The organism is Uniformispora flossi, assembly GCF_049534875.1.
In the GTDB taxonomy this organism is placed as follows: Bacteria; Actinomycetota; Actinomycetes; order Streptomycetales; family Streptomycetaceae; genus Yinghuangia; species Yinghuangia aomiensis.
This window is the reverse complement of sequence record NZ_JBMULZ010000012.1, coordinates 127,902-185,572: the sequence shown is the minus strand read 5'-3', so window position 1 is coordinate 185,572 and position 57,671 is coordinate 127,902. Positions and strand designations below refer to the sequence as shown.

General features: G+C 72.6%; 43 protein-coding genes, 2 tRNA genes and 1 pseudogene (1 of these 46 only partly in view). 30 read left to right on the top strand and 16 right to left on the bottom strand.

Going from position 1 to position 57,671, the window contains the following annotated elements; all coding sequences use genetic code 11:
• Positions 1-397: the 3' end of an NYN domain-containing protein gene (locus ACPA54_RS25150; RefSeq protein ID WP_423533349.1), read on the top strand. The gene continues 620 nt to the left of window position 1, outside the view; only the last 397 of its 1,017 coding nucleotides appear in the window; the start codon falls outside the window, past its left edge; its stop codon occupies positions 395-397.
• 78 nt (positions 398-475) lie between these two features.
• Complete coding sequence (locus ACPA54_RS25145) at positions 476-1,420, top strand: alpha/beta fold hydrolase (RefSeq protein WP_423533347.1); 945 nt, start codon at positions 476-478, stop codon at positions 1,418-1,420.
• A gap of 201 nt (positions 1,421-1,621) precedes the next feature.
• Here ACPA54_RS25145 and ACPA54_RS25140 read toward each other — a convergent pair whose 3' ends face one another.
• Entirely contained in the window at positions 1,622-3,346 is a 1,725-nt protein-coding gene (locus ACPA54_RS25140; RefSeq protein WP_423533345.1) for a DEAD/DEAH box helicase, read from the bottom strand.
• 393 nt (positions 3,347-3,739) lie between these two features.
• On the opposite strand from ACPA54_RS25140, the gene ACPA54_RS25135 reads away from it, so the two are divergent.
• A complete protein-coding gene (locus ACPA54_RS25135) occupies positions 3,740-4,492 on the top strand; it encodes a ferritin-like fold-containing protein (RefSeq protein ID WP_423533343.1) in 753 nt (250 codons plus the stop codon).
• Positions 4,493-4,588: 96 nt separating this feature from the next.
• On the opposite strand, the gene ACPA54_RS25130 is transcribed toward ACPA54_RS25135, so the two are convergent.
• From ACPA54_RS25130 to ACPA54_RS25120, 3 genes are all read right to left on the bottom strand, one after another.
• The gene (locus ACPA54_RS25130; protein WP_345673816.1) at positions 4,589-4,816 is read right to left on the bottom strand and encodes a DUF3107 domain-containing protein; all 228 of its coding nucleotides are present in this window, start codon (positions 4,814-4,816) and stop codon (positions 4,589-4,591) included.
• A gap of 198 nt (positions 4,817-5,014) precedes the next feature.
• Positions 5,015-5,656, bottom strand: coding sequence for a TetR/AcrR family transcriptional regulator (locus ACPA54_RS25125; protein WP_345673817.1), 642 nt, complete (start codon positions 5,654-5,656; stop codon positions 5,015-5,017).
• 217 nt (positions 5,657-5,873) lie between these two features.
• The gene (locus tag ACPA54_RS25120; RefSeq protein ID WP_423533340.1) at positions 5,874-6,125 is read right to left on the bottom strand and encodes a hypothetical protein; all 252 of its coding nucleotides are present in this window, start codon (positions 6,123-6,125) and stop codon (positions 5,874-5,876) included.
• Between the two features lie 237 nt (positions 6,126-6,362).
• On the opposite strand from ACPA54_RS25120, the gene ACPA54_RS25115 reads away from it, so the two are divergent.
• From ACPA54_RS25115 to moeZ, 3 genes are all read left to right on the top strand, one after another.
• Entirely contained in the window at positions 6,363-7,322 is a 960-nt protein-coding gene (locus ACPA54_RS25115) for an alpha/beta fold hydrolase (protein ID WP_423533338.1), read from the top strand.
• Positions 7,323-7,328: 6 nt separating this feature from the next.
• Positions 7,329-9,230, top strand: coding sequence for a DUF3152 domain-containing protein (locus ACPA54_RS25110; RefSeq protein ID WP_423533336.1), 1,902 nt, complete (start codon positions 7,329-7,331; stop codon positions 9,228-9,230).
• A gap of 137 nt (positions 9,231-9,367) precedes the next feature.
• The gene (moeZ, locus tag ACPA54_RS25105; RefSeq protein WP_423533334.1) at positions 9,368-10,546 is read left to right on the top strand and encodes an adenylyltransferase/sulfurtransferase MoeZ; all 1,179 of its coding nucleotides are present in this window, start codon (positions 9,368-9,370) and stop codon (positions 10,544-10,546) included.
• An 87-nt stretch (positions 10,547-10,633) separates the two neighbouring features.
• Here the strand turns inward: moeZ and ACPA54_RS25100 are convergent, their stop codons facing one another.
• Positions 10,634-13,093: a lysylphosphatidylglycerol synthase domain-containing protein gene (locus tag ACPA54_RS25100; RefSeq protein ID WP_423533332.1), complete on the bottom strand. Its 2,460-nt coding sequence runs from the start codon at positions 13,091-13,093 to the stop codon at positions 10,634-10,636.
• A 71-nt stretch (positions 13,094-13,164) separates the two neighbouring features.
• On the opposite strand from ACPA54_RS25100, the gene ACPA54_RS25095 reads away from it, so the two are divergent.
• The 6 genes from ACPA54_RS25095 to ACPA54_RS25070 all read left to right on the top strand — a co-directional run bounded on the left by ACPA54_RS25095 (position 13,165) and on the right by ACPA54_RS25070 (position 24,895).
• The gene (locus ACPA54_RS25095) at positions 13,165-13,605 is read left to right on the top strand and encodes an MGMT family protein (RefSeq protein WP_423533330.1); all 441 of its coding nucleotides are present in this window, start codon (positions 13,165-13,167) and stop codon (positions 13,603-13,605) included.
• A gap of 357 nt (positions 13,606-13,962) precedes the next feature.
• Positions 13,963-18,102, top strand: a complete 4,140-nt coding sequence (locus tag ACPA54_RS25090; RefSeq protein ID WP_423533328.1) for a UvrD-helicase domain-containing protein — start codon at positions 13,963-13,965, stop codon at positions 18,100-18,102.
• 98 nt (positions 18,103-18,200) lie between these two features.
• Positions 18,201-18,935 (top strand): hypothetical protein, encoded by a 735-nt coding sequence (locus tag ACPA54_RS25085; RefSeq protein ID WP_423533326.1) that lies wholly within the window; start codon positions 18,201-18,203, stop codon positions 18,933-18,935.
• Positions 18,936-19,109: 174 nt separating this feature from the next.
• Positions 19,110-19,922: a hypothetical protein gene (locus tag ACPA54_RS25080; protein WP_423533324.1), complete on the top strand. Its 813-nt coding sequence runs from the start codon at positions 19,110-19,112 to the stop codon at positions 19,920-19,922.
• Positions 19,923-20,010: 88 nt separating this feature from the next.
• Positions 20,011-23,655, top strand: coding sequence for an ATP-dependent helicase (locus ACPA54_RS25075; RefSeq protein WP_423533322.1), 3,645 nt, complete (start codon positions 20,011-20,013; stop codon positions 23,653-23,655).
• A 31-nt stretch (positions 23,656-23,686) separates the two neighbouring features.
• Positions 23,687-24,895 (top strand): PP2C family protein-serine/threonine phosphatase, encoded by a 1,209-nt coding sequence (locus ACPA54_RS25070; RefSeq protein ID WP_423533320.1) that lies wholly within the window; start codon positions 23,687-23,689, stop codon positions 24,893-24,895.
• Positions 24,896-24,943: 48 nt separating this feature from the next.
• Here the strand turns inward: ACPA54_RS25070 and ACPA54_RS25065 are convergent, their stop codons facing one another.
• The gene (locus ACPA54_RS25065) at positions 24,944-25,810 is read right to left on the bottom strand and encodes an endonuclease/exonuclease/phosphatase family protein (RefSeq protein WP_423533318.1); all 867 of its coding nucleotides are present in this window, start codon (positions 25,808-25,810) and stop codon (positions 24,944-24,946) included.
• 152 nt (positions 25,811-25,962) lie between these two features.
• Here ACPA54_RS25065 and nudC point away from each other — a divergent pair, with 152 nt between their 5' ends.
• Positions 25,963-26,892: an NAD(+) diphosphatase gene (gene nudC, locus ACPA54_RS25060; RefSeq protein ID WP_423533316.1), complete on the top strand. Its 930-nt coding sequence runs from the start codon at positions 25,963-25,965 to the stop codon at positions 26,890-26,892.
• Positions 26,893-27,030: 138 nt separating this feature from the next.
• On the opposite strand, the gene ACPA54_RS25055 is transcribed toward nudC, so the two are convergent.
• Positions 27,031-27,297, bottom strand: a complete 267-nt coding sequence (locus tag ACPA54_RS25055) for a mycoredoxin (protein WP_345673831.1) — start codon at positions 27,295-27,297, stop codon at positions 27,031-27,033.
• Between the two features lie 166 nt (positions 27,298-27,463).
• Here ACPA54_RS25055 and ACPA54_RS25050 point away from each other — a divergent pair, with 166 nt between their 5' ends.
• From ACPA54_RS25050 to ACPA54_RS25035, 4 genes are all read left to right on the top strand, one after another.
• Complete coding sequence (locus ACPA54_RS25050; RefSeq protein WP_423533313.1) at positions 27,464-29,686, top strand: ATP-dependent DNA helicase UvrD2; 2,223 nt, start codon at positions 27,464-27,466, stop codon at positions 29,684-29,686.
• A gap of 371 nt (positions 29,687-30,057) precedes the next feature.
• Entirely contained in the window at positions 30,058-30,462 is a 405-nt protein-coding gene (locus ACPA54_RS25045) for a hypothetical protein (protein WP_423533311.1), read from the top strand.
• A 113-nt stretch (positions 30,463-30,575) separates the two neighbouring features.
• Positions 30,576-30,959, top strand: coding sequence for a WhiB family transcriptional regulator (locus tag ACPA54_RS25040; protein ID WP_423533309.1), 384 nt, complete (start codon positions 30,576-30,578; stop codon positions 30,957-30,959).
• A gap of 62 nt (positions 30,960-31,021) precedes the next feature.
• Positions 31,022-31,258 (top strand): hypothetical protein, encoded by a 237-nt coding sequence (locus ACPA54_RS25035; protein ID WP_345673835.1) that lies wholly within the window; start codon positions 31,022-31,024, stop codon positions 31,256-31,258.
• A gap of 857 nt (positions 31,259-32,115) precedes the next feature.
• Here ACPA54_RS25035 and ACPA54_RS25030 read toward each other — a convergent pair.
• Positions 32,116-33,501 (bottom strand): ABC1 kinase family protein, encoded by a 1,386-nt coding sequence (locus tag ACPA54_RS25030; protein WP_423533306.1) that lies wholly within the window; start codon positions 33,499-33,501, stop codon positions 32,116-32,118.
• A 575-nt stretch (positions 33,502-34,076) separates the two neighbouring features.
• Positions 34,077-35,135 carry a ThiF family adenylyltransferase gene (locus tag ACPA54_RS25025; protein WP_423533304.1) on the bottom strand — a complete coding sequence of 353 codons (1,059 nt, stop codon included), beginning with the start codon at positions 35,133-35,135 and terminating at the stop codon, positions 34,077-34,079.
• A 443-nt stretch (positions 35,136-35,578) separates the two neighbouring features.
• On the opposite strand from ACPA54_RS25025, the pseudogene ACPA54_RS25020 reads away from it, so the two are divergent.
• The 4 genes and pseudogenes from ACPA54_RS25020 to ACPA54_RS25005 form a co-directional block, all read left to right on the top strand.
• A pseudogene (locus ACPA54_RS25020) lies at positions 35,579-36,089 on the top strand (M48 metallopeptidase family protein); the annotation flags it as partial.
• Between the two features lie 949 nt (positions 36,090-37,038).
• Positions 37,039-38,766, top strand: coding sequence for a TerD family protein (locus ACPA54_RS25015; protein WP_423533303.1), 1,728 nt, complete (start codon positions 37,039-37,041; stop codon positions 38,764-38,766).
• Between the two features lie 7 nt (positions 38,767-38,773).
• A complete protein-coding gene (locus ACPA54_RS25010; RefSeq protein ID WP_423533301.1) occupies positions 38,774-39,454 on the top strand; it encodes an AIM24 family protein in 681 nt (226 codons plus the stop codon).
• A gap of 15 nt (positions 39,455-39,469) precedes the next feature.
• Positions 39,470-40,222, top strand: a complete 753-nt coding sequence (locus tag ACPA54_RS25005) for an AIM24 family protein (RefSeq protein WP_423533299.1) — start codon at positions 39,470-39,472, stop codon at positions 40,220-40,222.
• 96 nt (positions 40,223-40,318) lie between these two features.
• On the opposite strand, the gene ACPA54_RS25000 is transcribed toward ACPA54_RS25005, so the two are convergent.
• Together ACPA54_RS25000 and ACPA54_RS24995 are read right to left on the bottom strand one after the other, a co-directional pair.
• The gene (locus ACPA54_RS25000) at positions 40,319-40,870 is read right to left on the bottom strand and encodes an NUDIX hydrolase (protein WP_423533464.1); all 552 of its coding nucleotides are present in this window, start codon (positions 40,868-40,870) and stop codon (positions 40,319-40,321) included.
• 74 nt (positions 40,871-40,944) lie between these two features.
• Positions 40,945-42,489 carry a zinc-dependent metalloprotease gene (locus ACPA54_RS24995; RefSeq protein WP_423533297.1) on the bottom strand — a complete coding sequence of 515 codons (1,545 nt, stop codon included), beginning with the start codon at positions 42,487-42,489 and terminating at the stop codon, positions 40,945-40,947.
• Positions 42,490-42,834: 345 nt separating this feature from the next.
• Here ACPA54_RS24995 and ACPA54_RS24990 point away from each other — a divergent pair, with 345 nt between their 5' ends.
• The 4 genes from ACPA54_RS24990 (at position 42,835) to ACPA54_RS24975 (ending at position 45,976) form a co-directional block, all read left to right on the top strand.
• Positions 42,835-43,923, top strand: a complete 1,089-nt coding sequence (locus ACPA54_RS24990; protein WP_423533462.1) for an NAD-dependent epimerase/dehydratase family protein — start codon at positions 42,835-42,837, stop codon at positions 43,921-43,923.
• Between the two features lie 69 nt (positions 43,924-43,992).
• Positions 43,993-44,463, top strand: a complete 471-nt coding sequence (locus ACPA54_RS24985; RefSeq protein WP_345673842.1) for a molybdenum cofactor biosynthesis protein MoaE — start codon at positions 43,993-43,995, stop codon at positions 44,461-44,463.
• Between the two features lie 210 nt (positions 44,464-44,673).
• Complete coding sequence (locus ACPA54_RS24980; RefSeq protein WP_423533295.1) at positions 44,674-44,910, top strand: hypothetical protein; 237 nt, start codon at positions 44,674-44,676, stop codon at positions 44,908-44,910.
• 10 nt (positions 44,911-44,920) lie between these two features.
• Complete coding sequence (locus ACPA54_RS24975) at positions 44,921-45,976, top strand: YlbL family protein (RefSeq protein ID WP_423533293.1); 1,056 nt, start codon at positions 44,921-44,923, stop codon at positions 45,974-45,976.
• A gap of 89 nt (positions 45,977-46,065) precedes the next feature.
• Here ACPA54_RS24975 and ACPA54_RS24970 read toward each other — a convergent pair whose 3' ends face one another.
• Positions 46,066-46,590 carry a PPA1309 family protein gene (locus tag ACPA54_RS24970; RefSeq protein WP_345673845.1) on the bottom strand — a complete coding sequence of 175 codons (525 nt, stop codon included), beginning with the start codon at positions 46,588-46,590 and terminating at the stop codon, positions 46,066-46,068.
• Between the two features lie 245 nt (positions 46,591-46,835).
• Between ACPA54_RS24970 and ACPA54_RS24965 the strand changes: the two genes are divergently transcribed.
• Both ACPA54_RS24965 and ACPA54_RS24960 read left to right on the top strand, forming a co-directional pair.
• The gene (locus ACPA54_RS24965; RefSeq protein WP_423533291.1) at positions 46,836-49,874 is read left to right on the top strand and encodes a UPF0182 family membrane protein; all 3,039 of its coding nucleotides are present in this window, start codon (positions 46,836-46,838) and stop codon (positions 49,872-49,874) included.
• A 150-nt stretch (positions 49,875-50,024) separates the two neighbouring features.
• A tRNA-Met gene (locus tag ACPA54_RS24960) sits at positions 50,025-50,098 on the top strand.
• Between the two features lie 224 nt (positions 50,099-50,322).
• Here ACPA54_RS24960 and ACPA54_RS24955 read toward each other — a convergent pair.
• Positions 50,323-50,616, bottom strand: a complete 294-nt coding sequence (locus ACPA54_RS24955; RefSeq protein ID WP_345673847.1) for a hypothetical protein — start codon at positions 50,614-50,616, stop codon at positions 50,323-50,325.
• Positions 50,617-50,982: 366 nt separating this feature from the next.
• On the opposite strand from ACPA54_RS24955, the gene ACPA54_RS24950 reads away from it, so the two are divergent.
• The 3 genes from ACPA54_RS24950 (at position 50,983) to ACPA54_RS24940 (ending at position 54,329) form a co-directional block, all read left to right on the top strand.
• Positions 50,983-52,077, top strand: coding sequence for a Gfo/Idh/MocA family protein (locus ACPA54_RS24950; RefSeq protein ID WP_423533289.1), 1,095 nt, complete (start codon positions 50,983-50,985; stop codon positions 52,075-52,077).
• A gap of 75 nt (positions 52,078-52,152) precedes the next feature.
• Positions 52,153-52,229, top strand: a tRNA-Met gene (locus ACPA54_RS24945).
• Positions 52,230-52,439: 210 nt separating this feature from the next.
• Positions 52,440-54,329 carry a tetratricopeptide repeat protein gene (locus ACPA54_RS24940; RefSeq protein WP_423533287.1) on the top strand — a complete coding sequence of 630 codons (1,890 nt, stop codon included), beginning with the start codon at positions 52,440-52,442 and terminating at the stop codon, positions 54,327-54,329.
• 73 nt (positions 54,330-54,402) lie between these two features.
• On the opposite strand, the gene ACPA54_RS24935 is transcribed toward ACPA54_RS24940, so the two are convergent.
• From ACPA54_RS24935 to ACPA54_RS24925, 3 genes are all read right to left on the bottom strand, one after another.
• Entirely contained in the window at positions 54,403-55,551 is a 1,149-nt protein-coding gene (locus ACPA54_RS24935) for an ABC transporter substrate-binding protein (protein WP_423533285.1), read from the bottom strand.
• Positions 55,552-55,627: 76 nt separating this feature from the next.
• Positions 55,628-56,623, bottom strand: coding sequence for an ABC transporter permease (locus ACPA54_RS24930; RefSeq protein ID WP_423533283.1), 996 nt, complete (start codon positions 56,621-56,623; stop codon positions 55,628-55,630).
• A complete protein-coding gene (locus ACPA54_RS24925; protein ID WP_345673852.1) occupies positions 56,620-57,441 on the bottom strand; it encodes an ABC transporter ATP-binding protein in 822 nt (273 codons plus the stop codon). The genes ACPA54_RS24930 and ACPA54_RS24925 overlap by 4 nt, the downstream gene beginning before the upstream one ends.
• Positions 57,442-57,671: the final 230 nt, after the last annotated feature.

Below are 57,671 nucleotides of genomic sequence, written 5' to 3'. Positions count from 1 at the left end.
CGACGTGACGCGCACCCTGCACCACGACTTCTGCGCGCCGTGCGTGCTCCGGTCCGTACAGCCCCCGGCCGTCGCCGCCGTCGTCGCCGCCGCGGCCGCGGCGGCACCGGCGTCGGGTGCCGCGCAGGGCGGCGGCACCGTGCCGACGTTCGACCAGGTCTGGCGGCTCGGCGGCAAGATCGCCGAACGCTGGCTGGGCGCTCGCGGCCGCGAGGACATGATCGGCCTGATGCCCGGCCCCCGGCTGCCGGAGAACGTCGACAAGGCGCTGCTCGTCGACGCGGAAGGCGAACTCCAGTTCTCCCTCCGCCCGCACGAGGACCTGCGGCGGGCGCTGCGCAACGGCTTCTGGGACCGGCTCACCCAGGAGTTCGGTCCGGCGCACGGGGAAAGCTGACCGGGCGCGTCACCCGCGCGGTCGACGCGCCGGTTTTTCCGCCCCGTCCCGGGCGCGGCCTGTCCTACGCTCGGACGCGTGAGCACGCCGCCGTTCCTCGACCTGCCCGACACCGCCCGCGCCCGCCGCGTGCCGACGCCGCGCGGCGCGTTCGCGTGCCTGGAAGCCGCACCGCCCGCCAGGGTGCCGGTCCGCGGCACGGCCCTGCTGGTCCCCGGATTCACCGGCGGCAAAGAGGACTTCATCGCGCTGCTCGACCCGCTGGCGCAACGCGGCTACCGGGTGGCCGCGGTCGACCAGCGCGGGCAGTACGAAACCCCGGGCGGCACGGACGACCCGGCGGCGTACGACCGCGGCGCGCTGGTCGCCGACCTGGCCGTGCTCGGCGAAGCGCTGGCCGACGGTCGTGCCGGGCTGCCGGTCCACCTCGTCGGCCACTCGTTCGGCGGGCTCGTCGCCCGCTCGGCGGTCTTGGCAGCGCCCGGCCGCTACACGTCGCTCGTGCTGATGAGTACCGGCCCCGCCGCCATCCAGGACAGCGAAGCGGCCCGCCTGGCGATGCTCGAGGACGCGCTCGGCTCGCACACCCTCGGCCAGGTCTGGGACGCGATGCGGGCAATGGATGCCGAAGCGGGCATCCTGCCGCCCTCCGACCCGCGCGTCGCGGACTACCTGCGGACCCGCTGGCTCGCCAACACCCCGGCGGCGCTGATCGCCGCCGCCCGCCAGCTGCGCACCGAACCCGACCGCACCTCGGACCTGGCCGCCCTGATCGCCGCCGGGCTGCCGGCCCTGGTGCTGTCCGGCACGCGCGACTACGCCTGGCCGGTCCCGTGGCAGGCCGAAACCGCCCGCCGCCTGGGCGTCCGCCACGCGGTCGTCGACGGGGCCGCCCACTCGCCCAACGCGGAAGCCCCGGAGCCGACCGCGAAGGAACTCGCGGACTTCTGGGACGGGACCGAGGCGGACGCGCGCCACTCCGACGGGGCCGAGGCGGACACCGCGCGGCACTCCCGCGGCTGACCCCGGCGCGGCGCCGCTTCGTGCCCCTGTGGACAACCACCGCCCGGGGACAACCCGCGACACGCCCCCACCCCGGCCTGGTAATTGGTTGGAGTGGGGCCCACACGCCGAATGTGATCATCCCACCGGGACCTCCGGACACGCCGACGGCCGGTCGCCGCGGTAATCCGCGGCCACCGGCCGTCATCGGTCCTGCTGTGCTTACTCCGCAGCCTCGGCGGCAACCTCGCCCACCGGGCGGCGGCGACGGCGCCGGCGGCGCGGGGCCTCGGCGTCGTCTTCGGCGCCGGCCTCGGTCACCGGGGCCGCGGTCTCGGCGGGTGCTTCGGCCTCCGCGGCGGGCTTGCGCCGCGTCCGCGTCCGCTTCGGGGCTTCCGCGTCGCCGTCCGCGACCGGGGCCGCGGTCTCGGCCGGTGCCTGGGCCTCCGCGGCGGGCTTGCGCCGCGTCCGCGTCCGCTTCGAGGCCTGCGCCGGGACGGCGAAGGGGTCCGTCGACGGGTTGACCGGCACGACCGCGACCGGCGCGGCGACCGCGGCGTCCGCCACGGTCTCGGCGACCGCGGTTGCGGTCGCCGGCTCCGTACCGTCGTTCAGGCGCCGGCGGCGACGGCTGCCCGGCGCCCGGCGGCGGCTCGGGTCGGCCGGTGCCTCGGCGGTCTCCGGACCGGACCGGGCACCCGAGCGGCCGCGCGGCGACGTGCTGCCCGCCTTGCCGCGGCCCCGGCCGCCCTTGCCGCCGGTCTCGCCCAGGTCCTCGACAGCCTCGGCGTCGAGGCCCGCACGGGTCCGCTCGGCACGCGGGAGTACGCCGGTCGCCGACTCGGGGATCTGCAGCTCCGCGAACAGGTGCGCGGACGTCGAGTAGGTCTCCGGCGGCTCCGGGAACGGCAGCTCGAGGGCCTTGTTGATGAGGCCCCAGCGCGGCATGTCCTCCCAGTCGACGAGCGTGACCGCGGTACCCGACGCCCCCGCGCGGCCGGTGCGGCCGATGCGGTGCAGGTAGGTCTTCTCGTCCTCGGGGCACTGGTAGTTCACGACGTGCGTGACACCGTCGACGTCGATGCCGCGGGCCGCGACGTCGGTCGCCACCAGCACGTCGACCTTGCCGTTGCGGAACGCGCGCAGCGCCTGCTCGCGGGCGCCCTGCCCGAGGTCGCCGTGCACGGCCGCGGCCGCGTAGCCGCGCTCGCGCAGGCCCTCGGCGAGGTCCGCGCAGGTGCGCTTGGTGCGGCAGAAGACCATGGCCAGGCCGCGGCCGTTCGCCTGGAGGATGCGCGAGAGCATCTCCGGCTTGTCCATCGCGTGGGCGCGGTACACGTGCTGGCTGACCGAGGCCACCGTGGTGCCCTGGTCGTCCGGCGCGGACGCGCGGATGTGCGTCGGGCGGCTCATGTAGCGGCGTGCCAGCGTGATGATCTGGCCGGGCATCGTCGCGGAGAACAGCATGGTCTGGCGGCGCGCGGCCAGCCGGTCGACGATCTTCTCGACGTCCGGGAGGAAGCCCAGGTCGAGCATCTCGTCGGCCTCGTCGAGCACCAGCATGCGCACCTGGGACAAGTCCAGATGGCCCTGCCCGGCCAGGTCGAGCAGCCGGCCCGGCGTGCCGACGACGACCTCGACGCCCTTCTTGAGCGCCTCGACCTGCGGCTCGTAGGCGCGGCCGCCGTACACGGCGAGCACGCGCACGGAGCGCATCTTGCCCGCGCCCTGGAGGTCGTTGGTGACCTGGACGCACAGCTCGCGGGTCGGCACCACGACGAGCGCCTGCGGGCTCTTGCCCGGGACCGCGGTCGCGCGGCCGGCCTCGACGTCGGCCTGGGTCACCACGCGCTGGAGGACGGGGATGCCGAAGCCGAGGGTCTTGCCCGTGCCGGTCTTCGCCTGTCCGATCACGTCGCTGCCCGAGAGGGCCACCGGCAGCGTCATCTCCTGGACGGGGAACGCCTCGGTGATGCCGAGGCTCTCCAGGGCCTCGGCGGTTTCCGGAAATACACCAAGTTCTCTGAATGTGGTCAGGGGTCCAGCCTCTTCTGTGTGTAGGGCCGCCGCTCACCGAGGCGGGTCAGGACCGCGTTGCCGCAGCCAGGCGGGCCGAGCGGATTCGGGGCGGACCTCGTCGTCCGCTGCCGCTCTGTGCCTGGGGCACGACACGGGACCTCGACCTCGATGGGGCCCCAAGTCGTCTTGGGGGCCCTCCCTGCCGGGGGCTGGGTGCGGGTCGGTCGGAGCCGATCGTCCTCCGACCGGGCATCCGCGTGCTGTACCACTGTACCCGCCGGTGTACTCCGAGAGGGGTGATGCTGGTTACGCTGCGGTCTCATGACTGAGGGAACACGGCCGGACACGGGCGCGGACACGGGCGCGGACACGGACCGGGCGCCGGACCGGACGCCGGACCAGGCACCGGAGGCGGCGGCCGCGACGCAGGCGGCGGTGATCGAACTGCTCGGCGTGTTGGCGTACGGCGAGATCACCGCGTTCGAACGTCTGGCCGAGGACGCCAAAATGGCGCCGTCCGTCGACGACAAGGCGGCGCTGGCCGCGATGGCGGTCGCCGAGTTCCAGCACTTCACCCGGCTCCGCGAGCACCTCGCCGGCATGGGCGTCGACCCCGCCGAGGCGATGGCGCCGTTCGTGAAGCCGCTCGACGCGTTCCACCGGCACACCGCGCCGTCCGACTGGCTGGAAGGCCTGGTCAAGGCGTACGTCGGCGACGGCATCGCGGCCGACTTCTACCGCGAGGTCGCCGGGCACCTCGCCCCGGACAGCCGGGCCCTGGTGGAAGAAGTCCTCGCCGACACCGGCCACGCCGACTTCGTCGTGGAGACCGTGCGCGCCGCCATCGCCGCCGACCCGCGGGTCGCCGGTCGCCTCGCTTTGTGGGGCCGCCGCCTGATGGGCGAGGCGCTCAGCCAGGCCCAGCGGGTCGCCGCGGAACGCGACGCGCTGTCCGCGCTGCTCGTCGGCGGACTGACCGTGCCCGGCTTCGACCTCGCCGAGATGGGCCGGATGTTCACGCGCATCACCGAAGCCCACACGGCGCGCATGGCGGCGCTGGGGCTGGCGTCCTAGCGGCAGCCCGCCCGGACACGGCGAAGGGGCCGCCCGCGAAATGCGGGCGGCCCCTTCGTGCTGCGTGCGTGCGGTGCTGCGTCCGGCGGTGCGGCGTCAGACCGCGCCGAAGCCGACGCGGCGGACGGCGGGCTCGCCGATCTCCACGTACGCGAGGCGGTCGGCCGGGATGATGACCTTGCGGCCCTTCTCATCCGTGAGCGACAGCACTCCGGCCGGGCTGGACAGCGCTTCCGCGACCGCGCGCTCGACGGCCTCCGCGCTGTCCGTGCTCTCCAGCACCAGCTCTCGTCCGGCGTGCTGCACGCCGATCTTGACCTCCACGGCTGTCCCTCCGATGTTCGGCGAACCCTCGACGAATACTTGACTACTCGACGAATGGGGGCGGCCTGCGACAGCACGCACCCGTACAGAGGGAAGGCTAATCCAGCCGGACGGGCACCCACCGCATGTCGGGTACGCCGAGCGCGAACGGGCGACGGGAACAAACCCGGGATGCCGCCCCCGGCCGGGTCCGGGGGCTCAGCTCGTCGGGACCTCGTCCCGGCGCGGGAAGCGCGAGATGCCGCGCCAGCCGAGCGTGGAGATCAGCCGGGACGCGGTGTCCCGGGGGATCGGCACACCCTTGGAGACCCAGTAGCGCGCGGTGACCTGCGACATGCCGGTCAGTGCGACGGCGAGCAGCATCGCCTCGTCCTCGCCCAGGCCGGTGTCCTCGGCGATGACCTTGCTGACCGCCTCGGCGCAGACCTCGGCGACCCGGTCGACGCGGTCGCGCACCGCCTGCTCGTTGGTCAGGTCCGACTCGAAGACCAGGCGGAACGCGCCGCCGTGGTCGTCGACGAACGCGAAGTACGCGTCCACCGTCGCGGCGACCCGCAGCTTGTTGTCGTGCGTGGACTCCAGCGCCGCCCGCACGGCGGCGACCAAGGCCTCGCAGTGCTGGTCGAGCAACGCGACGTACAGCTCGAGCTTGCCGGGGAAGTGCTGGTAGAGCACCGGCTTGCTGACGCCGGCCTTCTCCGCGATGTCGTCCATCGCCGCCGCGTGGTAGCCCTGCGCCACGAACACCTCGTGGGCCGCGCCGAGCAGCTGGTTGCGCCGGGCCAGCCGGGGCAGCCGGGTGCCGCGCGGGCGGGAATCCGCATCCTGGATGGCTGTCACGGCGCTCCTCAAACGTGCTTCATACGTGTCCGACTACGCTTCGGACAAGGTCCCGACCGCGCGGTCGTACGCGGGGCCGGCGGCGTGTTCTGCCACGTCATCCTACTTTTGGGTAACGCGTCGCCGTAAGTTTCGTGGCGCAACGAACAGGGTTACGGCAACGGCCGTGCCTTGCAAGGCCGTCCCGAATGCCGTCCCGAACGCCGTGCGGGCCCGGTCAGCGGTACTCCTCCTCCTCGTCGGGGGCGACCACGCGGCGCTGCGCGGTGGCGTCCGCGGGATCCACCCCGTCCGGTACGGGCTGCCACACGGCGTCCTCGTCGGCGGCCTCGTCCACGACGGCGGCGCGCTGGGCGGCGACGTCGGCTTCGGGGGCCTCCATGTCGAGGTCGTCGGGGGCGGGCACGTCTTCCGGGTCGTCGTGGCGCAGTTCGACCTCGGGGTCGACCTCCGGGGCGAAGTCGGGCATGTGCGGCTCCTTCCGGGTATTGCGGGGTGTCGGGGGGCGGCCGGGGGTGCCGACAGCCCCGTATACCCCCCGTACCCGCGTTGCGCGTCCACGATCATCGATACCGAACCGTTGCCAGCGGAACGGTTGGCTCCGGGGGCAAATATGCCCATACGACGTCCAAATCGCGCGCCCGTGCCGACCGCTTGGGGTGTCCGCCCCTTCCGCGCCGGTGACCGTCTCGTAATATTGGCGAACGTGACGACCACTCAGGCGGAATCCGACGCTCCCGCGGCGGCTTGGCCTGCACGTACGGTCGCGGTGGCGGGTGAGACCACGGTGGCGGTACGGCGGCATCCGGAGCACGACCCGGCGCTGCCCCCCGCGGTCTTGGTGCACGGGCTCGGCGGGTCATCGCTGAACTGGGCCCACCTCGCCCACGAACTCCGCGGCGACCTTGCGGCCGACCTCGTCGACCTTCCCGGTTTCGGCTTCTCGCCCCCTCCGCACGACGGCGACTACTCGCTGTCCGCGCACTGCCGCGCGGTGGAGGGCCTGATCCTCAGCCTCAACCGCGGCCCCGTGCACTTGGTCGGCAACTCGATGGGCGGCGCTGTCGCCACCCGCGTCGCCGCCCGCCGCCCGGACCTGGTCGGCACCCTCACGCTCATCTCGCCCGCCCTCCCCGACCTCAGGCCGCAGGTCACCGCGCTGCCGACCGCCCTCATGGCGGTCCCCGGCTTCTCCGCCGGCCTGAACCGGCTCACCAAGGGGATGACGCCCGAGCAGCGCACGCGCGTTTCCGTCGGCCTGATTTTCGGCAGCCCGGACCTCCTGCCCGACGCGGAGTTCGCCGCGCTGGCCGCCGAATACCGGCGTCGGCTGGGGCTGCCCTACATGTCGGACGCCTTCACCCGGTCCGCCCGCGGCGTCGTCGCCGCGTACCTGGAACGCGGCCCGCGCAACCTGTGGAAGCAGGCCGCCGCCGTGCAGGCGCCGACCCTGCTGGTCTACGGACGCCGGGACCGGCTCGTGAACTCGGCCGTGGCGCGCCGTGCCCAGGCGACGTTCCCGGACCCGCGCCTGGTGATGGTGCCCGACTCCGGGCACGTCGCGATGATGGAGCACCCGCGGGTCGTGGCCCGCGCCGTACGCGAGCTGCTCGCCGAATCCGGCAAGCCGCCAATATCCGCCGACACCCCCGAAACGGCAGGGTGACGCTTAGTGGACAGACTCGGGGACCCTTCGACCAGCGGCGCTTACCCGTCGTACGAAGGCCAGCAGCCACAACAGCACCAGCAGCAGTACGAGCAGGGCCAGCAGCAGTACCCGGCGGCCACCTACGGTGAGGCCGCCTACGGCGACTACGCCTCGGGGGAGTACGCCGCGTACGGCACCGGCTACGCCGAGCAGCAGCCCGCGACGCAGTACAGCGGCGAGTACGCCGTCGACACCAGCGGCCAGTATGCGGCGGCGCCGCAGTACGCCGCCGAGGGTTACTACGCGCCGCAGCCCGGCGGGTACGAGCAGTCCCTGTACGAGCAGGCGGCTTACCCGCAGCAGGGTTATCCGCAGCAGACGTACGAGCACCAGGCCTACGAGCAGGCGGCCTACCAGCAGCAGACGTACGACGGAACGTACGAGGGCCAGGCATACGGCTACGGTCAGCCGCAGGAGCCCTACGGCCACCCGCAGGTCGACGCGCCGCCGCCGGGATACGAGGCACAGGCCCAATACCAGGCGGCGTACGCTTTCGACCCCCTGAACGACCCGCTTCAGGACCCTCTGCACGACCCGATGCCGGCGGTACCGGCGCAGTACATGCCCGACCAGCACCAGCAGTACTTCCCCGAGCCGGAACCGCAGTTCGCCGCCCCGCCGCGGCAGATACCGGACCCGGAGCCCGAGTTCGACCCGGAGCCCGCAGCGTGGGGCGACGCGGTGTACGTCGACCCGGTCGACGACCCCGCGCCGGCGGCGGTCCGTCCGCCTGTCCGCGATGCCATATCGCCGCGCGGCAGGGCGGCCGCGGGCAGCGCCGCGGCCGGGACGACGACGGCGGCGGCGGCCGGGCGTGCCGCGCAGACCCGCACGACCCCGCGGACCACGCGGTCGACGCACGGATCGACTGCGTCGCCGGCCGCGTCCCGCTCGACGTCCTCGCGTTCTTCTTCGCCGGGCTCGTCCGCATCCTCGTCCCCCTCGTCCCCGTCGTCGCCGGGCGGCCGGGCGGCGGCCCGGCGGGCCGCCGCGGAGGCGCCCGCGCGCAAGTCCAAGCGGCCGCTGGTCGCCGCCGGGGGCGCGGTGGTGACCGGTGCGGTGCTGGCCGGTGTGGTGGCGATGCAGATGCCCGACGGCGGTTCGTCGGCGCAGGCCAAGCCGGACACGGCGCACACCGAGGACCCGTCGCGGCGTACCGACGACCCCGCATCCCGCAGTTCGGACCGCGGGCAGGTGCAGCCGGCCGGGGCGACGCAGAGTTCCCCGGCGCCGGGGCCGTCGACGGTGCCGATTCCGACGCCGACGTCGCCCGGGTCGCTCACCGACCGGATGAAGGTGAAGTTCGACCTGGACCAGCAGCTCGCGCTGTCCGGCAGCTTCGACGTCCTGCCGGGCAGCGTTAAGGCGCCCGGGTCCGGCAAGAAGTACACCTACCGGATCGAGACCGAGCGCGGCCTGAACCTGGATCCCGAGCTGTTCGGCGAGGCGGTGCAGACGACGCTCAACGACCCACGGTCCTGGGCGCACGACGGCAAGACGTTCGAACGCACCGACGGCAAGGCGGACTTCGTGATCCGCCTGGCGAGCCCCGGGACGACGAACAAGCTGTGCGGCGCGGTCGGCCTCGACACGTCGGCGCAGACGGTGTCGTGCGACGCGGCGGGCACCCCGTTCGTGGTGATCAACGCGTGGCGGTGGGCGCAGGGCTCGGAGACGTTCGGCGACGAGATGGTCATGTACCGGGAGATGCTCATCAACCACGAGGTCGGGCACCGGCTCGGCCACGGGCACGAGTACTCCTGCCGCCCGGACGGGCTGGCGCCGGTGATGATGCAGCAGACCAAGACGGTGACCGCGCAGAGCGGCCAGGTCTGCAAGATCAACGCGTGGCCGTACCCGGCCTGACCGGCGTGGACGCGCTCGGGCGCGGCGAATGAGACGACTGTCTCACGCTCCGGACCCCCTGCCGGGGAATGGCGGCCCGCGTGGCACTGTTAGGTGGAGAAATGTCGCAATGACAAGGTCTGACCATCGGAGTCTCCGTGTCGCTACCACCCTTGGTCGAGCCGGCTGCCGACCTGACCGTCGATGAGGTCCGCCGCTACTCGCGCCACCTGATCATCCCGGACTTCGGGATGTCCGGGCAGAAGCGCCTGAAGAACGCGAAGGTCCTGTGTGTGGGCGCGGGCGGCCTCGGCTCCCCGACCCTGCTCTACCTGGCCGCGGCCGGTGTGGGCACGCTCGGCATCATCGAGTTCGACACCGTGGACGAGTCCAACCTGCAGCGCCAGATCATCCACGGCCAGAGCGACGTGGGGAAGTCGAAGGCGCAGTCGGCGCGCGAGAGCGTGCTGGAGGCGAACCCGTACGTCAACGTGGTCCTGCACGAGGAGCGACTCGAAGCGGACAACGTGATGGAGCTGTTCGCGCAGTACGACCTGATCGTCGACGGCACGGACAACTTCGCCACCCGCTACCTGGTGAACGACGCGTGCGTGCTGCTCGGCAAGCCGTACGTGTGGGGTTCCATCTACCGCTTCGACGGCCAGGCGTCGGTGTTCTGGGCCGAGCACGGCCCGTGCTACCGCTGCCTCTACCCGGAGCCCCCGCCCCCCGGCATGGTGCCGTCGTGCGCCGAGGGCGGCGTGCTCGGGGTGCTGTGCGCGTCGATCGGGTCGATCCAGACCAACGAGGCGATCAAGATGCTCACCGGCATGGGCGAGCCGCTGCTCGGCCGGCTGATGATCTACGACGCACTGGAGATGACGTACCGCCAGGTCAAGGTCCGCAAGGACCCGGAGTGCGCGGTGTGCGGCAAGAACCCGACGGTCACCGAGCTCATCGACTACGAGGCGTTCTGCGGCGTCGTGTCCGAGGAGGCCCAGGAGGCCGCCGCGGGTTCCACGATCACCCCGCGGACCCTCAAGGAGTGGATGGACGCGGGCGAGAACATCCACGTCATCGACGTCCGCGAGCCGAACGAGTACGAGATCGTCTCGATCCCCGGCGCGGTGCTGGTGCCGAAGAACGAGTTCCTCATGGGCCGTGCGCTCGAAAACCTGCCGCAGGACAAGAAGATCGTCCTGCACTGCAAGACGGGCGTGCGTTCCGCGGAGGTCCTCGCGGTGCTCAAGTCGGCCGGCTTCAACGACGCCGTGCACGTCGGCGGCGGCGTGATCGGCTGGGTCAACCAGATCGAGCCGGAGAAGCCCGTCTACTGACGGTTTCGAGACGCGCGTCTCGCGATACGAGCGATACGAGAGAAGGGCCCTTCCCCCACACGGGAGGGGCCCTTCGTCGTGTCTGTGTCAGATGGCCTGCTTGCGCTGGAGGTAGGTGAACGCCAGCCAGCCAGGGAGGACCGGCAGCCAGAAGGTCAGGAAGCGGAAGAGCAGGACCGCGGCCGTCGCCGTTTCGATGGGCAGCTTCGCGGTCGTCGTGAGACCGGCGATCAGCGCCGCCTCGATCGCGCCGATGCCGCCGGGCACCGGTGCCGCCGAGCCGATCGCGTTGCCCGCGAGGAACACCACCGCGATCGCCGCGAAGCTGGCCGAGCCGCCGAACGCGCGCACCGACGCGTCCAGGCACAGGACGAACGACAGCGTCAGCATCACCGTGCCGCCCAGGCCGGCCAGCAGCTTGTTCGGCGTCTGGAGCACGTCGAGCAGCCGCGGCACGATGCCGGAGAACAGCGCGCGCAGGCGCGTGGCCACCGTCCGGCGCAGCGGCGCCACCGCCATGATCAGCAGGCACACCAGCGCGAGGATCAGCAGCCCGGCGATGACCGCCCCGGATGGCGCGAACGACGGGGTCTGCTCGGTGCCCGCGATGTAGCCGAAGAACACCAGCAGGCCGATGTGGAACACCAGGCCGCCGAGCTGCGAGACGCCGATGCTGGCCGCCGCGAGCGCGGGCGGCACTCCCGCCTTCTGCAGATAGCGCGCGTTGAGCGCGACACCGCTGACGGCGGCGGGCATGACGAGCTTCACGAACGACCCGGCGAGCTGCACGATCGACGTCCGCCACACCGACAGCCGTTCCGGCACGAATCCGAGGAGCATGAGCGCCGCGGCGATGTAGCTGAGCGACGATGCGATGAGGCCGATGGCCGCCCAGCCCCAGTTGGCGCGTTCGAACACGTCGCCGAGGTCGGCGTGCGTCAGTTGGGTGAGCAGGAAGTAACCGGCGAATGCGCTGGCGCAGACGGTGACGAGTGTCCGCGGCCGGATCCGTTCCAGCCGCACCGGCTCGGCGACGGCGCGCGGCCGCAGTTCCAGGATCTGCTCGCGGATCCCGGACAGCAGCGTCTTTTCCTTGCGCAGTGCCGTGCGGGTCGACCGGTTGAGCGCGACCTTCTGCAGCAGCGGCAGGCAGGCCGCGACCGCGTCCACGCCGAGGCCCTCGGAGGCGGTGCGCACGGCGCGTTCCTCGCCGACCCGGAGGGCGACCGAGGTCAGCAGCTGCGCGGTGTCGATGAGCAGCGACAGGTCGCCGGACGCGATCTCGCCGGCGCGCAGGTCCATCAGCCACGGGCGGCCGTCGCCGTCCACCAGGAAGCTGCCGGTGCCGAGACGGCGGTGGGTGAGCCGGTGGGCCTGCATGAGCGAGATCTGCCGCCAGATCTCCACGAGCAGGGCGTCGGTCACTTCTTCGTCGGGGATGGCGTCCAGGCCGCGTCCGGCGACGTGCGTGTAGGCGAGCAGGGCGGCGTCCGAGCCGACTTCGGTGGCGGCGATCAGGCGCGGCGTGCGGACGCCCGCGTCGGCCGCCGCGTACGCCATGAGCGACTCCTGCTCCAGGGCGCGGCGCAGCGACTGGAAGGTGCGCCGCGCGGTGGTGACGCGGAGCCGGACGCGGCGGTAGAAGCGGTAGACGGCGCCCGACGTCTGGGTGTCCCGGTCCAGGACGGTGACGTCGAGGAGTTGGTCGTCGGTGAGCCGGACGGCGTAGCGGCGGCTCTCGTCGGGTCCGTCGTCGGTGCGGACGGCCGAGGCGGCGACCAGGCCGAACCGGCGCAGGGCGGCGACGACCGCTTCGGCGGGCGGGCGGCGGTTGGGGACGCCGACCGTGTACATCGTCGCGTAGGCGATCGTGCGGCCCAGCAGCACGCTGGTGACCAGGGCGAGCGGCGTGGTGTAGCCGCCGACGAGCACGGTGGCCGCGTTGAGCGCGAGGAGTGTCCAGAACAGCGCCTGCCAGCGCGGGCGGCGTACCAGGCCGACGGCGGTGATGTAGGCGACGACCGGGGCGATGTAGCTGTGCACCGGGTCGGTGAGGCCGCCGCCCTGCAGCGGCCGGGTGAGGGCGGCTTCCAGGGCGTCGGGGCCGGGGCCGGTGACCCACCAGTCGAGGCCGAGGGAGGCGGCGTACGTGAGGGCGGCGGCGATGACGCCGTCGGCGACGCGCAGGCCGTCGCGGCGCAGCAGCCGTTCCACGCCGTACGCCACCGGGACGACCAGCACGGCGACCGCGAACACGCCGCCGGACAGGTTGAGCAGGACGCGCGGCAGGCTGGTCTGGGCGCCGCGCACGACGTCCGACTCCAGGCCGGAGGTGGTCTCGCGGGCGAGGCTGGCCAGCACGAAGACCGCGACGATCGCGAGCAGGCCGAAGAGCACGCGCAGCAGGTCCGCGGACCGGTGCACGCGCACCGGCTGCGAGGGCTCCACGATCAGGGCGCGCCCGGACGCGGGAGGATCCGCGGGGGGATCCCCCGGAGGGCCGTCCGCCTGCTCGCGGAACGCGTCGCGAAATTCGTCTCGAATCACCAGTCACCGCCGCCTTGATGGTGGCACGGCGCGGCGGATCGCGGCGGGTGCACGGCGCCGGGTCTGGCACGATGCGGGGCGTGAGTCTTCCCACGCCGATCGCCGAACGCGTTCTCGACCTGGTGGCCCGCATCCCGCCGGGGCGGGTGATGGCGTACGGGGACGTGGCGGCTTACCTCGCGGACGCCGACACCGCCGAGGCCGCCGAGGTCCCCGGGGAACCGGGGGAGTCCGAGGAGCCCGGCGAGCCCGGATCTCCGGCGGAGCCCGTGCGGCTCGGGCCGCGGCAGGTCGGCCGGATCATGGCGCTGTACGGCGGCGGTGTGCCGTGGTGGCGCGTGCTGCGCGCGGACGGCACCCACGCGCCCGGGCTGGAGGAAGGCCTGCGGAAGCTGCGGGCGGAAGGCGCGCCGCTGCGCGCGGGCGGCACCCGGGTGGACATGGCACGGGCGCGCTGGGACGGCGGCGCGGGCGGCACCGGACCGGATCCTCGCAGCTCCGGGGCGGACTAGGCCGCAAGTGGCACGAGGGTCGCGTGTGATCTGATGGGGCAAGGCCGCGCCCTGCCGACCGGGGCGCGGCCGCATACACCCCCAGTACCCCCAGTACCCGCAGTACCCGCGAGGGAAGGACGTTCCCGCGTCGCGGCCGGCCGTTCCGGACCCCGTGTGCCGTGCCGCCTCGATGACCCGCTCCACTTCTCCCCGCTCTGCCGCTGCCCCGCCGTACCGCCGTGTTCCGGGGGTCCGGGTCGCCCCGGTCCCGTACGATCCCCGTTCCGGTCCCCGTCCGCTTCCGACTCCGCTCCGTTCCGCTCTCCGCCGTCCTGCCGATCCGTTTCCCCCGGCTTCCCCGTAAGGCCCCGAGCCATGACGACCGCGACCTCCGCGTACCGCTTGCGGCGTACCGGCATCACGCCGCCGCCGCCCCCGACGCTCGACGCGCAGCAGCGTGCCGTCGTGGCGCACCCGGGCGGTCCGCTGCTGGTTCTGGCCGGTCCGGGTACAGGAAAGACAACCACCTTGGTGGAGGCGGTCGCCGACCGGGTCGCCCGCGGGATGCTTCCCGAAGAGATCCTGGTTCTCACCTTCAGCCGCAAGGCGGCGGGGGAGCTGCGCGACCGTATCGCGACGCGGCTGCGGTCCGGCGGAGCACACGCGGGGGGCGCGCTGCCGACGGCCACGACGTTCCACTCCTTCTGCTACGCGCTGGTCCGGCAGCACCAGCCGCCGGAGCTGTTCACCTATCCGCTGCGGCTGATGTCCGGGCCGGAGCAGGACGTCTTCGTCCGCGAGCTGTTGGCCGGGCAGGCCGAGGACGGCACGGTGCACTGGCCCGCCGAGCTGCGCGCCGCGCTCGCCACCCGCGGGTTCGCCGACGAGGTCCGCGCGGTGGTCGCGCGCAGCCGGGAAATCGGCCTCGACCCGGACGCGCTCGCCCGGTTCGCCGCCGCCACCGGCCGCGCGGACTGGCGGGCCGCCGCGGAGTTCCTCGGCGAGTACCTGAACGTGCTGGACGCGCAAGGCGTCGTCGACTACGCCGAGCTGGTGCACCGCGCGGTCATCCTCGCCGAACGCCCCGAGGTCGCCGAGCAGCTGCGCCGCCGCTACCGGGCGGTGTTCGTCGACGAGTACCAGGACACCGACCCCGCGCAGGTCCGGCTGCTGCAGGCGCTGGCCGGCAACGGGCGGGACCTGGTCGCGGTGGGCGACCCCGACCAGTCGATCTACGCGTTCCGCGGTGCGGACGTCAACGGCATCCTCGACTTCCGCGACCGGTTCCCGGACCGGGACGGCGACCCGGCGCGCACGATCGTGCTGCGCACGTCGCGCCGCGCCGGTGCGGGGCTGCTGCGCGCCTCGCGGGAGATCACCCGGCGGATGCCGCTGAGCCGCCTCCCGGCGGCGGACGCGCTCGCGCACCGCGACCTGGCGGCGGACCGGACGGGGGACGACGATCCGTCGCGGGTCGAGGTCTACACGTACCCGACGCCGGGGGCGGAGCTGGACAACGTCGCGGACATCCTGCGCCGCGCGCACCTGGAGGACGGGGTGCCGTGGGGCGAGATGGCGGTGCTGGTGCGGTCGGGCGCGCGCTCGATCCCGGCGATCCGCCGCGCGCTCTCGGTCGCGGGCGTCCCGCTGGAGATCGCGGGCGACGAACTCCCGCTCGCCGCGGAGCAGGCGGTCGCCCCGCTGCTGACCGCCCTCCGGGTGGCCGCGGATCCGGACGCCCTGGACGAGGAAACCGCCCGGATGCTCCTGGTGTCCCCGATGGGCGGCCTGGACTCGGCCGACCTGCGGGTGCTGGGGCGGGCCCTCCGCGCGGAGGAACGGGCGGCGGCGGAGGCGGGCGCGGACGAGGAACCGGTCGAGGGCGAGTCCGAGCCGGAGGACGGGACCGCGACGATCGGCGAGGACGGCGGGCCCGCCGCCGCACCGGACGCCGCCGCGTTCGCCGGCGAGCAGGCCGACGCGGCCGGACAACCGGACGGGGCGGACGAGGACGGGGCCGCTGCCGCGCCGGGAGACCAGGCGCAGGCCGCCGCGGCGGGGGCTCGCGGCGGCGGGACGGACCTGGACGACGACGCACTGTTCCCCCGCGACTTCGCCGATGTCCAGCCCACCCCGCCGCCCGACGACGCCCCGGAGTCCCTCCGCCCGACGGCTTCGCCCGCCGCCGACGCCCGGGTGCGGAAGCGCAGCGTGACCGCGCACGTCGGCGACGCGGACACCGCCGCCGCGCAGGCCGGCGACGCGGACGGCACCGACGGGCCTCCGTCGGCGGCTCGCGGCGGCGCGGCCGCCCCCGGGTCGCCCGGCCTCCCGCGCGCCGACGATCCCGAAGCCGCCGTGGCGCTTCGCGGGGACGTGGTTCCTTCCGAAACCGGCCTCGCGGCTGCCGCCGCCCCAGCCACGGCCGACCTCGACCCCACCGACGGGCCGGCACAGGCCGCGTCTGCCGACGCGGCAGCCCCTGAGCCCGCGTCAGCCGCCCCCGAAACCGGCGCCGCCGAGGGCGCCGTGCGGGACAGCGGCGTGCCCACGCGCGGCGCCGACGTGGACTCCGCGGCCTTGACCGGCGCCGACCCGGACCACGTCGACGGGCCCGTGCAGCAGGCCGCCTCCGCCGCCCGGTCGGATCTCGCAACCGCGGCTGCGTCGGCGACCCTCGGTGCGGCGACCCCCGAAACCGTCCCCGCCCCCACTCCCACCCCCACCCCCCGTCTGCCCTTCGTCGGACGGTCCTCCGCCGAACTCATCCGGGAGGCCCTCGCGCACCCCGAGCAGCTCGTGGCCGTCGACGAGCGGGTCGGGCGCGGGGCCTATCGGCTCGGGCGGCTCATCGAGGCCGCGCGGGCGGTGCTCGACGGGGGCGGTACGACCGAGGCCGCGTTGTGGGAGCTGTGGCAGGGGACGCCGTGGCCGGCCCGGCTGGAGCGGTCGGTGCTGCGCGGCGGTGCCGCCGGGCGCAACGCGGACCGCGATCTCGACGCGGTCGTCGCGCTGTTCGAGGTCGCCGCGCGAGCCGAGGAACGGGCCGGGCACCGCGGTGCGCTCAACTTCCTCGAGGAGTTGACCGCGCAGCAGATCCCCGGCGACCGGCTGGACGACGCCGCGCTGCGCGGCGAGTCGGTGCGTCTGCTCACCGCGCACCGGTCGAAGGGCCTGCAATGGCGGCTCGTCGTCGTCGCGGGCGTGCAGGAAGGCCTCTGGCCCGACCTGCGGCGCCGCGGGTCGCTGCTCGAAGCGGACCGGATCGGCAGCGACGGCCTCGCCGAGCCGCTGTCGCCGGGCGCACTGCTGGCCGAGGAACGGCGTCTGTTCTACGTCGCCGCGACCCGCGCCCGCGAGCGGCTCGTGGTCACCGCGGTGAAGTCCGCGTACGACGACGGAGACCAACCGTCGCGTTTTCTGGCCGAGTTGGGCGAGGAAGGCGTCGAACGTGCGGACGTCACCGCGCGGCCCCGCCGCCCGCTGTCCACGTCCGCGCTGGTCGCCGAACTCCGCGCCTCCGCCGTCGACCCCAAGGCACCGAGGGCCGTGCAGCTGGCCGCGGCGCGGCGGTTGGCGCGGTTGGCCGCGCTGCGCGACGAAGACGGCTATCCGCTGGTCCCGGCGGCGCATCCGGACCGGTGGTGGGGGCTCGTGGAGCCGACCGACCCGGGGATTCCGGTGCGGGACCCGCGGGTGCCGGTGCGGCTGTCCGGCAGCGCGGTCGAGAAGGTCGACACCTGCACGCTGAACTGGTTCCTGGGCCGCGAAGTCCGCGCCGAATCGGCCCGCAGCGCGGCACTCGGTTTCGGCAACGTGGTGCACGCGCTGGCCGACGAGGTCGGCACCGGTGCCACGCCCGCGGAACTCCCGGTGCTGATGGAGCGGTTGGACCGGGTGTGGGACGCGCTCGCGTTCGACGCGCCGTGGCAGTCCGCGCAGCAGAAGGAGGAGGCGCGGTCCGCGCTGGAGCGGTTCCTCGCATGGCACACGCACGAGCGGCACCGTGTGGTGGCCGCGACCGAGCACGAGTTCGAGGTGAGCCTGACCGCGGGCGACCACCGCATCGAGATCCGCGGGTCGATGGACCGGGTGGAGCGCGGCGAGGACGGTCTGGCGTACGTCGTCGACTTCAAGACCGGCAAGTCGAAGCCCAACGCCGACGACGTCGCCGCGCACCCGCAGCTGGCGGTGTATCAGATGGCGGTGGCCAACGGCGCGTTGGACGAGGTCGAGGCGTTCGGCGGGGCGCGTCCGGAGTCCGGCGGCGCCGAGCTGGTGCAGCTGCGGCACCGGGTGCCGGGTGCCGAGTCGGCGCACCTGCCGGTGGTCCAGGAGCAGGTGCCGCCCGAGCCGGACGAGGGTGGGCGCACGTGGGTGTCGGCGCTGCTGGCCGACGTCGCGGGCCGCATTCTGGGCGAGCGGTTCACCCCGAAGTCCGGTTCGCACTGCGACCGGTGCGATTTCCGGAAGTGCTGCAGTGCGCGGACGGAAGGCCGTTCGGTCGTCGAGTAGCACGTTCCGAAAACGCGAGTGATCGAAAACCCGGTCGTGGGAAAGTTTTTGCCTTTGTCATACTGGCGGGCAACATCCTCGGAGGTACGGGAGTCTCTGTGCGTATTCGCCGTCTGGCCGCTGCCGCTTCGGTGGCGGTCCTTGCTTTCTCCGCACTCACGGCGTGCGGCGGCAGCGACGAGAAGGACAACAGCAAGACCGACGCGAAGGCTTTGGCGGACCAGGCCACCGAGGCGATGAAGGCAAAGACCTCCGTCAAGGTCGTCGGTACCGGCACCGACGAAGACGGCAAAACCATGTCGATGGACGCCTGCGCTGACATCAAGACCAAGGCCGTCAAGGGCACCATGACGATGGACGGCCGCAAGGTCGAGATCCTGCAGGCCGGCGGGTCGATGTACATGAAGGCCGACGCGGTGTTCTGGGCCGCGCAGTCCGGGAACGAGAGCAACCCGGAAGCGCTGGACGCCATCACCAAGGCGGGCAGCGACAAGTGGATCAAGAACGAGGCGGACAAGGACGACGACTTCGCCGACTTCTTCGACGGCAAGACCGACGGTCTGACCAAGGGCGAGGTGACGACCTTCAACGGAAAGAAGGCCATCCCGCTGTCGCGTTCCGAAGACGGTACGAAGAAGACGTACTTCATTGCCGCCAAGGGCACGCCGCTCATCCTCGGCTCGGTCGAGGAGAGCGAGAACGGCGGCAAGGAGCGCGAGGAGTCGAAGTTCAGCGGCTCCTCGGACAAGTGCGACCCGAAGGCGCCGACCGAGAGCGTCGACGTGGAGGAGTTCTCGAAGAAGATCGACGACGCGATGGGCAGCGGCAGCTGACGCGCTCCCTCCGCAGCGCCCCGCGGGGAACCCGACCCGCCCGAGAACATCACTGATGACTGTCCGTCAGATGCTTGACAGGGTCGGGATACTGGGCGCGCCATGCTCCGACGACGAGGCGCCGGGCACCGTACGTGTGCCCGGCGCCTCGTCGTCCTTCCCCGAGGAGTACCTGTGCGTCTGCCCCACCCCGTCGCGCGCCGTGCCGCGGCCGGTGCCACCGCGTTCGTTCTCGCCCTGGCCGCGTTGACCGCGTGTTCCGGCGGCAGCGCCTCCGATCCCGAGGAGGCCGGCCGGACCGGTCCGGGCGCGCCGGGCGGCAAGGCGCCGTCGGCCGGGGGCGTGCTGCCGAACGAGTCCCCGGGCGCGGCGGACAACCGCCCGCCCGGCGAGCTGAGCGGGCGCGAGCTGGCCGACCGGGCGGTGCAGCTGATGGCCGCCACGTCCTACAAGCTGACCGGGCGGCTCGGCGCGGGCGGCGACGCGGCCGAGGTGACCGTCGAGGTCACCAAGCAGCGCGACGCCCGGCAGACGGTGGCCGGGGCCGACGTGCGGCAGGTCCTCATCCGGGTCGGCGGGACGGTCTACACGAATGTGGAGAGCGTCGTCGGACCCACCGCCGCCCCGTCGCTGCCCGCCGACCTGCGCGGCCGCTTCGTCAAAACCGACGGGCAGCAGCTCGACGCCAAGCTCGTCGACCCGTTCGCCGGCACGTTCGGCGCCGGATCGGGGGACGTCGCCAAGGGCGCCGCCGAGCAGGTCGACGGCAAGGGCGTCTGGCCGCTCACCGTGAAGTCCGCGGACGGCGCCACGACCACGATGTACGTGATGGCCGCGGGCGACCCGTATCCGATCAAGATCACCGTGGCCGGCGGCGACCCGCTCGACCTCAAGGTCGGCGACTTCGGCGCGGACGTCGCGGTCGCCGCGCCCAGCGCCGACCTGGTCCTCGACCAGGCCGCGCTGCAGCGGGCGCTGGCCGGCTGACCGGCGCCTCCGTACCCGCTCGAGCCCGGGCCGGCGGGGCGCGCGATGATACGCCGCCGCGCCGGTCCGGCCCGCGGTATCGGGGACGATGCGGCACCTGTCCTCCGGTGCGTCTAACGTTGCGCCGGTGCGACCCGCTCACCCGACCCCTCTGCGCGACCCCGAGGACCTCAAATCCCTCCTCGGCGTCCCCTATACCGCCGAGCAGATCGCCGCCATCACCGCCCCGCTCGAACCCGGCGTCATCGTCGCGGGCGCCGGATCCGGCAAGACCACGGTCATGACCGCACGCGTCGTCTGGCTCGTCGGCACCGGCGCGGTCCGCCCCGACGCCGTCCTCGGCCTCACCTTCACCAACAAGGCGGCCGGCGAACTCGCCGAACGCGTGCGCACCGCCCTCGCCAAGCTCCGCCTCGGCGGCCCCGGACCGCTCGGCCTGCCCGCGGCCGTCGGCCTGCCGCTCGACGACGAGGACGCGGGCGAGCCGACCATCTCCACCTACCACGCCTTCGCCGGGCGACTGCTGTCCGAACACGGCTTGCGCATCGGCCTCGAACCGTCCGCGCGGCTGCTCGCCGACGCCACCCGTTACCAGCTCGCCGCCCGCACCGCGCGCCGCGCGCCCGGGCCGTTCCCGACCCTCACCAAGACCCTGTCCGCGATCACCGCGGACGTGCTGGCGCTCGGCGGCGAGATGACCGAACACCTCGTCCCGGTGGAGGTGTTGCGTGCTTTCGACGTCGCGCTGCTGGCCGACGTCGACGCGCTGCCCAAGCCGTCCGCGGGCGCCAAGAAGGCCGCCGAGGCCGCCCGCAACCGCCTGGACCTCCTGCGGCTCGTGGCCGACTACGCCGACGCCCGCCGGCACCGCGACCTCCTCGACTTCGGCGACCAGATCGCCTACGCCGCGCAACTCGCCGAGGAGCGTCCCGAAGTCGGCCGCATCCTCCGCGACACCTACCGCGTCGTCCTCCTCGACGAGTACCAGGACACCTCGGTCGCGCAACGGCGCCTGCTCTCCGGCCTGTTCGGCATTCCGCACGACACCGACCCGGGCCTCGCCGAAGGCCGCGGCCACCCGGTCACCGCGGTCGGCGACCCCTGCCAGGCCATCTACGGCTGGCGCGGCGCGTCCGTCGCCAACCTCGACGAGTTCCCGGAGCACTTCCCGCGCCGCGACGGCACTCCCGCCCTGCGCTTCTCCCTCGCCGAGAACCGGCGCAGCGGCGGGCGGCTGCTGCGCTTCGCGAACGACCTCGCCGAACCGCTGCGCGCGATGCACGAAGGCGTCGAAGCGCTCCGCCCCGCCGACGGCGCGGAAGGCGACGGCTGGACCCGCTGCGCGTTGCTCGCCACCCACGACGGCGAGATCGCCTGGATCGCCGACCAGGTCCAGCACGTCATCGGCACCCGGTTCCGGCCCGACGGTGCACTGATCGGGCCCGGCGACGTGGCCGTGCTGGCGCGCACCGCAAGCGAGTTCGCGGAAATCCACAAGGCGTTGGTGGAACGCGACATCCCGGTCGAGGTGGTCGGCCTGTCCGGCCTGCTGAACCTTCCCGAGGTCGCCGACCTCGTGGCCGCCTGCGAGGTCCTCGACGACCCCACGGCCAACGCGGCGCTCGTGCGGCTGCTCGTGGGTCCGCGCTGGCGTATCGGTCCGCGCGACCTCGCCTTGCTGGGCCGCCGCGCCGCCGACCTGGTGCGGTTCGAACGCGGCCCCGCGGAAGGCCCCGACGCACGCCTGGAAGAGGCCGTCGCGGGTGTCGACCCCACCGAGGTCGTGTCGCTGTCCGACGCGCTCGCCGATCCCGGTGACGACCACCCGTTCTCGCGTGAGGCCCGGGTGCGCTTCGCGCGCCTCGCCGCCGAGATACGGGAACTGCGCCGACACCTCGGCGAACCGCTCATGGACGTGCTGCACCGGATTCTCGCGGTCACCGGCCTCGAAGTGGAACTGTCCGCGTCGCCCAACGCGCTCGCCGCCCGCCGCCGGGAGACCCTGCACTCCTTCCTGGATGTCGCCGCCGGGTTCGCCGACCTGGACGGCGACCCGTCGCTGACCGCGTTCCTCGCCTTCCTGCGCACGGCCGCGGAGCACGACAAGGGCCTCGACGGGAGCCTGCCGAGCACCGGCGAGGCCGTGCAGGTGCTCACCGCGCACAAGTCCAAAGGCCTCGAATGGGAGGTCGTCGCCGTGCCGGGGCTGGTCACCGGCGGTTTCCCCAGCACGCAGGCGCAGAAGAAGTGGACGGGGAGCGGCGCGACGCTGCCGCACCCGCTGCGCGGCGACAAGGACGGTGTCCCGGAACTCCCGGACCTGACCCCGAAGGGCTTCAAAGCCTTCGACGCCGGCATGAAGGCGCACAAAGCCGTCGAGGAACTCCGCCTCGGATACGTCACGTTCACCCGCCCCAAGCAGCTCCTCGTGGCGTCCGGGCACTGGTGGGGCCGCACCCAGAAGAAGAAGCGCGGCCCGTCGGAGTTCCTCGAGCGCCTTGCCGAGCACTGCGCGGCGGGCCACGGCGAAATCGTCACCTGGACGGACGACCCGGTCGAGGAGAGCAACCCGCACCTGGCGGGCGACGTCGAACAGGCGTGGCCGCTGCCGCTCGACGCGACCGCGCTGGAGGAACGCCGCCGCGCGGCCCGCGACGTGGCGGAGGCGCTCGTGCGCGTGGAGGCGGCGGCTGCCGAAGCCGCCGCGGCGGCCGCGGCGGGGATCGAGCCGGCGCCCGCGACGGCCGGCGACGGCTACACCGACGTGCCGTTCTTCGACGAGCCGCCGGACGACCCGGAGGAGTACCCGCCGCCGCCCGAGGACTGGCCCGACGACGGTGCGGAGCCGGACGGGTGGGAGGACACAGCCGACGAGGGCACGGACTCCGGGACCGACGGGGCCGCCGCCGCGCCGGATGCGGACGCGCCTGCCGACGCGGCCGGCCCCGACGGCGGATCCGGCCCCGCGGCCGGCCTCCCCGCGGCCGGTTCCTCCGGCTTCGGCTTCGACCCGGAGATCGACGTGCTCGGCCTCGGCCCCGCCGACCAGGACCTCGTCGATTCCTGGGACCGCGACCTCGACCGGCTCGTCGAGGAACTGGCCCGCGGGCGGTCAGGGGTGCGCGAAGTCGACCTGCCCGGGTCGCTGTCCGCGTCGCAGCTGCTGCGGCTCGCCTCGGACCCGGACGGGCTGGCCCGCGAACTCGCCCGGCCCATGCCGCGCCCGCCCGCTCCGGCGGCCCGCCGCGGCACCCGGTTCCACGCGTGGATCGAGGCGCAGTTCGGCGAACGCCCGCTGCTGGAGCCCGACGACCTGCCCGGCGCCGCGGACGAGGACATCAGCGACGAGGCCGACCTGGTGGAACTCCAGGAGGCGTTCCTGCGTACGTCGTACGCGCAGCGCGCGCCGTACCGGATAGAAGAGCCGTTCCAGCTCGTGCTGGGCGGCCGCGTGGTGCGCGGCCGTATCGACGCGGTGTACCGGGACGGCGACGGCTTCGAGGTCGTCGACTGGAAGACCGGCCGCGCGCACACCGCCGACCCGCTCCAGCTCGCGGTCTACCGGCTCGCCTGGGCGGACCTCGCCGGTGTGCCCCTCGACCGGGTGACGGCGTCGTTCGTCTACGTGCGCTCCGGCCACGTCATCCGCCCGACCGGTCTCCCGGACCGGGCCGGGATCGAACAGGTACTCGCCGGACCGGCCGACGACGCGGAGGACACCGGGGCGGACTGATCACGGGGTTTTCGAGGTACACGCCCCGACGATGCCAGCACGCAAGCCGGAGCCCCTGCCCGCCGAGCCGCCGGACGTCCCCGAGGACGCCCGGAGCCGGCGCCTGCGCGTGGTCGGCTCGACGCTGCGCCTGCTGCCGTTCGCCGTGATCGTCCTCGTCATCGTGATCGGCTTCAGCACGCCCACCGACGTGCACATCGGGCCGCTGCTCGCGGTCGCCCCGGCCCTCGCCGGCATCACGCCGGGCCCGCGGCGCACCCCGCTGGTCGCCGGGCTGTTCGCCGCGTTGGCGATGATCCTGCTCATTTCGAGCGACCAGAGCCGGGGCAGCGGGGAACCGCTCGTCACGCTGCTGGCGATCCTCATCGTGTCGCTGTCCAGCTGGGTCGGCGTCATCGTGCGCGAGCGGCAGGAACGCATCATCGAGGACGTCCGCAGCGTCGCCGAGGCCGCGCAGAGCGTGCTGCTCAGCCCGGTGCCGCGGCGCATCGGGCCGCTGCGGGTCGGCGTCCGGTACCGGGCCGCGGCGGCACAGGCGCGGATCGGCGGGGACCTGTACGAGGTGATCCTCACCCCGTACGGCGCACGCGCCGTCGTCGGCGACGTGCGCGGCAAGGGCCTCGGTGCGGTGCAGACCGCGGCGGCCGTGCTCAGCGCCTTCCGCGAGGCCGCCTACGAGGAACCCGAGCTGCCCGGCGTGGTGCGCCGTATCGCGGCCAGCATGAGCCGCCGCCTGGAAGCCGACGTGGAGGAGTTCGTCACCCTGGTCCTGGTCGCCTTCCCGGTCGAGGGCGTGGTCGAGGTCGTCAACTGCGGGCACCCCTCGCCGCTGCTGCTGCGCTCCGCCCGTGCGGAGCCCCTCGACCCGCCGTCGCCGGTGCCGCCGCTCGGCATCGTCGATCCGGGACTGTTCGAGATCCCGGTGCTGACCGCGCCGATCCGGCTCGGCGACCGCGTCCTGATGTTCACCGACGGCATCGTGGAGGCCCGCGACCCGCAGGGTGCCTTCTATCCGCTCGCGGAACGCGCCCCCGACGCGCTGCCGGGTGTGGAAGAGACCCTCGACCGGATCGAGCACGACGTCGAACGGCACGTCGGCCGGGCTCTCGAAGACGACGCGGCGATGCTGCTGCTCATGTACGCGCCGCAGGCGGGCACGGCGTCGGAGCCGACGCCGCGCGCGGCGGCCGGGCCCGCCGATTCCGCCGAGCCTGCGGAGCCTGCCGAGCCCGTCGAGTGAGTCCGGTGAGCCGGTCGGGCCGGTCGGGCCGGTCGGCGGTCGGCCGGGTCACAGCTCAAGCTCCACGACCAGCGCGCAGTGGTCCGAGACGCCCATCCGGACGGTCTCGGTGCGGCGCACCGCATCCGGGCCCAGCCCGTGCCCGAAGACGTGGTCGAACTGCACCCGCGGCCGGTACGACGGATACGTCGGCACCCGGGCCAGCGACCGCCACCGCACCCGCTGCCGCCGCGGCCGCGCGGACCCGTTCGCGTCCCGCTCTCGGCGCCCGACGACCGCTTGCGGGATCCGCCCCGGCAGGTTGAAGTCGCCGAGCAGCAGCCGCGGCTGCGGCAGGTCCGCCGAGGACCGGCCGATCCGGGCCAGCTGCGACACGTTCCACCCCGGCACGAACGACAGATGCGCGGCCAGCACGGTCAGCGGCCCGGACGGTCCCTCGACCACCGCGGCCAGCATGGACCGCGGCTCGTCCGGCACCCGGGTCAGCCCCGGACGGCCCTGCACGCGCAGCGGCAGCCCGAACGGCGCCGCCGGGAACCGCCGCGCCCGCCAGCGCAGCACCGGCAGGCGGGAGACCAGGGCGATGCCGTACGACGGGCCGCCGACGCCGTCTTGGTCCGGCCCGTACACGTGCCGCGCCGGGTTCCCGGCATCCGCCAGCCACCCGGACACCGGTGCCGGAACCCCGTGCACCGCGGCCAGGAAGCGCCAGTGCTCGGCCCCGAGCGCCTTGGCCGCCACCGCGGCCTGGTCGGCGCCCTGCGAGCGGGCCTGGTGCCGGTCCACCTCCTGCAGCGCGACGATGTCCGCGTCCAGCGCGGACAAGGCCTCGGCGAGCTGCCCCGGACCGGCCGTACCGTCGTCCAGCGACATGCCGTGCAACACATTGAACGTGGCGACGCGCAGCACCGTCATGCACCGACGGTACGCCGCCCGCCGACCCCGGACACGCCCTCGCGCCGCGATCGTGTAGACCGGATCATGCGGACGGCGTTGTCGCGTGCGTCCGGCACCACCGCGGGACCGACCGGACCCGACAGGACGAGAACGACCCAGGGGAGGGTTTCGTGGGCGATCGCGAACAGACGTTGCCGCTGACCGGCGCCGAGCACGACCGGGCCGCGCACCACCGGCTCGACGAGGCGTGGCTGGCCGCCGCCTGGGAGGCGCCCGAGACCCGCGTCCTGGTCATCGAGCAGGGCAAGGTGCACTGGCGCGACCTCGGCCCGGAGGACGGCGGGCCCGCGCTGGTGCTGCGCGGCACCGCGGACGCCCCGGAAGGCGAGCGCTACTTCCTCGGCGTCGAACCCGACGGCACCGCGCACTTCGCGGTCGCCGCGGCGGCCCTGCCCGAGGTCCCCGACGACGCGGGCATCCAGGTCGGACACCTCTACACACTCGGCTCGGTACTCGGCGACCGCGACGCGGGCCTGCTCGTGCACGCGCTCGGCCTGGAGAACTGGCACCGCACGCACGGCTTCTGCTCGCGCTGCGGACAGCCGAGCGAACCCACCGCGGCCGGGCACGTCCGCAAGTGCACGGTGTGCGCCACCGAGCACTTCCCGCGCACCGACCCCGCGGTGATCATGCTGGTGGTCGACCCGCAGGACCGGGCCCTCCTCGGCCGCCAGCCGAGCTGGCCCGAGAAGCGGTTCTCCACGCTGGCCGGCTTCGTCGAACCGGGCGAGTCGCTGCGCCAGGCCGTGGTGCGGGAGGTGGCGGAGGAGGTCGGCACGCGGGTGGTCGACGTCGCCTACGTCGACAGCCAGCCGTGGCCGTTCCCGTCCAGCCTGATGCTCGGCTTCCACGCCACGGCCGCCGACGACCACGTCAATGTCGATGGCATGGAGATCGCCGAAGCCCGCTGGTTCACCCGCGAGGAACTCGGCGCGGCCGTGGAAGCGGGGGAGATCCTGCTGCCGGGCGGCATCTCGATCTCCCGGCGGCTCGTCGAACTCTGGTACGGGAAGCCGATCGCGGAGTCGAACAAGTGGTAGCCCGCCGCCGTTAGACGCCCCGCCCGCATGCCGCTCGGGACCCCGGAATCCGGGGTCCCGAATCGCATGGTGCGGAGCTGGGCGTCGTGGAGTGGGCCGACGCGGAATGCGGCAGGGCGGAGCCGGGCTCCGTCCGCGTCAGGCCGCGGCTTCCGACACGGCGGCCTTGACCTGGGCCAGGCTCGGGTTGGTCGCGACCCACTGGATGTCGCCGCCGGGACCCGCGAGGACGACCGTCGGGACGGTCTGGTTGCCGCCGTTGACGCTCATCACGTACTCGGCCGCCTGCGCGTCCTGCTCGATGTCGACCTCGGTGTACGCCACGCCCTCGCGCTCCATCTGGCTCTTGAGGCGGCGGCAGTACCCGCACCAGGGGGTGCTGTACATCGTCACGGTGGCCGACATCTCGGGGATCTCCTCTGCTCGGGTGCTGCGGGCGTTCCGCACAACGTACGCCGGATCCGGATTTCTTCCCGCCGCCGGCCCCGCAGCCTGTGGACAACCTCACCCCCGGGAGCGGGCCTGTGGACAACGGCCGGTATGTGACGGAGTCGCCTGAGAGGATGTCCCGGTGATCGACCACTACGGCCCCCCGCCCACCGCCGACGAGGTCCTCGACGCGCTCGACCCCGAGCAGCGCCGGGTGGCCAAGTCCGTCGACGGTGCGGTCTGCGTCCTCGCGGGCGCCGGGACCGGCAAGACGCGGGCGATCACCCACCGCATCGCCTACGGCGTCCTCACCGGCGTCATGCAGCCCGGGCAGACCCTCGCCGTCACCTTCACCGCGCGCGCCGCGGGCGAGATGCGCGGCCGGCTGCGCCAGCTCGGCGTGCCCGGCGTCCAGGCCCGAACCTTCCACGCCGCCGCGCTGCGCCAGCTCCAGTTCTTCTGGCCGCGTACTTACGGCGTGAACGCGCCGCGGCTCGTCGACAGCAAGGTCCCGCTGGTCGCGGAGGCCGTCCAGCACTGCCGGATGCGTGCCGACCGCGCCGAGCTGCGCGACCTCACCGGCGAGATCGAATGGGCCAAGGCCACCCAGGTCGCGCCGGACGACTACGTGGCGCAGGTCGCCGCGTCCGGCCGCAAACCGCCGCGCGACGCGGCGGAGGTCGCCCGCGTGTACGCGGCGTACGAGAAGGCGAAATCCGGCCGCGGCCAGATGGACTTCGAAGACGTCCTGCTGCTGACCATCGGCCTCCTCGACGAACGCCTCGACGTGCGCGAGCAAGTCCAGTCCCAGTACCGGCATTTCACCGTCGACGAGTACCAGGACGTCAACCCGCTCCAGCAGCGGCTCCTCGACCTGTGGACGCAGCACGCGCGCAGCCTGTGCGTGGTCGGCGACGCCAGCCAGACCATCTACTCCTTCACCGGCGCCACGCCGTCCTACCTGCTCGGCTTCCGCCATCGCCACCGCGGCGCCGAAGTCGTCGAGCTGGTGCGGGACTACCGCTCCACCCCGCAGGTCGTGAGGCTGGCGAACCGGCTGCTCACGCATGCCACCGGGGAGGCCGCCAAGCACCGTCTCGAACTCGTGTCGCAGCGCGCCGAAGGCCCCGCGCCCGAGTTCGTCGAGTACGGCGACGAACCGGGCGAGGCCGAGGGCGTTGCGCGGCGCGTCAAGCAGCTCCTCGACCGCGGGGTGCGGGCCGCGGAGATCGCCGTGCTGTTCCGCACCAACTCGCAGTCGGAGGCGTACGAGCAGGCGTTGGCCGACCGCGGCATCCCCTATGTGCTGCGCGGTGCCGAGCGGTTCTTCGAACGTCCCGAGGTGCGGCAGGCCGCCGTGCTGCTGCGCGGCGCGGCCCGCTCGGCGGGGGGAGCCGACGGCGACGGGCTGGCCGCCGAGGTGTCCGCCGTCCTCGCGTCCGGCGGCGGCTGGACACCGGAACCGCCGAGCGGATCCGGGCAGGTCCGCGAGCGCTGGGAGTCCGTCAACGCGCTGGTGCGCCTCGCCGAGGACTTCTCCGCCGGGCGGCCGGAGGCGACCCTGCGCGACTTCGTCGACGAACTCGCCGAACGCGCCAACGCCCAGCACGCCCCCACGGTCGACGGGGTCACGCTCGCGTCGCTGCACGCCGCCAAGGGCCTGGAGTGGGACGCGGTGTTCCTGGTCGGCCTTACCGAGGGCATGTTGCCGATCACCTACGCCGATACCGACGCCAAGATCGAAGAAGAACGCCGCCTCCTCTACGTAGGGATCACCCGGGCGCGCGAGCACCTCGTGCTGTCGTGGGCGCTGTCCCGTTCGCCGGGCGGGCGGGCGCACCGCAAGGCGTCGCGGTTCCTGGACGGGCTGCGCGGCGGATCGGCGTCGTCCGGTGCGTCGCTGTCCGCGGGGCGCGGGCCGGTGAGCCGGGCGGGGGAGCCGTTCACGCCGCGCGAGAAACGCCGCAAGGCCGGACCCGTGCGGTGCCGGGTGTGCGGGCGCGGGTTGGCCGAGGCGGCGGAGCGGAAGTTGGCGCGGTGCCTCGACTGCCCGTCGAACGTCGACGAGGCGATGCTGGAACGGCTGCTGGACTGGCGGCAGGACCGCGCGAGCGAGCTGGGGCAACCGGCCTACTGCGTGTTCACCGATGCGACCGTGACGGCGATCGCCGAAGTGCAGCCGTCGTCGGCGGTGCAGCTGGCGCGGATCGCGGGCGTCAACCGGACCAAGCTGGACCGGTTCGGTGCGGAGGTGCTGGCGCTGGTCGCCGGACGGGATCCGAAGGGCGCGGACGAACCTGCCGAAGAAGTTTTTTCGGTGGCGCCCGAGGACGACGTGCCCGCCCCGCCGGACGACGAGTTCTGATCCGCGGACCGTCTCGGACGGGCCCGGTGAACCGGCTCTGACCTGGGACGTCGATCTTCCGCGCGGGCAGTTCCGGGAGTAACGTGCGAACGCTCCGCAAGGTTCCGGTCACGCGGGAAACAGCCGCATTCCGAGGGACTTCCCTCGAGTGAGAGCGGACACGCGGAAAATAGTTTGCGCATCCTTCCGGACCCGATCTAACCTCACGAGCACGGTCAACGTGTTGACCGTGCTCGGTTGTGAAACCGAGCCGAACACCGCACGTCCAGCACTGCACACCCTGCACCAAGCACAGCAGCACTGCCCACCAGTTTTCCGGAACCGCCCAGTCGGCGGCGCCCCGAGACCCCCGTGGAAGGGAGGCGAACGACATGACGATCAACTTCAAACTCGCAGTTGCCGGTCCTGCCGTCGCCCCGTCCGCGATGTCGGTGCGTTCTGCTGAGCTGGGTTCGCTTCTGCCTGCCTCCGTCCTGAAGCTCGATGGCTTCGCGGTGCGGAACCTGCCCTCGGCGGTCTATGCCGAGACCGATGCCCGTGTGATTACCGACGCCGCCCGTCTCGCGGGTCGCGGCGAAAGCATCGGTCTGGCGCACAGCGTCGAGCAGGCATGGCGGGGCAGCGAGCGCACGACCGTCCTCACGCGCGATGCACGACCGTTGGCATCGAACGTGGCGGCATGTGAGCAGCAGCAGGTCACGGACATGGCACACGCCATGGGATCGACCGGATTTGCCGGTATGCACGGGTACCCGTCCTGGAGGACGCGAACCTGACGACACGTCAGGTCTGCTCTCCAGGGCCGCGGAACCCGTATACACCGGGATCCGCGGCCCTTGTCTTTGCCCTGAAACCCGCCAGGACCGCGCACACGCATGAAGTGGCAGCAATGCCGGCCGAGCCCGCTCGGCGATTCACCAACGAGGAGCACCACGTGCCGTACGACAAGCCGCCAACCGCCGCCGCTCTGGCCGTCCCCGTTCCGGAGGTAGACCTGATGACTTTGACCGCGTTCGACGACATCGACACCGTCGAGGGCACGATCCCGTGCCGCTCCTACGACCCGGAGGTGTTCTTCGCCGAGTCGCCCGCCGACGTCGAGTACGCGAAGGCCCTCTGCCAGGAGTGCCCGGTCCGTGCCGCGTGCCTCCAGGGCGCGCTCGAGCGCCGCGAGCCGTGGGGCGTCTGGGGTGGGGAGCTGTTCATCCAGGGCGTCGTCGTCGCCCGCAAGCGGCCGCGTGGGCGTCCGCGCAAGACCGAGGTCGCCGCGTGAACCCCGCCGATCTCCCCCGCGCATCCCTCGTCCGCCGCAATCGCACCGCAAGCCAGGAACCCATGACCACCTACCAGCCTTCCGCGACCGAGCCGACCTCTGCGCCGGTCGTCGACAGGAGCCGTGACATGCATCTCCTTTACGAAGCCCTCGCAAGAGCACAGATGGAGGAGCGACTACGCGAAGCCGAACTGCACCGCAGGGCCGCCCACGTCCGCGCCGCTCGCAAGATGAAGCGTCGCGCCGAGGTCGCCAGCCTGCGGGCACGGAGGGCCTTGGCCCTCGCGGTCATGCAGTAGTCGCGCCCCGAACCTCGCCACCCGCCCCCTACTGCCGGGGACGGCCGGCGGCACAACCCCGTGATCTCGATGCTCTGCCGCTGTTGATGTGGAGTGTCGGGCGTGCGACGGGGTGACGATCCGCCCTGCGGTCGGTTTTCCGGCTGACGGGGTGGACCGTGCAGGACCGCAGTCGGCTTCGGCTGACCACGGGAGTGGCCGACTCACCTGGCGGCCGGTTTTCCGGCTGACTGGGCGAGCCGTGCCGCACCGTAGTCGGCTTGGGCTGACCGGCGGACCGGCAGGTGAATTACCAGACCGTGCACAGGACTTGCCCGCGGACCCACCGCCGGGTGCCTTTTGGGGCGCCGGGCGGGAGGGTCCGCGTGTGCGTTGGGGGTGGGTGATCGGGCGGGCGGTTCGGGCGGCGGACGGTCCCGGCGCCGTTGCGTCTGTCTGTGCGTGGGGTGGGTCGGGGCGGTGCTCGGTCTGGCGTCGTTGACCGGCCCGTGCGCGTGGCTGACCCGGCGGGCGTGCGCCTGGCTTCGCCGACCGCCGGACCGGTAGGTGAACTAGGCGGCCGCGTGCAGTATTTGCCCGTGGGGCTACCGCCGGGCGGCTTTCGGGGCAGCGGGCGGGCGGTTCCGCGGGTGCGTTTTATACGCCCGGCCGGGTGGAGCCTGTGGGCGCCTCGTCCCGGGCTCGGCTTCGCCGGGCCGCGGTGAACGGCCAGCCTTGCGCCTGCGTTCTGGCTGATCGGTCGGACTGCGCGGGGGCATGCCCTGCTTCGGGCGATCGCCGGTCCGGCCAGTGAACTACAAGGCTGCCCAAAGCGAATTGCCCGCGAACCCGCCGGGCCGGGTGGCCCCGACGGGGCGTCAGTCGGTGGCGTCCTTGGCCTCGACCTCGTCGAACTCCTCGTACTCGTCGAACTCGTCGTCGATTTCGTACTCCAGCTCGGCGAAGCCCGGCAGCCACGTCTCCAGTTCCTCGCGGAACGGGACCTCGGCGTTGAGCTGGCACAGCACGCCGACGGTGCTGAGCGTGACGCGGTGGATCAGCAGGTAGTTCGGCGGCAGGTTGAGCTGGCGCGCCATCACGGACGCGGGGTTGCGCGGGTCGCCGATCCGCGCGCCCTGGATCCGCATCCACGCACGCGTGAACCGGAACCGCTCGACCTGCGCGGGCTCCACCATCGGCAGCAGGTAGTCGAGGACTTCCTGCGCGTCGAGCTCGATCGACGGCTTCACGAAGCCCTCCGTGCGGAGGACCTCCATGACACCGTCGGCCTCGTTGTCGAGCGCGAGCCGCATCGCGGTGCCGATCGGCTCCGGGAGGCCGTCCGGCAGCCGGTTGACGGTGCCGAAGTCGAGGACGCCGAGTCGGCCGTCCGGCAGCAACCGGAAATTGCCCGGGTGCGAGTCGGCGTGCAGCATGCCGGTGCGCACCGGTCCGGAGAACAGGAAGCGGACCAGCAGGTGCCCCGCCTGGTCGCGCTCCTCCTGCGTGCCCTTGTCGATGATGCGGGAGAGCGGGGTGCCCTCCATCCACTCGCTGATCAGCACGCGCTCGGCCTGGAAGACGACGCGCGGGACGTAGATGTCCGGGTCGTTCTCGAACTCGTCCGCGTGGGCCTGCTGGGACTCCGCCTCCAGCTCGTAGTCCAGCTCCTCGGCGACCCGCGCCTTCAGCTCGGCGATCAGCGGCTTGACATCGATCCCGGGAATCAGCGATCCGGCGAAACGCGCGACGTGGCCGAGCTGGTTGAGGTCGGAGATCAGCGCGTCGCCGGCACCCGGGTACTGGATCTTGACGGCCACCTCGCGCCCGTCGTGCCACACGGCGCGGTGCACCTGCCCGATCGACGCGGCGGCGGCCGGCTTGTCGTCGAATTCGAGGAACAGGGAACGCCAGTCCGTACCGAGGTTGTCCGCGAGCGCCTTGTGGATCGTGCGGGCCGGCATCGGCGGCGCGGCATCCTGCAGCTTGGTCAGGGCGGCCCGATAAGGGCCCGCGACCTCCTCGGGCAGCGCGGCCTCGAAGACGGACAGCGCCTGCCCGAGCTTCATGGCGCCGCCCTTGAGCTCGCCCAGCACTTTGAACAGCTGCTGCGCGGTGCGCTGCTGCAACTCGGCAGCGACGATCTCGGCGGGGCGACCGCCGATACGCCGCCCGAGCCCCAGCGTCGCTCTACCCGCGACCCCGAGGGGCAACGAGGCGAGCTTGGCCGTCCGGGTCACTGCCCTGCGCGGAAGATCGCTCACGACATCCATTGTGTCGGACGCCCGAGCCTCCCATACGTGATGGCGCTCACGTGGTCACCCGCGTGGTGGTTGGCGAGGGTGAATTTCCGCACGTGGACGAGGGGAACCGGGCAGCGTGGCCTCGGACAGGAAGGGGCCAGGGAGGGACCGGGAAGGGACCAGGAAGGGATGAGGAAGGGATGAGGAAACGGGGGGCGCGCGCAGACTGGACGTGGTGGGGCGGGGTGACGCGGCGGGGCAGGCCGGGTGGAGACGGGTCAGCTGCTCGGGTCGGTTGGGGACGCGCGGTGGGGGCTGGGGGACAGGTGGAAGCGGTCAGCCGCTCGGGCGCGTCGGGTGCGGAGTGGGTACGGCTGGAGTGCCGCGGCGGACGGGACTGCGTGGGGACTGGGGGTGTGGACCAGGGCGGCCGGCCAGGGCGTCCTCCAGGCCCTGCGGGCGTCCACCGCTGGTCCACCACGCGCGCCCCGACCGTGGCTCGCCGACCGTGGTCGCCGCGCACCCGGGCCAGGTCGCCGCCCTCGGCATCCACGAGCCGTGAGACGGAAACGCGCGGGTCCGGTCGCGCAGGTGCTTCAGCCGACGTCCGCCAGTGGTCTCGTTGTTTCCGTTGCTTCGAAGGCGCCGCAGAGGCAGCTGGGGTGGGGGTGCCAGGTGCGGCGGTGGGGGTGGGCGTCGGGGAGAGGGATCTCGATCGTGGCGCCTTGGGTGGTGGGGGTGTCGCCGTCGAGGTGCATGAGGACCTGGAGGGCGGTGGTGGCGGCGACGGCGGTGGCGAGGACCGTGTCGCACGCGCGGTGCGGGGACGGCTCGACGGCGGCGAGCTGGGCCAGGAGGCGGGGCCAGGCCGGGTCGCGGTCGCGGCGGTGCAGGTCGAGGCAGCGGCTGCACGGGGTCAGGCCGGGTTGTACGAACGGTCCGACCACGCCGGTGGTCTCCCGGGTGTCCGCAAACACGTGCGGGATGCCGTGGGTGCTCAGCTGCGCGGCCAGCCTCGGCTCGGGGCGTCCTTCGGCGACGATCACCGCGGCGTCGGGGGTCCGCCCGCGCGGCAGCGCGCAGCGGACCGCCGGGGCGGTGCGCCGCAGCGCGTCCCGGGCGGCGGCGTCGCGTTTGCGGCGGTCGCCGGTCCACACCACCCCGGCGGGGGTGGCGTCCGACGGGGTGGACGGACGCCGGTCGACGACCTCGACCGTGCCGACGCCCGCGGCGGCCAGCAAAGCGGCGGTCGCGGAGCCGACGCGTCCGCCGCCGTAGACGATCACGGCCGCGGTGGCACGGCGGGCGAGCACTCCGGCGCCGCCGTCCGGCTCGCGGTGCAGCAGGCTCGCGGAGGCGCGGTCGGGGGCCCGCGGATCGTCCGGCGGCACGCGGGCGGCGTCGGCGTTTTCGATGAGCCCTCCGTCGGCGAGGACGCGCAGTAATTCGCGGACGCGTGCCGGGGTCGTCCCGAAGGCGACCGCTTGATCGACCAGCTCGGCGGGTGTGCGGGTGCCGTCGATGCGGTCGACGACCTGCGCGGTCCCCGGATCGAGCCCGGTGAGCATGACGGCCGTCGCCGGGTCGAGCCCGAGCTGGAGCGATTCGCGGTCGCGCCAGAGACGGGCGAGGGCGGGACGCAGACGCGGACGCATGGCGGTCTCCCCGTGGATGCGGACGTGGCTGTGGATGCGGACGTGGCTTGGATGCGGACGTGGATGTGGATGTGGACGTGGCTGAGGGCGGTGGGGCGGATGTTGCGGGCGGTGGAACCGGGGCGAGTGCGGCGTCGCCCGTACGACAACCCTGCCGTGTCCGGAAAATTCGTGCGGAAAGTTATCCACAGGGTGGGGGTTGTCCACAGCCGATGCCCTGGGAGAGTGGACCGGGATCGGCCATGGGTCGAATCGGGACTCATGTGCTGATCGGAATGATCCGCCGAATCACCCTCACAACCAGGTGAAACTTCGCAAAATGCGCGGTTGTCTTTCGGCAACCTGGGGGAATTGGGGACGCGGCCGCGAAGCAACGGCTCGTGGCGTGCGCCGTTGGGTAACGTCTGGTTGTGGCCGCCGATCCCGGGGCCGGGCGCTCCAGCATGCCCGGAAACCCGCACGAGCACGCCGTCGAGATCCGCCGCAGCGCTCGACGGCGGCGAACCGTGTCGGCGTATCGCGACGGCGATCGCACGGTGGTGCTGCTTCCGGCACGGATGTCCGCGGCCGAGGAGCAGCGCTGGGTCGGGATCATGCTCGACCGGCTCGCCGCCCAGGAACGCCGGCGTCGGCCGAGCGACGATGCGCTCGCCCAGCGCGCCCGCGACTTGTCCGAGCGGTACCTCGGCGGCCGGGCGATTCCGGCCAGCGTGCGGTGGGTCGACAACCAGAACACGCGCTGGGGCTCGTGCACGCCGCTCGACGCGTCGATCCGCTTGTCGAGCCGACTCCAGGGCATGCCGCCGTACGTCGTCGACTACGTCCTGCTGCACGAGCTGGCGCACCTGCTCGTGCCGGGTCACGGACCGCGCTTCTGGACGCTGCTCGCCGCATACCCGCGCACCGAACGCGCTCGCGGTTACCTCGAAGGCGTCGCGGCGGCCGGCGGGCTCGACATCTCCGACGACCGCGACGAGGACGATGCGGACGCGGACGCGCCGAGCGACACCGCCGAGCCGTCCGCGGAGCGCGTCGACCAGCCCGACGACCTGATCGAACGCACGGCCACCGACGGGCCGCCCCGCCCCACCCGCAACAGCGCAGCCGCCTCCGGTCGCCCCCGCAAGGGCACCACCGGCCGAACCCCACCGGGCAACCGGGCCTGACGACAGGGCATGGCGACCCGCGCGGTTCAGCGCGCCGGGGCCGGGCGGAGCCGTTGGACCGGCGGCTCGGTACCGGCCGGCGGCCCCGGTAGGCGGGGCGGGGCTGGGCGGGGAGACGGCCAAGCAGGACAGGCGACCAAGGCGAAGTCGCGCCGTCGACACGCACCGACCGCAGCGGGCTCCGCGGCGGCCACGCGCAGCGGGCCCCGAGCGGTGGTTGGGCGGACTGGTCGGGCGCGGACCGGACTGCGCTGGGCGCACTCGCCCCGGCCTGGCCCGGCTGGTCGGCCGACAACGGACTCCGGGTGGCGGCTGAGCCCGGTCGCCGCGGAGCGGGCTGCACCGGGCGCTCCGCCCGGCTTGCTTCGTACGCCCTACCTCCCCCCGCGCGCGAAACGCACCCCCGCCCCGTTCCCCCATCCGGGTGCCATCCGCCCCCGCCCCCGCGCCTCGCGGATGAACGGCTGCTGCACCGCTGCGCTCGTAGGTGGCGCCGTAATACGGTGTGGGCTTGCCCGGTGGCGATTCGGCGTGGTGTCTTGCGGGGTTTGCCCGGGTTTGGGCGGGGGTTGCGGCCGTCGTGTGGAACCGGAGTAGCCGCGCCCACGTCGGGAGTCGACGGGGAGACAACAAGGCCGAGGGACCGGGTTCGGCCGGGGTCGATGTGTTGTAGCGTGCCGTGCGCGGTGAGGGGTCATGCCCGGGTGGGCCCCTTCCGGCAGGAAGGGAGCCACGAGGTGGTCGAGTTCAGGAAGGGTCAGAAGGCAAAGCTTGCCGATCTGACACCGGGAACCGATCTGTACGTCGGCCTGCGGCTGGATGCCCCCGGCCTGACGTTCGACATCAGCTGCTTCGGACTGGATGCGAACGACCGGTTGTCCGACGACCGGTACTTCGTCTTCTTCAACCAGCCGAAGTCCCCCGAAGAGTCGATTCAGCTGCTCGGCGCGCAAGCGGGCGACCAGGAGTCGTTCCGGGTGACGCTCGACCGGGTGCCGCCGCAGATCGGGAAGCTCGCGTTCACCGCGACGCTCGACGGCCAGGGCCAGATGTCGCAGGTCGCGTCCGGGTACATCCGGATCGCCGTCGGCGGCCAGGAAGTCGTCCGCTACGCGTTCACCGGTACCGAGTTCAGCACCGAGCGCGCCGTCATGATCGCCGACATCTACCGCAAGGAGCCGAACGTCTGGCGGTTCGCCGCGGTCGGCCAGGGCTTCGACGGCGGGCTCAAGGCGCTGCTGGAGAACTTCGGCGGCGAGGCGATGGAGGACGAGGACGACGGCAAGGGCGACCCGCAGGGCGGATTCGCTCCGCCGCCCCAGGCCTCCGCGCCGTCGTTCGGGCCGCCTCCGGGCGCCCCCGCGCCGCAGCCCAACCCGTCCTTCGGCCCGCCGCCCGGTGCCCCGCAGCCGGTGCCCGCGCACTCCGCGCCGCCGATGCAGCCGCCCGGGCAGTTCCCCGGCCAGGCTCCGCCGCCGGGCCAGTTCCCCCCGCCGGGAATGCCACAGCCGGGCATGCCCCAGCCGGGCATGCAGCCCCCCGGTATGCCCCAGACCGGTTTCCCGCCGCCCGGCAGCCAGCCCGGCATGATGCCGCAGGGCCAGATGGCGCCCCCCGCGCCGATGCCCGTGCCGCAGCAGGGCGGCATGCCCGGCCAGTTCCCGCCGCCTCCCGGTATGCCGCAGCCCGGTTACCCGCCGCCCGGCGGCCAGCCCGGCATGCCGCAGCCCGGAATGCCCGCGCCGGGCATGGGTGCGCCGATGGGCACCCCGGGGATGCCCCAGGCTCCGGCCGGCGGCGACCAGACCTACGCCTACGGCCTCCAGCAGTTCGCCGAGGTCCAAGGCCAGGCCCGCTGGACGCAGCAGAACCCGAAGATGGTCAAGGTCCTCGTCGGCAACGGCCCCAAGGTGATCGCCCGCCAGGGCAGCATGGTCGCCTACCAGGGCAAGGTCGACTTCAAGTTCCAGGGCCAGCGCATGCGCGACCGGTTCGAGAACCGGATGACCGGCCAGTCCCTCGAACTCATGCGCGTCGAAGGTGACGGCGAGGTCTTCCTCGCCGAGCAGTCCGCCGACCTGCACATCGTCGAGCTGGGCGGCAACCGCCTCTGCGTGAACGCGGCGAACCTCCTGGCCTGGGACGAAGGCCTCACGCTCGAGCCGCGCCGCATCGAAGGCCAGGGCATTCCGGGCGGCGGCCTCTTCGTGCAGACCATCTCCGGCAACGGCGCGGTGATCGTCAAGACCAAGGGCCACCCGCTGGTCCTCCCGGTGGCGCCGGGCGCACCGACGTTCGCGGACACCAACGCGATCGTCGCGTGGACGGACGGCATGCAGGTCTCGACGAGCACCGCCGTACGCGTGCGGCGCACCGCCTACCCGGGCCACAGCGGCGAGACCGTGTCGCTGCAATTCCGCGGTATGCAGGGGCACTTCATCGTCGTCCAGCCGTACGAAGTGTGAGGGAACGATGGATCAGCAGATGATCGCGGCGTACGGCCAGACCGCCCCGTCCGCACGTATGCAGCCGCACGGCAACAAGATCTGCCGTGTCGCCCTCCAGCAGGGCTACGACCTGATGGCCAAGCAGGGCTCGATGATCGCCTACACGGGCTTCATCACCTTCGAGCCGTGGCGGGACTCGCGCAGCCAGCGCATGATGGGCTCCGTCGTCGGCGAGCGCCTCGGCCTCATGAAGTGCACCGGGCAGGGCGACCTCTACCTCGCGGACTACGGCGCCGACGTGGTGATGATGCAGCTCAACAACGACGGGATCTCGGTCAACGCGGCCAACGTCCTGGCGTTCGACGCGCAGCTCGAGCACAAGATCGAGAGCATCTCCGGCCTGGTCAACAAGTTCAGCGGCAACGGGATGTTCAACATCGCCATCCGCGGCACCGGCTGGGTGGCGATCACCACGCAGGGCACGCCCGTCGTGCTGAACCCGGGGGAGCGCGAGACCTGCGTCGACCCCGACGCGCTGGTCGCCTGGTCGACCGGGCTGCGGGTGAAGAGCAAGCGCTCGGCGCGCCTGGGCGCGCTGGTCGGCCGCGGCACCGGCGAGGCCATGCAGGTCGCGTTCACCGGGGCGGGCTACGTCGTCGTTCAGCCGTCGGAAGACTCGACCGACCGCTTCCACTTCCGCGGCTGAGCAGGGGAGACCGAAGTGCAGAGTTCGTTGTTCGCCAACGCGGAGATCCAGACGCAGGAGCGCTGGGCCCTGCAGAACAAGCACATGCTGCGGGTCGCGCTCGGCGGCCAGTCCCGCGAAGTCCTGGCCCGCAAGGGCACGATGGTCGCGTTCACCGGCGGCGTCGACTTCGACGGCCACCTGCAGACCGGCGGCGAGCGCCGGGCCGCGGGCATGACCGGTGAGCAGCTCAACCTGATGCGGTGCTTCGGCGCGGGCACGGTGTTCCTCGCGAACCTCGCCCAGTCGGTGCACATCATCGACTTGCAGAACACCGGCCTGACCGTCGACGGCCAGTACGTCCTGGCCCTCGACGCGACGCTGAGCTGGAACGTCGTGGCGATCGAGAGCGAGCAGCAGATCGCCGGCGTCGGCAGCTACCAGCTGGAGATCGGCGGCACCGGCAAGCTCGCCGTGATGACCTCGGGAGCACCCCTGGTCATGCCGGTCACTCCGCACCAGGAGGTCTTCGCCGACGCGGACGCCGTCGTCGCGTGGAGCAGCAGCCTGGTGCCGCGCATGGAATCCCAGGTGACCTCGCAGCGCGTGTGGAGCCGCCGCGGCGGCACCGGCGAAGGCTGGAACCTGAGCTTCCAGGGCGAGGGCTACGTCCTCGTGCAGCCGAGCGAGCTGCTGCCGCCCGTGGAGTTCACGATGCCGGGCGGCTTCCTCGCCAACCGCGGCATGGGGCAGCAGGGCGGGATGCGCGGGAACACCTGGGGCAGCTGAGCCGCGCAGAGCACATACCGAGGGGCGCGTCCGAGTTCTCGGACGCGCCCCTCGGGCGTTCTCGGTGGGCCCGGCCGTCGGCCGGGCCCGCGGGCGTCAGCCGGCCAGTTCCGCGGCCTGGGTCACCAGGCGGCGCACCGCGTCGTCGGTCTGCTCCGGCAGCGCGCCGAACGCGAACCACCGCAGGTCCAGCGACTCCGCACTGATCTCCGGCACCGCGTCGGACGGTGCGATCACCGCGTACTGCACGTCGTAGTGGACGCTCCACGCGTTCGGCCCGCCGCAGCGCACATCGTGCCGGTCCAGCCGCACCGGGTCCGGTAGCAGCTCCAGCCCGGCGATCCCGGACTCCTCGGTCGCCTCGCGCAGCGCCGCGGCCGCCAGCGACGCGTCGCCGGCTTCGAGATGGCCGCCGGTCTGCAGCCACAGGCCGACCTTCGGGTGCAGGGTGAGCAGCACGCGGCCCGCCGCCGGGTCGATGATCGCGGCGCTGGCCGTCACATGGCCTTCGCGCCGCACCCGGTACGTGCCGTCCGGGTAGGCGGCCAGATGCGCGAGATAGGCGTCGCGCAGCCGTGCCTGGTCGTCGTCGGGCGCGTCCCAGCCGGACAGCACCCGCACGGTGTCGCCGTGCAGGGCGTCGGGCAGCTGGGCGCCGAGGCGCGTGGCCGGAGCGCCGGTGGAAGCGCCGCCGGGAACGCCGCTCCGGGAGTCGGGCAGGCTCACGCGGAACCGTCCTTCGGGCCGTCCTCGCCGCCCTTGCCTTCCTTGCCGCTCTGGCCGCCGGCCTCGTCCGTGCCGCCGGGGGCGTCCGGCTTGTCGTCCGACTCCCCGCGGCCCTTCTTCTCCAGCGCTTCCAAGTCCGCGTCCAACTGTGCCGTCAGGCCCGACAGGTCGAGTTCCTCGCGGTGCACGAAGCCGTCCGGGTCGTCCAGGTCCGAGGCGGTCGGCAGCATGTCCGGGTGCGCCCACAGCGCGTCGCGGCCCTCGATGCCGCGCGCGTCGGCGAGCGACGCCCACAGCCGGGACGCGTCGCGCAGCCGCCGCGGCCGCATCTCCAGACCGACCAGCGTGGCGAACGTCTGCTCGGCGGGGCCGCCGGTCGCCCGGCGCCGCCGCAGCGTCTCGCGCAGCGCGGCCGCGGACGGCAGGCGCGGCGCCGCCGCACTGTGCACGACCGCGTCCACCCAGCCCTCGACCAGCGCCAGCGCCGTCTCCAGACGGGCCAGCGCGGCCTTCTGCTCGGGTGTCTCCTCGGGCTCGAACAGGCCCTGCGTGAACGCCTCCTGGAGCGCCTCCGGGTTCGTGGGGTCGATCCGGCCCGCGGCCTCTTCCAGACGGCTCATGTCGACCTTGATGCCGCGCGCGTACGCCTCGACCGCGCCGAACAGGTGCCGACGGAGCCACGGCACGTGCGCGAACAGCCGCTGGTGCGCGGCCTCGCGCAGCGCCAGGTACAGCCGCACCTCGTCCTGCGGCAGGCCCAGGCCCTCGCCGAACGCGGCCAGGTTCGCTGGCAGCAGCGCCGCCCGTCCGGCCGGGCCCAGCGGCAGGCCGACGTCCGCCGACCCGACGACCTCGCCCGCCAGCGCGCCGAGCGCCTGGCCGACCTGGGCGCCGAACATCGCGCCGCCCATGCCGCGCATCATGCCCATCAGCGGCCCGGCCATCTGCTGCATCTCGTCGGGCATCATCTCGCCCATGGCGCTGACCACCCGGGTCGCCAGCGGCTCGACCAGGTCGCGCCACTGCGGCAGGGTCGCCTCGATCCACTCCGCGCGGCTCCACGCCAGCACCGTCGACGCGCCGGACGGCAGCGGCGTCGCCTCGTCCAGCCACAGCTCGGCCAGCCGCATCGACTCCTCGACCTCGGTCCGCTCGACCCGGCCGACGCTCGCGTCCCCGCGCTGCGCGATGGTCTGGCGTGCGATGTCCTTGGCGAGGTCCCAGTTCACCGGGCCGCCCTCGTAGGAGAGCAGTTTGCCGAGCTGCTGGAACGCGGCGCCCAGGTCGGCGGGGTTCATCTGGCCGAAAAGCGCGCCGAACGGGTTGTTCGGGTCGCCGAACGGGTCGAACCCGCCGGGGCCCACCGGACCGGATCCGCCCGGTCCCCCCGCACCGCCGGAACCCGAGCCGGGACCGCCGAATCCGATGCCGCGGGAACTTCCCGACCCGCCCGACGCGTCCGAGGAATCGTCCGAGTCGTTGCGATCGGGATCGTCCCCGCCGCCGGAAGGTTTGCCGAAACCGAAGGGGAAGTCACCCATGACAACCTCCATGCCGACCCCCGGTGGGGGTGTGGGGGCGGCGGCCTGCGGGGACCACTGCGCCTCGTTCGAGCTGCCCGCGGGCAGCGGCCGACCGGCCGCGTCGGCGCGTAATCGCGCCTCGCTTGCTGGTCATGGCCACACCTCGGGCAGGATGGATTGCGGATGTTGCGTCGCGTGCGAACGAACCGAACGCGTACTCCTCAGTAAACGTAGGCGAGCCGCACGTACCAAACTAACCACGGGAGGCGCCGAGTGAGTTCCCAGCCTCCGCACGTTCGCTCTGGGCGGAGTGGGCGCGACGAGCAGGCCGGGGCTCCGGCCGAGACGCCTCAGGAGGACGACATCGAGACGCCCCGACGCGGCCCGGGCCCGAGCAAACGCCCCGTCGTCGCGGTCACCGGCGCGGCATCCGGACTCGGCCACCGGGTAGCCCTGCTGCTCGCCGAGAACGAGCAGGTCAAACGGCTGGTCGCGATCGACGAGCGGCGCGGCGACATCCCCGGCGCGCAGTGGCGGATCATGGACGTCCGCGACCCGGCGCTGGCCGGCCGGCTCGACGGCGTCGACGTCGTCCTGCACCTCGCGCTCGACCTGTCCCTCGACTCCGAGCCGCGCGCCCGCGGAGCCCGGAACGTCCGCGGCACGCAGACCGTGCTGACCGCCGCCGCCGCGGCCGGCGTGCCCCGGGTCGTGCTGTGCACGTCCGCCATGGTCTACGGAGCGCTGCCCGAGAACGAGACCCCGCTCGACGAGGACGCGCCGCTCAAGGCGACCGCCGACGCCTCCCTGGTCGGCGACCTGCTGGAGATCGAGGAACTCGCCGCCCGCGCGCCCCGCGCGCACCGCGCCCTCAACGTCACCGTGGTGCGGCCCGCGACCCTGGTCGGCGGCCCGGAAGCCGACTCGGTGCTGACCAGGCACTTCGAGGCGCCGCGGCTGCTGGTGGTCTCCGGCAGCCGCCCGCAGTGGCAGTTCTGCCACGTCGACGACCTGGCGTCCGCGCTGGTCTACGCGGCGCTCGGCAAGGTCGAGGGCGTCGTCACGGTCGGCTGCGAGGGCTGGCTGGAGCAGGAGGAGATCGAGGAGCTGTCCGGCATGCGCCGCATGGAACTGCCCGCGTCCCTCGCGCTCGGCACCGCGGAGCGCCTGCACCGCCTCGGCCTCACGCCCGCACCCGCCGGCGACCTCGCGTACACGATGCACGGCTGGGTCGTGCCCTCGACGCGGCTGCGCGACGCGGGCTGGCGGCCGCTGTGGACGAACGAGCTGGCATTCGCGAGCCTCCTGGAGGACGTCGCCGGGCGCCACGCGCTCGTCGCCCGCCGCCTCGGACGCAAGGACGCCACCACGCTCGGCGCGGCCGGCGCGACCGTCGCGCTCATCGGCACCGCGGCGATCGTGCGCAAGGTCCGCAAACGCCGCGGCATCTGACCGGCGGCTCCGGCCGTCGGCGCGGGCCGGCAGTTCCGGCCGGGCGGTGTCCGGGGGATACTGCGCCGCATGGCAGCCGAAACAACCGAATCGACCGAAACAGGTGCCGGGATGGTTCCGGACGTGATCCGCTTGGCGGAGATCCGAGAGACGCCGCTGTCCGTGGACGAGGTGTTCGCCGCGGTCGGCGACGCCGCGGCGGGCGGCACCGCGCTGTTCGTCGGCACGGTCCGCGACCACGACCACGGCCACCACGTGACCGCGCTGGAGTACTCCGCGCACCCGAGTGCCGCCGACGAGCTGCGCCGCGTCGCGGAGAAGGTGGCGGCCGACTATCCCGTTCGCGCGCTCGCCGCGGTGCACCGGGTCGGTTCGCTGGAGATCGGCGACCTCGCGGTGGTCGTCGCGGTGTCGTGCCCGCACCGGGGCGAGGCGTTCGAGGCATGCCGCAAGCTGATCGACACCCTCAAGCACGAGGTGCCGATCTGGAAGCACCAGCACTTCGCGGACGGCACGTCGGAGTGGGTCGGGGCCTGCTGACGGAACCATCCGTCGCTGATGGAGCGTCAGATCCACCGGGGGCGGGTCGGCGGGCATCCCGCCGCCGCACTGCCCACCACCCAACACCCCGCCGAACTCCTCGCCGGGTTAAGCGGATCGGGTGAAGGCCTCCCTTGCGGGAATGCACCCATCCATCCGAATAGATACGATTAACGCACTAATCCGTGGACTTTTGGGCGGGGGTGCGTCGTGGCCTCGATCGCATGGTGGTGGGCCATTCCGGCGGCGGCATTGATCCTCGCGGTCCTGTGGGCCGCGTGGCATACCCGCACCCGCAGAGCGCCCGGAATGCGCGAGACCACGGAGCATTTCGCGCAGTACCAGGCGGTCCTCACCAGGGTGGTCGAGTCCGGTGACGGCAGCCCGGCCCGGCACAACCCGAACGGCCCCCAGGGCGTAGCTACCGCACGGCGTGACGTGCCGTAGTGTCGCCACCATGTCGCGTCGAACTGCCTCGCTGATCATCTCCGGGCTGCTGTTCATAGCCATGGCGTTGGCCGCGACCCTGACGTCGGTGCCGTACGGGGAACTCACCCCCGGCCCCACCGTCAACACCCTGGGCCCCTACCGCGGCAAGCCCGTGATCGAGGTCTCCGGCGCACCGACGTACCCGGCCTCCGGGCACCTCAACATGACCACCGTTTCGGTCACCAGCAAGGGCTACAACATGCCCTTGCTGTCCGCGTTCATCGGCTGGGTCAAGGGCGACGCCGACGTCGTGCCGAAGAAGTCCCTCTACCCCGACGACAAGACCGAGAAGGAAGTCGAGCAGGAGAACGCCGAGGAGTTCACCTCGTCGCAGGAGCACGCGAAGGTCGCCGCGTTCCACCAGCTCGGCATCCCCGTCGAGGAGCAGGTCATCGTCGGCAAGGTGGCCAAGGACATGCCCGCCACCGGCAAGCTGCACGCGGGCGACATCATCGTCGGCATCGACGGCACACCGATCAAGACCCCCGAAGACGTCGCCGCCGCCATCACCAAGCACAAGGCCGGCGACACCGTCGTCTTCGTCGTCGACCCGGTCGACGCCCGCGGCACGCAGCGCACCGTCGAGGTCGGCACCGTCGCGGCCCCCGACGACGGCCGCGCCCTCGTCGGCATCACCCCCGGCACCCTGCCGAAGTTCCCGTTCCAGGTGACGATCCACCTCGAGGACGTCGGCGGCCCCAGCGCCGGACTCATGTTCGCCCTGGGCATCGTCGACATCCTCAGCCCCGGCGACCTCACCGGCGGCAAGTTCGTCGCGGGCACCGGCACGATCGACGACGACGGCAGCGTCGGCCCGATCGGCGGCGTCACGATGAAGACCATCGCGGCCCGGGACGCGGGCGCCAAGTACTTCCTGACGCCCAAGGGCAACTGCGCGGAGGCCGCCAAGGAACGGCCCGGCGGCCTCACCCTCGTCCAGGTCGACTCGCTCCAGGACGCGGTCAAGGCGCTCGACGTCATCCGCACCGGGCAGGGCACGCTCACCGAGTGCAAGGCCGGCTGAACCCGGCACCGAGCAGACGAACGGCCCGGTCCCCTGCGCGGGGGCCGGGCCGGATGCGTGGTGCGGCCGAGAGCGCCGCGTGCGGCGGACTACTCGAACGTCGCCTTCAAGGCCTCCGCCAGGCCCGGGACCAGTTCCGAACCCGACAGCACCTCGCTGTCCGCGTCCTTCTCCCGCAGCCGCAGCACCGACTCGCGGGTGCCGTCGCGCAGCACGCCCACGGCGATCCGCACCTCCTGGCGGTCCGGGCGCGCGGCCACCCACGCGGCGATCTCCTCGTCCGAGCCCGCCGACGGCATCTCCGCCTCGGCCGCGGGCGGCAGCATCAGCCGCTCCAGCACGATCGCGCAGCCCGCGACCGCGTCCGGCCAGGCGATGCCCGCCAGGAACTCGTCCACCGGGGTCTCGGCGGGGATCTCGTCCTGCTCGATCGGGGTCAGCGTGGTTGCCGCGCCGTCCTCGACGGCCAAGCCGAGGTCCTTGGCGAGCTGCGGCTCGGACCGGACCAGCGCGGCCGTGTCGACGAGCGCGTAGAGACGGGCGGGCTGGTCCCACCCGAAGGCCGAAACGTGCCGCTCGATCTCGACGACGGCCTGGGTCAGTGCAACGGTCATGCGCACCATCATCCCGTGCCGCCGGGCCCGACCGGGGCAGCAGCCCCGCAGCCGCACCCGCGGGCACCCGAGGTGACCCGCCGTGCGCGTGTCACCCACCCGGCGCAAGGGCCGCAACCGTCCCGTCAGCCGGACAGTTCGGCCGTGTCGGTGGGGAACCATGTCAAGGCTCGGTAAGTTGACACGTCGAGCGCCGACCGGGCGCAACCAGGTAATGATCGAGGTGCGCACCCTTGGTTTTTCAGATGCCCGAACGTGGCGACCCAAGAGGTCGCCGTATCAGACTGGGAGCCCCGTCCCGCCGTCTCCGCACCCTGCTGCTGACGCTCGCCATCCTCGTGGTGCTCGGCGTCGCCTGGGTGCTGTTCGCCAATTTCTGGACCGACTGGCTGTGGTTCAAGTCGGTCGGATATGGCGACGTATGGCAGCGCAAGCTGTGGACCCGCCTCGGTCTGTTCCTGGTCTTCGGCCTGCTCATGGCCGCTTCCGTGGCCCTCAACGTGTATTTCGCGTACCGGCTGCGACCCGCCTTCCGCGGCATGTCCGCGGAGCAGCAGAGTCTCGACCGCTACCGATCCGCGATCGCCCCGTTCCGCGCCTGGATCCTGGCCGGCCTGTCGATCGTCGTCGGCGTCATCGCCGGCACCTCGGCGGCCGGGCACTGGGGCACGTGGCTGCAGTTCGTCAACGGCGTCAAGTTCGGCGTCAAGGACCCGCAGTTCCACAAGGACGTGTCGTTCTTCGCGTTCGACCTGCCGTTCTACCGGTTCGTCCTGGACTTCGCGTTCATCGCGGTGGTCGTCGGCCTTGTCCTCGCCGTCCTGACCCACTACCTGTACGGCGGGCTCCGCATCCAGAGCCCCGGCGCCCGCGCGACCCCGGCCGCGCAGGCCCACCTTTCGCTGCTGCTCGGCCTCTTCGTGCTGCTCAAGGCCATTGCCTACTGGCTGGACCGCTACGCGCTCGCCGTGCACTCGGGCGACTTCAAGGAAGCCTCGCAGTTCACCGGTCTGCGTTATACCGACGCCAACGCGGTGCTGCCCGCGAAGACGATCCTGTTCATCGTCGCGCTGATCTGCGCGGTGCTGTTCTTCGTCAACGTGTTCCGCCGCACCTGGTCGCTGCCGGTCATCGGCTTCGGCCTCATGGTGCTGTCCGCGCTGCTGATCGGCGGGCTCTACCCGTTCATCGTCGAGCGCTTCCAGGTCAAGCCGAACCAGCAGGCCAAGGAAGCCAAGTACATCGAGTACAACATCAAGGCGACGCGGGACGCCTACGGCATCGCCGACGTGCAGGCCGAGGGCTACCAGGGCGCGACCGACCTCAAGCCCGGCCTGAAGGACGAGGCGGCCTCCGCGGCCAGCATCCGCCTGCTCGACCCGAACATCGTCGGGCCGACCTTCCAGCAGCTCCAGCAGCTGCGGCAGTACTACCAGTTCAACTCGACGCTGGACGTCGACCGGTACCAGGTCGGCAACCAGACCAAGGACACGGTCATCGCCCTGCGCGAGCTGAACCCGGACGGCGGCCAGACCCGCAACTGGGTCAACGACCACACCAAGTACACCCACGGCTACGGCGTCGTGGCCGCCGAGGGCACCCAGATCGGCCCCGAAGGCAAGCCCTTGTTCATGGACAAGGACATCACGCCCAACGGCTCCGGGGTCATCGGCAACTACGAGCCGCGCATCTACTTCGGCGAGAAGACGACCGAGTACTCGATCGTGGGCGCCTCCCAGGGCACCGCGCCGACCGAGATCGACTTCCCGACGGCGAACGACGCGGCCGGGCAGCAGACGTACACGTACACCGGCGCCGGCGGCGTGCCGATCGGGTCGACGTTCAACAAGCTGCTGTACGCGACCAAGTTCGGCGAAGGCAACATCCTGCTGTCGGACTCGATCAACTCGAAGTCGAAGATCCTCTACAACCGCACGCCGAAGGAGCGGGTCGAGGCCGTCGCGCCGTGGCTCACCATCGACGGCGACGCGTACCCGGCGGTCGTCGACGGGCGCATCCAGTGGATAGTCGACGCGTACACCACGACGAACGGCTACCCGTACTCGACGCGCACCACCCTGGGCGAGGCCACCAGCGACGCGCTGGTGCGCCAGAACCAGGGCCGCAGCACGCTCGGCAACACCGGCCAGGTCAACTACATCCGCAACTCGGTGAAGGCCACCGTCGACGCGTACAGCGGCAAGGTGACCCTCTACCAGTGGGACGAGCAGGACCCCGTCCTCAAGACGTGGATGAAGGCGTTCCCGGGCACGGTCGAGAAGAAGTCGAAGATCTCGCCCGGACTCATGGAGCACCTGCGCTACCCGCAGGACCTCTTCAAGGTGCAGCGCGACCTGCTGACCCGGTATCACGTCACCGACCCGAAGACGTTCTTCAACGGCTCGGACTTCTGGAAGGTGCCGAAGGACCCGAGCGGCGGACGCCAGGCGAGCGGTGACCAGCCGCCGTACTACCTGTCCATGGAGATGCCCCCGGCACAGGGCCAGCCCGAAGAGAACGGGCAGGCTTTCCGGCTGGTGACCAGCTTCGTGCCCAAGGAACGCCAGAACATGGCGTCGTTCATGGCGGTGAACGCCCAACCGGGACCCGATTACGGCAAGTTCAGACTCTTGACCTTGCCGTCGACGACCGCGATCAACGGCCCCGAGCTGATGCAGAACGCGTTCACCTCGGAACCCGCGGTGGGCCAGGTGCTGAACATCCTTCAGCAGGGCGGCTCTCAGGTGGTCTACGGCAACCTGCTGAGCCTCCCGGTGGGGGGCGGCATCCTCTACGTCGAACCGGTGTACGTGCGCGCCAACGCGACGAACTCGTACCCGCTGATGAAGAAGGTGCTGGCCAGCTACGGCAACAAGATCGCCTTCGAGGACACCCTCGACCAGGCGCTCACCAAGGTCTTCGACGTGAATACGCCACCGGCCTCCGGCGGCACGACACCCGGCACGACGCCGGGACAGACCACGCCGCCGGCCACGCCGGGCACCACGACACCGCCGGCCACCGGCCAGCCGACGAACCCGACGGTCAAGCAGGCGCTCGACGACGCGACCAAGGCGCTCGCGGTCGCCAACGAAGCCCTGAAGGCGGGCGACTTCGCCAAGTACGGCGAGGCGCAGAAGCGGCTGACCGACGCGATCAACAAGGCGGTCGCGGCGGAACAGGCGGCGGGCACCGGCGGCGGAGGCGGCACCACGCCGGCTCCGGGCCAGAGCCAGCAGCCCGCGCTGCCGCCGGCCACGGGAGGCGCGACGCCGAAGCCGTGACCCCGGGCTGACCGGTCGAAAGGCCCTGCGAAGGCCCCGTTGCTTCCCTGCGGAAGCGGCGGGGCCTTCGCCGTCGGGCGGCCTCCCCGGGGCCCGGGGGAATGGATTTGGTGTTCCCGGAGGTCATCGCGTATGGTTAAGACACAACGACGCGGGGTGGAGCAGCTCGGTAGCTCGCTGGGCTCATAACCCAGAGGTCGCAGGTTCAAATCCTGTCCCCGCTACTGTACGAAAGACCCGGTTCTACGGAACCGGGTCTTTCGCTTTTTTCGGGGGCTTCCGGGCTTCGCCGGTTTCCCGGATTCCCGCGTCCGTGCCGACGGTGAAACGGCGGGCATGCAAATGCCACGCCGACCGGTCCCGGTGGGGCGGTCGGCGTTGCGGGGAAATCAGAGTCGGAGTTGCCGCCTGAGGCGGGCCGCGCCGTTCCTGGGGAAGCCCGGAGGCGTCAGAGCGAAATGCGGCGGCGCAGGCCGCGCAGCGGCGCGGTCAGGACGGCGCGGGACAGGCGGTGGCCGGCCCGCGACGGGCGCGGCGTTATGTCCTGGATGAGCGTGGCCGACTCGCGTGCGGCCACTGCGGCAACCGTGCCCGGATCGGGAGCCGCGGCCGGTGCCGGGGCATGCCCGAAGAGGGCGAGGTGCCGTTCGAGTCGGTCACCGCTGCCGCCGCGCAGGGTGTCGACCGCGGGGATCGGAACCCGCCGCGGCCTGCTCGAATGGTCCATTCCTGATATGACCACGACGCAGACCGTACCCCATCCGGGGCGTGCTGTGACCGCGAGTTCGGCCATGTCGCGGGCTGTTTCGGCGGGCTTTCCGCCGGCTTTGCGGACGGCCCGGAAGGTCGATTTCTCGCCGTCGCCAACCGGATCGACTTACCTCCCGCAGCAGAACGGGCCAATCGGGCGAATCGTGCGGTCATATATCGATTCGACGACGTGCCGGGAACGGGTGACCGGGGTGGCGGCGCCCGCATTTCGGGAATCCGCGGCCGGGGAATGTGACGAACGTCATGTCCCGTGTGCCGCGCATTCCGGACCCCTGTTGATCTCGCGCCGAACGGACTACCGTGCCGCGCCACGGAACGGCGGGAACGGGAGCGCGCGATGGCGGACGGCAAACTGGGTGTGGTCATAGTCGGGACCGGTTTCGGGTGCCTCACGCACCTGCCCGCGTTCCGTGACGCCGGGTTCGAGGTGAGGGCCCTCGTCGGCCGCGACCCGGAGAAGACCGCGGCCCGCGCGGAACGGTTCGGGGTGCCGCACGCGGTGACCTCCCTCGCCGACGCGCTCGCGCTGGACGGTGTCGACGCGGTCAGCATCGCCACACCGCCCCACACGCACGCGGACCTCGTGGTCGAGGCCGTCGAGGCCGGCAAGCACGTGGTGTGCGAGAAGCCGTTCGCGGCCGACCTCGGCGAGGCCCGGCGGATGCTCGCGGCCGCCGAGAAGGCCGGCGTGGTGCACCTGCTCGGCACCGAGTTCCGCTGGTCGGCGTCGCAGGCGCTGCTCGCCCGGCTGGTCGCCGAAGGCGCCGTCGGCACGCCCCGGTTGGCGACCTGGCTGCTGCACATCCCGGTGCTCGCCGGACCCGCCGCCGAAGTTCCGGAGTGGTGGGGCCGTGCCGAGGACGGCGGCGGCTGGCTCGGCGCGCACGCGACCCACTGGATCGACCAGATCCGGTACACGCTCGGCGAGTTCGAGGGCGTGAGCGCGGGCCTGCCGATCGTGTCGGACCGGCCCGGCCAGACCGCCGAGGACACCTTCAACATCCGCTTCCGCACGGTCACCGGCGTGGAGGGCTCGCTGCAGAGCTCGTCGGGCGTGTACGGGCCGCCGCTCATGACCACGCGCGTCGCGGGCACCCACGGCACCGCCTGGGTCGAGTTCGACGACGTGTACGTCGGCGACGCGGAAGGCGACCGCAAGATCGCCGTCCCGGACGACCTGGCGAACCCGGCGCCCGAGCCGCCGCCCGGCGACCTGCTGCACACCGCGTACGACCTGCTCCACTGCATGGGCATCGACCGGGCGCCCTACGCGCGCCTGGCCGGCACGTTCCGCGACCTGATCCTCGGCCGCGAGGTGCCCGCCGACCCGCCGTACGCCACGTTCGCGGACGGCGTCGCCGGGCAGGCCGTGCTGGACGCCGTGCGCAAGTCCGCCGCGGACGGTGCCTGGGTGCCGGTCGCGCAGGCCTGACGGCGGGCCCGACGACGGGCCTGCCGCAATCGATTTGGACTATCGGGCCCGCTGCCGTACTGTTGTGTTCACCGACGCGGGGTGGAGCAGCTCGGTAGCTCGCTGGGCTCATAACCCAGAGGTCGCAGGTTCAAATCCTGTCCCCGCTACCACGTACGAGGTCCGGTCGCCGAACAGGCGGCCGGGCCTTCGTCGTTACTGTCACTCGATTGACATCTTTCTATCGAGAAATCGACCCTGACGCGTGCGTCCGATGATGCGACGATGGACGCATGGGGGCAGAGCGGGGTCAAGGGGAGCGGAGCGCGCACGCGCGGCCGCCACTCGACGCTGCCCGAAATCGGGGCCCCGCAACTCCCGGCATGGTCGCGGGAGATGACGACGGGTGGGGCGAAGACCCGGACACCGTCGTCCTGGACCGCGGCCGCGCCGACGCATTCGCCCGTGGCCGGGCAAAACGCCCCGACGACTACGCGGTGTTGGTGCCGTTCCGGCCGCGCCGCCGCGGCTCGGGCGACGATCTCGCGGGCGGCGAAGACCCGGGCCTGGAACCGGGCGAGGACCTCGACCGCCGCGAACTCGCCGAACTGGAACGCCGCTACCGCGAACGCGCGGGCCGCGATGCGACCGCGGCCAGCCGGCTCGGCCTCCTGCTGCTGCGCCGCGGCGACACGGAAGCCGAGACGTGGCTGCGCCGTGCGGCGGAATCCGGCCACCGGGGTGCCGCGACGAACCTCGGCGTGCTCATGCACCGCGAGGACCGGGTCGACGAGGCACGCCGCTGGTGGCTGCGCGCCGCCGAGGCGGGCAGCCGGATCGCCGCGTTCTCGCTCGGGGCGCTGCTGTTGGACGGCGCGCCGGAGGATGCGGGACCGCACGAGTCGGAGGACGTCGGCCAGGCGCTGTACTGGCTGCGCAATGCCGCCGAAGCGGGGCACGTCCGGGCCGCGTTGGTGCTGGGCGAGTTCCACGAGCAGCGGGGGCAGGCCGGGGCCGAGCGCTGGTACCGGCGCGCGGCGGAGGCCGGGCATCCCGAGGCTGCGTACCGGCTCGGCCGCACCGGGCAGGAGCGCGGCGACGAACGCGCCGCGGCGGCCTGGTTCTTGCGGGCCGCGTCGTGCGGGCACATCCGCGCCGCGGTGCGGCTGGCGCAATTGCTGCAGCGGGCGGGCGATCTGCCGGAGGCGGAGAGCTGGTTCCGGCTGGCCGCGGAGGAAGGCGATGCGGTGGCCGCGCGGGCGCTCGGGTTCCTGCGCCAGGACGGCGGCGACGTGGACGGTGCGGCGCACTGGTGGCGGCGTGCCGCGGAGGACGGCGACGGGACCGCGGCGAACGCGCTCGGTGCGCTGCTGGCCGCCGAAGGGCGGGCTGCCGAGGCGGCGCACTGGTACGAACGCGCCGCGGCGACGGGCGAGTCCAACGGGGCCTTCAACCTGGGCCTGCTGCACGCCTCGCGCGAGGACGATGCGGAAGCCGAGCGCTGGTACCGGATGGCCGCGTACGCGGGGCACGCCGAGGCGGCGAACGCGCTCGCCGGGCTGCTGCTGGCCCGCGACGACGAAGAAGAGGCCGAGGTGTGGTTCGCGCGCGCCAGCGAAGCGGGCAGCATCGACGGCGCGTACAACCTGGGCATCCTCTACGCGCGTCGGCCGACCGCGGAGGGGGCCGCGGCGGCGGAGCGGTGCTGGGCGCGGGCGTGCGAATCCGGCCATCCGGACGCGGCCTTGCAGTTCGGCATGATCCTGGAGCGGCGCGGCGCGATGGAGGGCGCGGTGCGGGCGTACCGGGTGGCGGCGGCCGGGCGCACGGTGGGTGCGGTGCGGCTCGCGGCGTTGCTGGCGCAGCTCGGCGACGCGGCGGGTGCCGAGGACTGGTACGCGGCGGCGGCCGATGCGGGGCACGTCCCGGCGATGCTGCGCTGCGGTGTGCTGCTCGCCCGGCGCGGTGCCGAAGGGTCGGCGGCGCGGCGGTTCCGAGCGGCTGCGGAGGCGGGAAGTGTGGCCGGCGCCTGGAACTTGGGCCTGGTGCATCTGCGGCGCGGGGATCCGAAGGGTGCCGAGCCGTGGCTGCGGGCGGCGGCCGAGCAGGGCCACGGGCGGGCGGCGATGCGGTTGGTCGTCCTGGCGCTGAAGCGGAGCGACGTGGCGGCGGCGGAACGCTGGTGCGGTCCGGTGATCGCCTATGGGCCGCCGGAACTCGCGGCGCGTGCGGAGCGGTTGCTCCATGCGCTGCGCGCCGAGATGGCGTCCTGATCCGGGTGTCCGGCGTCGACGCGACGCGGCACCGGCCTGTGCAGGCCGGTGCCGCGGCGGTGCGGGGTGCGGGTCAGCCGTTGTGGCCGACGGCTTCCGCGTAGAAGGACCGGTCCACGAGTTTGTCCTCGGGCAGCGCCGGGGCTTCGACGACCTTGCCGGCGACGAACTGCTCCTGGGCCTTGTCGACGGTGCCCTTGCGGATCTCCCAGTCGGTCACCAGGGACGGCACGGCCGAGAGGAGTTCGGGCTTGCTGCCGAGCGTGGTGGCGAGTTCCTGGACGAACGCCGGGTCGGACTTGTAGTCGCCGGCGAAGTAGGTGTTGATCGTGCGGATCAGCGCCCGCGCGAACGCGACGCCGGCGTCGCGGTTCTTCTCCAGCAGGTTCGGGCCGTAGAGGAAGCCGCCGATCGGCTCGCCGGCGGGCTGGCCGCCGAGGAACGCGTAGCCGGGCTTGTTGTCGAAGTTCTTCCAGACCGGGTCGAGCAGCCAGGCCGCGTCGACGCCGCCGTTCTCCAGCGCCTGCGCGACGCCCTGCGCGTCGAGCTGCTTGAAGTCGACGTCGGTGGGCTTGGCGTTGTGCTTGTCCAGCACCGACGCGATCGGGTACATGATGATCGACGTCTTGCCGACCAGCGAGCCGAAGGACTTGCCCTTGAGGTCGACCTGGTCGGCGGTCTGGCCGTCCTTGAGGCGGGCCCACACGCCGGACTTCGACTTGGGGTCGGACGAGTAGTTGCCGAGGACCCACTTGACGTCGAAGTTCTGCTTCGCGGCGTTGACGAAGCCGGCCTCGGGCGCCGAGTAGAGGGCGTCGATCTGGCCCTTGGCGAGCGAGGTGATGGCGTCGGTCGACGGCATCTGCTTGATCTCGACGTCGAGGTTTTCCTTGTCGAACTCGCCCTTGGCCTTGGCCATGCGCAGCGGGCCGAGGTATTCGGCGGAGAGCGTGCCCGCGGTGACGACGATCTTGGTCTTGGCGGCGAGCGGCTTGGGCGCGGGGGTGTTGGGCGCGCAGCGGGCCGGGGCGCGGGTGGGGGACAGGTCGGCCGGGTCGGTCCAGCCCTTCTCGCATCCGGCGACGGCGGCGACGGGTGCGGTGGGGGACGGGGCGGACTTGGCGTTGTCGGTCTTGTTCCCGTCGTCCGACGAGACGCACGCGGTGAGCAGTGCGGTGCACGCGAGCAAGACCGTGGCCACGGTGGTGTGGCGACGTGCCATGAGGGTTTCCTCCGGGGGACATGAGGTGTGGAGCAGACCGCCGCCGGGGCTGCGGTGGTCCGGCCGTGCGTGCGGCTCAGCTGCCGCCGGCGCCGCGGCGGTCGGGTGCCCACGGGGTGAGCAGCCGGCCGATGAAGCGGACGAGTTCGGAGAAGGCGACGCCGACGATGGCGACGACGATGATGCCGACGTACATCGCGCGGTTGTCGAAGAGTTCCTTGGCGTTGAAGATCAGGTAGCCGAGGCCGTCGCGGTTCGGCGAGGCGATGCCCTCGGACGCGACGATGACGAGTACGGCCATGCCGGACGCGAGGCGCAGACCGACGACCACCTGGGGCAGCGAGGCCGGGATGAGGATGTGCCGGTACATCTGCCACCGCCCGGCGCCGAAGACCGTCGCGGCTTCGCGGTAGCCCTCGGGGACGGTGAGGACCGACGCCATCGTCTGGATCCACACGACGAAGAACACCGTGACGGCGATCAGGACGATGTGCGGGGTCTCGCCGAGGCCGAAGATGATGAGGAAGACCGGCAGCAGGGCGAGCTTGGGGACGACGTACAGGGCGTCCAGCATCGGTTCGAGGGCGGCGCGGACCAGCGGCATCGAGCCGGTGAGCAGGCCGACGGCGTAGCCCGCGAACGCGCCGAGGGTGAAGCCGAGCAGGGCGCGGCGCACGGTGGCCCAGATGTCCGGCCACAGCTTGCCGTCCACGAGCCGGTCCCAGCCGTCCTGGAAGATCGTCTGCGGTGCCGGATAGAGCCGCGAGTCGATCCAGTTCTGCTGGACGGCGAGCTGCCACCACAGGATCAGCAGCAGCGGCACGGCGATGCCGAGGCCGACCTCCAGCACCCGGCGGCGGACGCGGGTCTTGCCCGGGTCGAGTTCGGCGGGGCCGGGCGCACGGACGAGGAGCAGGCCGGGCTTGGCGGCGGCGGACGCCGTGGGCCGGGCGGCCTTGTCGGTCCCGCCGGACCGGGGGGCCGAGGGCGCTGTACTGCCGGGGGCATCGGCGGACTTCGCCCCCGGTTCGGTGCCGGCGGCGGTGTCGTGCTGCGCGGTGTTCTCGGTCATGACGTGGCTCCGGCGGTGGCGGTCTCGACCTCGCCGCGCAACAGGGCCCACAACTCGGCCTGCATCTCGGCGAATTCCGGGGAGGTGCGGACGGCACCGGTCCGCGGACGGGCGAACGGCGGGACGCGTTCGGCGATGATGCGTCCGGGCCGCGACGACATCACCAGGACGCGGTCGCCGAGCAGCAGGGCCTCTTCCAGGCTGTGTGTGACGAACAGGACGGTGCGCTGGTCGGCTTGGCAGACCTCCAGCAGCTCGTCCTGGAGGATCGTCCGGAGCTGGGCGTCGAGGGCGGCGAACGGCTCGTCCATGAGCAGGATCTCCGGCTCCACGGCGAGTGCCCGCGCGATCGACACGCGCTGCTGCATGCCGCCGGACAGGGCGGCGGGGTACTGGTCGGCGAACTGGGCGAGGCCGAGGCGGCCGAGCCAGTCGCGGGCGCGTGCGTCGGCTTCCTTGCGCGGCACGTGCTGGATGTCCAGGCCGAAGCGGACGTTGGCGAGGACGGTCTTCCACGGACTGATGCCGTAGTTCTGGAACACCATGGCGGCAGGATGCGGCGAGTTCGCGGCGATCTCGACGCGGCCCGCGGTCGGCCGGACGAGGCCGGCGACGATGCGCAGGAACGTCGACTTGCCGCAGCCGGACGGGCCGACGATGCAGCAGAACTCGCCGGTACGGATGTCCAGGTCCAGCGGGCCGAGGGCGTCGACGCGTTTGGCCCCGCGGCCGAAGTGGCGTTCCACGTCGGCCGCGTGGATCTTCACATCCGGTGCGCCGGCACCGCCGGTCACCGGATCCGGTGGCGTTGCGGTCACGTTCATCCACTCCCGGGAGCAATCGGAGGGTTGGTGCGAGGTGTTCGCCTCTCGGGGGTTTTCGGTATCCGAAAAGTGATCACCGTCGTGCCGCGTGACGATATGACGGGTCGTCAGGTGAGACAAGAGAAATCGACCGTTGGGTCGACAAAGGCACAATGTGGGATGCGGATGCGGGAGAGCCGAGCCGCGTACGGCAGGCTGGACGGCGAGGCGGGGGCCGGGAGATT

What these genes read in the sequence shown, in the direction of transcription:
- ACPA54_RS24930 (WP_423533283.1), bottom strand. Translation starts at nt 56,623, where the DNA reads ATGACCGAGAACACCGCGCAGCACGACACCGCCGCCGGCACCGAACCG.
- ACPA54_RS25040 (WP_423533309.1), top strand. Translation starts at nt 30,576, where the DNA reads ATGCCGGCCGAGCCCGCTCGGCGATTCACCAACGAGGAGCACCACGTG.
- ACPA54_RS24950 (WP_423533289.1), top strand. Translation starts at nt 50,983, where the DNA reads ATGGCGGACGGCAAACTGGGTGTGGTCATAGTCGGGACCGGTTTCGGG.
- ACPA54_RS24975 (WP_423533293.1), top strand. Translation starts at nt 44,921, where the DNA reads ATGTCGCGTCGAACTGCCTCGCTGATCATCTCCGGGCTGCTGTTCATA.
- ACPA54_RS24940 (WP_423533287.1), top strand. Translation starts at nt 52,440, where the DNA reads ATGGTCGCGGGAGATGACGACGGGTGGGGCGAAGACCCGGACACCGTC.
- ACPA54_RS25135 (WP_423533343.1), top strand. Translation starts at nt 3,740, where the DNA reads ATGACTGAGGGAACACGGCCGGACACGGGCGCGGACACGGGCGCGGAC.
- ACPA54_RS24985 (WP_345673842.1), top strand. Translation starts at nt 43,993, where the DNA reads ATGGCAGCCGAAACAACCGAATCGACCGAAACAGGTGCCGGGATGGTT.
- ACPA54_RS25045 (WP_423533311.1), top strand. Translation starts at nt 30,058, where the DNA reads ATGACGATCAACTTCAAACTCGCAGTTGCCGGTCCTGCCGTCGCCCCG.
- ACPA54_RS25055 (WP_345673831.1), bottom strand. Translation starts at nt 27,297, where the DNA reads ATGTCGGCCACCGTGACGATGTACAGCACCCCCTGGTGCGGGTACTGC.
- ACPA54_RS25010 (WP_423533301.1), top strand. Translation starts at nt 38,774, where the DNA reads ATGGATCAGCAGATGATCGCGGCGTACGGCCAGACCGCCCCGTCCGCA.
- ACPA54_RS25095 (WP_423533330.1), top strand. Translation starts at nt 13,165, where the DNA reads ATGCGGGGCGTGAGTCTTCCCACGCCGATCGCCGAACGCGTTCTCGAC.
- ACPA54_RS25065 (WP_423533318.1), bottom strand. Translation starts at nt 25,810, where the DNA reads ATGACGGTGCTGCGCGTCGCCACGTTCAATGTGTTGCACGGCATGTCG.
- ACPA54_RS25070 (WP_423533320.1), top strand. Translation starts at nt 23,687, where the DNA reads ATGCCAGCACGCAAGCCGGAGCCCCTGCCCGCCGAGCCGCCGGACGTC.
- ACPA54_RS24970 (WP_345673845.1), bottom strand. Translation starts at nt 46,590, where the DNA reads ATGACCGTTGCACTGACCCAGGCCGTCGTCGAGATCGAGCGGCACGTT.
- ACPA54_RS25090 (WP_423533328.1), top strand. Translation starts at nt 13,963, where the DNA reads ATGACGACCGCGACCTCCGCGTACCGCTTGCGGCGTACCGGCATCACG.
- ACPA54_RS25140 (WP_423533345.1), bottom strand. Translation starts at nt 3,346, where the DNA reads ATGACGCTGCCGGTGGCCCTCTCGGGCAGCGACGTGATCGGACAGGCG.
- ACPA54_RS24935 (WP_423533285.1), bottom strand. Translation starts at nt 55,551, where the DNA reads ATGGCACGTCGCCACACCACCGTGGCCACGGTCTTGCTCGCGTGCACC.
- ACPA54_RS24965 (WP_423533291.1), top strand. Translation starts at nt 46,836, where the DNA reads ATGCCCGAACGTGGCGACCCAAGAGGTCGCCGTATCAGACTGGGAGCC.
- ACPA54_RS25025 (WP_423533304.1), bottom strand. Translation starts at nt 35,135, where the DNA reads ATGCGTCCGCGTCTGCGTCCCGCCCTCGCCCGTCTCTGGCGCGACCGC.
- ACPA54_RS24995 (WP_423533297.1), bottom strand. Translation starts at nt 42,489, where the DNA reads ATGGGTGACTTCCCCTTCGGTTTCGGCAAACCTTCCGGCGGCGGGGAC.
- ACPA54_RS25075 (WP_423533322.1), top strand. Translation starts at nt 20,011, where the DNA reads ATGCGGCACCTGTCCTCCGGTGCGTCTAACGTTGCGCCGGTGCGACCC.
- ACPA54_RS25120 (WP_423533340.1), bottom strand. Translation starts at nt 6,125, where the DNA reads ATGCCCGACTTCGCCCCGGAGGTCGACCCCGAGGTCGAACTGCGCCAC.
- ACPA54_RS25035 (WP_345673835.1), top strand. Translation starts at nt 31,022, where the DNA reads ATGACCACCTACCAGCCTTCCGCGACCGAGCCGACCTCTGCGCCGGTC.